The organism is Acidobacteriota bacterium (assembly GCA_040756905.1).
GTDB lineage: Bacteria > Acidobacteriota > Aminicenantia > JBFLYD01 > JBFLYD01 > JBFLYD01.
Genome location: JBFLYD010000019.1, coordinates 1 through 52,359, shown reverse-complemented (window position 1 = coordinate 52,359; position 52,359 = coordinate 1). Strand labels below are relative to the sequence as shown.

The following is a 52,359-nucleotide window of genomic DNA, read 5'->3' as shown; positions in this document are numbered from 1 at the left end:
AGGAAAAGAAAGTCATCCTTGACTCAATCCAGCCACTCTGAGGTATAATGAAAATTCAGCGTCACTTCGCTCCGACAGGTGGCCGGTTTCAATCAGAATCAGTGGCCAGATTCATCGGAATATGCATTTAAAGAGATCATCCTTTTTTTATTCAAAAAAAATACTCGAGAAAGAAGGTTTAGTAAATTGTAAATATCAAAAAGAATATGAAGAAACAAAAATACCTTATGAAGGAATAGAGCTGATTTTCGATGAAGTCAATGGTCATTTTAAACGAAATTATAGGAAAGAAATCCAGACATTTAGACTAGTCATTTCACAAAAATTTACATTTAAAATAAAAATACCTGGAAATAGAGAAGATATCCCTTTTGAAATACCCATAAAAATTATTTATGATAAGAATCTGTCAATCTCACAAAAATTATCATTAATCTGGAATCAATATCTTAAAGTGAAAAATGACCAATTAAATATAAGGGAAATAGCAAATTTATCGGGTATTTCTGAAAAGACAATTTATTCAGTTAAAAGAAAATATCCTGAATTATTTGTTTAGAATAGTTTTTTTATATTGGAAAGATGAGAAGGCGAGTCTGGGTAGACAATTCAGGGGAAACCTTTATTGAAATTTAATAAATATATATTCTTAAAATACTTATGAGAAAACAAGACAGATTAACCCCTTCCCAATGATATATATATACATCATACATAGAGAGAAGTTTTAAATCTTGAAATATAAGAAAACAATACATAAAGAACTTATGAAAGCGTATACAATCTATAGGCACTTAAGGTTAATTTTTCAAAAATACAAGAGGAAGCTTCAAGGTGCACTCTGCCGTTGTGGTGTGAGAGCACTTTTAAAATATTTCAGAGCAATAACAGGCAAAGAGCTTATCCCTGGAATGATTGTAGTTATCAAGACCTTTGGAGAGCGAATAAATTTTTATCCACATCTTCATTTCAACTTTCTTTCTAACTCTTTGAGTTTTTCTTGAGGAGGCTAACCCTTCCATTTTATTACTAAGCCAATTACATGTTTCCTTCGCATCGCCATAGTAGTCCCTGGTTGATAGGTATAATAAATTTGATTTCCATATACAAAGGCATTTCCACTTGAAGGTGTGGTATATGTTCCAGCAAATGTCTCCCTTCTTTCAATAAGAATAATAGCATCCCCACCTATAGATGCGACTTTCTGTTTCATTATGTTTTCAACTCTTCCCCAAGACGCAGCAGGTGCTCCCTCAGCTACTACCTCCCCGATAATTATAAATGGCATTTGTGGCGGAAAATAATAAACATTGACCTCTTCGGGAAGGGTTGGAGTATATTTAAATCCGGGGTAAGTAGCAACCCTTGCTCTTACACAGTTCCCAAAAATTAAAAAAATGAGAATCAAAAAAGCTAACTGAAAGAATTTCACTCTCATCTTGTCCTCATATTTTAGATTTTATAAAACCTATCTTAAATTTTCAAATTAGAATCTATCTCATAAAAATTACAAGCAAATTTTTAATTCTTATAAAAAGATAAACTAAGAATACAAAGATTTTTCCAGAAAAGAGGATAAGTGTTTTATTAGATTTGTCCCAGACTTTTTCCAGTTATAAATTTATCTTCCTCATTTTACTCGCATTTTTTCTTCGCCTTATTCTACCAGCAACATATTGTCTTGTTTTGTAAAATACTTATGAGGGCAGTAAAGGGGATATACCCATTCCTAAACCGCAACCTACCCCCATACTGGTAAGTTTTTTGATGCTATTCTGACCATTTTACTTGACATCAGATAGTAAAGAATATAAATAGGAGATATGATGAAAAAATTTATGATATTTTTAGCCATTTGTTTTTTAATTTTTGTAGTATTTTTCACCCAAGACCTTTATGCTGAAAAGAAATACAATCCATTCACAGGGAAATGGGAAACCACCACAAAGAATGCAATCTTAAGATATAATGCTTTTGAAGGGACATGGAGCTACGAGAAGCCTGATAGTATAACTTCATACAATCCCTTTAAGAATAAATGGGAATGGAAAGAAAAAGACGGAAAGGTTAAATACAATGCTTTTGAAGATAGATGGGAGACTGCTCCTAAAGATTCTATATTAAGATACAATCCATTTGAGGATAAATGGGAATGGGGGGAATTAGAGGAGGAGAACGAAAGTATCATAAGGGAAGCAGAGAAATATTATGAGCGAAGGTTAAAGGAATTGGAGAGCATTTTTTATAATAAATACTTTAAAAATAAAAAGAAAAGATAATCTATATTAATGTTAATGTTTCTCTTTTATATATCTTTTCCCTTTTCCCTTACTTAGGTTAAATTAATTATTGAATTATCAGAAGATTTAATAAAATCAATAGATTTTATATAAAGCATTGTGGATATTTCTTTTATCTTTGAGCTTGAATATTCTATCTAAATTTAAATAATCAAAATTCGCTAAATTTAGCAAAAAGAAAATCAAAATCTATATATTAATCCAGGGAGCTATTGTCCTATTGTTAGGGAGTTAACATATATTATGGGTTCTCTTCCCTATGGTCTCCTGAATCCCTACCCTGGGTATATATTTAGCTTGAATCAGTTAAAACAGACTAAATAAGCCTTCTGATTTGCACCAGGACGAGAGATTTTGAGTCAACCCATATATTCCCTTTACCTGTGAATCAAGCTATTTCTTGATTTCCATTCTTATAGTGTCAGATATTTTTACTTGACATTTATTCTTATATGGAACAATATAAGAATATAAAAAGGTGGATTTAATGAAAAACATAAACAAAGAAATAGAAGAATTCAGGCAATTTCTTGAGGGAAGGGGATTATCAGAACATACAATCAGAGCTTTCACTAATGATTTAAAACAATTCTTTTCTTTCACCAAAAGAATAGAGAGAGAATCAATTGAGAGATGGCTATCTTCAATGAATGGAAAAGGATGGACCAATAGAACCAAGCAGAGGAAACTGACATCTTTTTCAGTATATCTTAAATGGAAAGGAATCCATATTGAATTACCTAAAGTTAAAGCCGAATTGAAACTTCCTCAGGTTCTTTCAGAATCAGAGGCTTCAGCTCTTTTATCTGCCTCTTTAAAGACAAGGAATCCAGAAAGAGACAGACTTTTCATCAAACTTTTATTGACTGCAGGATTAAGGATTTCTGAAGCTTTGAATTTAAAAGTTAAAGATATTGAAGAGGAAGGCTCAGAGTTTTACCTTAGAATCAATCAAGGAAAAGGGAAAAAGGACAGAAGGGTCCCTATAGTGTCAGATGAGCTTCTGGAAAGGTTAGCAGATTATATTAAAGATAAATCCCCAGAAGATAATCTTTTTCCTCTTAGCTCAAGAGAAGCAGGATATATTATTTCCAGGATAGCAAAAAAAGCCAAGATAAACAAAAATGTTTCACCTCATACACTAAGACATACCTCAGCCACTCTATATCTTAAAAAAGGGGTCAATCTTGAAGCCGTAAGGAAGATATTAGGTCATGTCTCTTTATCCACTACTCAAAGGTATTTGCAGTTAACAGATGAGGATGTTGCAAGGGAGCTTAAAAAAGCAATTAATAAAAGATGAAAAACTATAATTTGACTTATTGTTTAATCTAAGTTATGAATTATAGAAAAGGAAGGAGGATATTATGGAGAGAAAAATCAAAGTTTTAATAGGTTCAGAGTGGGTAGAAGGAGAGGAAGTAGAATTCAAAATAAAAGAAGAAAATTGGAATGTTTATGAACTCAAAGATGGCTCAATTCTCAAATTTAAGGCAATAATCACAAAAGTTGTTAGAACCAATAAATATCATCCAAATACAAACGATCCCATTTATTATGTTCATTCAACCAATGCTATAGATGCCATAGTTCCTGAGAATTTAAGAAAGAGAGAATAAAATGAGCAATATACTAAATGCATCTTTTAGTTCAAATTATGCATCGTTTCTCTTGGAAAAGGAAATAATATTTTTTATTAATAAACATTTTGATATATCTCAACTGTCTAATGTTTGGGAAGCGGTGAATGTGAAAAAAGAAGGAGAAGAAGCGATATCTACAACATCTGTGGCGTTTTCTGATAATATTGCAACTTTTATATCTAAAGAACAAATTGAACAAGGAAAAATAATTACTTCGGAAATTATAAAAAACCCTAACTTATTGAAACAAATTAAAAAAAATTGGAATCGTGCAAGGAAAGGTGGGGTAATTGAGTGGGAGAAAATCAGAAAAGAATAAATATAGAATTTTCTTTGAAAATAAACAAGCAAGAAAAAGTTATGAAAAATATACTTCCCGAAGCTCTCCAAAAATCAGAGAGCAAATAAATAAAGAAATCAAAAAAATAGAAGAAAATCCTTACATAGCAGGAGCTCCTCTTAGTGGAGATCTTGGCGGTTTATGGAGTTCTAGAACTGGTGATTTCAGAATAATATATGAAATATTACAAGAAGAAAAACAAGTAAATATAATTAATTTGGGGCCGAGGGGAAACATATATAAGAAAATTAAACTTAAGCTTATATTTTAATTGATAGCGCCACGAACGCTCATATAAATTTTCTCCCGTATTTTGGTCTTTAATTATCTCTATTTGAGATTGAATTTTATATGAGAGTAAATCTACCCAAAATCAGCCTATAATTTTTCCTTTTGATAGAATCTCTTGACGCCGATGTTGGATATTCTTTATAGCGAGTTTAACTTGAATTGATAAGGGTTTAAGCTATTTATAGGGGTTAAAAAAACCTGCCCATGAAAATAATTAAAGGTGATGAAATGTAATGAAGGATTAAGAATGTGAAAAAGCTCATCAATATTGAAAAAACTATATGCCGAGAGGCGGAATCGAACCGCCGACGCAGGGCTTTTCAGGCCCTCGCTCTACCGACTGAGCTATCTCGGCATCTTTTTAATAATAAAAGAATTCTCTAATGAGTGTCAAGGTTGCGTATGACTTACTAATTATTGGTGTGCCTTTTAATCCATCTAACAAGATAGCCTAAAAATTCTTCGCTTAAATTCTTATTTTCCATCAATTGAAAAGCATATTCAGAGACATTCCCGGATTTTGACTTAATGAAAAGGTGGTTTAAACTGGGGAATATCTTCAAAGTTACATTTTTATTGCCTGAGGTTTTTGCGATTTCCTCAAGCTTTTTGGCATGGTAAGAAAGTACCTGAATATCTTTTCCTCCATTTAGAATTAAAATTGGGCATTTTACTTTCTTTATTGTTTTAGAAGGATCATAATTTATAAAAGACTTAATCCATTTCATTCGAGGCTTCATTGGAACTAAATACTCTTCCACTTCTTTCTCATCTATTTCTCCTGAAAGAGCTTTTATAACTTTTTCCTGAATTTCCATCGCTCTATTAATTTCATCTTGTGTTAGTTCCGCTGAATTCAAGAGATGTATTGTTTGTTCGATTAGGACTTGAGAACCCCGGGTTGCAGTCCCTGCCATTAATACAATTCCTGCCAGCCTTTGGTCATTCAAAGCTACACGAGGAGCAATTATCCCGCCTTCGCTATGGCCAACGAGAAATATCTTCTCAGGGTCAACATCATCCCTTGATCTTAAGTATTTAACAGCTGATTCTGCATCAGAAACAAAGTCTTCGTCAGTTGTATCGGCAAAATTTCCTTCACTTTTTCCAACGCCACGATCATCATATCTGAGAACAATTATTCCTTTTTCACTTAAATAATGAGAAATAATCTTGAAAATGCCAAATTTCAACCCTCCTTTTCCTGGGGTATCTTCATTTCTGTCCTGAGGTCCAGAACCTGATACCAAAACTACCGCTGGGAATTTTTTACCCTTATATTTTGGAATTGTTACAGAACCTGCTAATTTTAAATTTCCAGATTGAAATATGACATCTTCGGAAGTGTAATTTATTGCCTTGACTTCTTTTTTTGGGATATCGATAGTCTTTATGTTTTCATAACCTTTTAAAAAAGCTACCTGATATTTAAAAGGAGAAAAGAATTTTATTATTTTACCGTCGTATTTCCATGCATACAATCCCTCAGCTCCAGCTACATCTAAAAAGTATCTCTCCAATGTTATAGTCTTTCCATTTAGCTCTGAATTTTCCTTTTCAACAAATGATATATTTACAGGAATTCTGTACGTTTCCAATATTAAAACATCAGAGGCTGGTCTCACTATTCCGTAGAATTTTTTTTCTCTTAAATTTAACTTTTCCAATTTTTTAAAAAATATCAGATAGTCGTAAAATGATAGGTCATTCAAAAATATTGTTTTTTCATCCTTTATAAAATCTTTATCTTTTAGTGCTGTTGCATCACTCATAAAAGTTTTTATTTTATTCCCCTCTGCATTTCCTTTTATCTCAAAAGGCTTTCCATTCCATTTCCCTTTAATGTTGTACTGAATAGGTTCCAATTTATCATCATATTCTTGATGTGAAACAGCATCCTGGCTGATAGTTCCCAGAGTTATTTTATTTCTTCCAAAAAGGAAATAATTTTTTCCATCGGTTTTTAAAGCAAACTCACTGAATCCTATGTTAGAATTCTGAATGTATATTTCATATCTTCCCCTCTCGATTTCTCTTTTCCCATCCTTTTCCCATACAACTTCTTCCTCTTTCTTTATTTCTTCTCCGAAAATTTCGATTCCTTGGGAAGGAATTGAAAATTTAATCAATTTTCTTTCTTTATCGACCCAGATATCTTCTGCTATAACTCCTGCAAGGGTTGCAGAGAAATGCTCTGTAGAGACTTTTCCTCTCTTCAATTCAATTTCCTGGACTTCTTTTAATTCCATTGAAAAAGTCAATTCCTGTTGAGGCAGAATGAAGGCTGAAAATTCCTGTTTCCCTCTTTTTTCAAAGTCATAACGTTTTAAAGCAATTATATACGTCGAGAAGATTCCATTGGGTAGAATAAGGGTTCCTGGCTTTACTGAGATCTCTAATATTCTGGATTCTTCTTTTATTTTGATTTCATTTATAGCTTTTCCTTCTTTAAATATTGAATTAATCAATTGAGGAATGTTATTTACTGAAGCATCGAGAAAAAATTTAACTGGAAAATAATTTTTATCGTATGTAATTTCCATTCTATTTATTTTTAGGGACATGGGTTTTTTCATTTCGCCAGAACATACTAAATAAAAATCGCTATCTTTTTTTATAAGAGAGTAATCCTCATACCCAACTTCCTCTCCAAGAAAATAAATTTTCAGTTTCCCCTTCTCTATTATTTCCTGCCCTGAGATAAGGCAGGATAAAAAGATAATTAACGCAACAGAAAAAATACTTCTTTTCATTTTACCCCTCCCTTTTTATAATTGTTTATCCAAAAATCATCGTCCAGAGAATTAAATTACTCACCTCTCTTATAAAATATATGAGATGATGCATATTAATTTGAGTCACTTAGAAGCATGAATAGAATCAAAACTAAAAGGATAATTATCCAAATAATGAATTTTTTCATAGTATCTCTTTTTTCTTCAAAATAAAATTCTCTTTATCTCTCTTCTTCTGTAACAACAGCTGTTCCATAAGCTAATAGCTCAGCAGCTCCACCCATAAGATAGGATGTGATAAATCTAAACCCAACTATAGCGTTTGCTCCTAATTCTTCAGCCTTCTCTGTCATTCGATCAATAGACTGCTCTCGAGATTCAGCTAAAAGCTTTGTGTATTCTGTTATTTCGCCTCCTATGATATTTCTAAAAAGAGCCATCATATCCCTTCCAATGTGCCTTGCTCTTACTGTATTGCCTTTTACAAGGCCTAAAACTTTTACGATTCTTTTTCCTGGGATAGCATCAGCTGTAGTAATTATCATCTTTTCACCTCCCTGTATTTATCCCTTTTCCAGACAAAAATTCTCTCCCTTAATGCTGAAACGAAAAGTATAACCGCGCCTGCTAAAAAAGTGATAGCTCCTATTTTAACCAAAAGAGCTATAGTAGGGTCTTTTATGAGATCCTCAATTAATTTAAAAGCTCCGTAAAGAAGGAGTATAATTGAGCCAATGGATAAAAGAATCCAGCCAATTCCTCTCTCTAATCGGTTATAAATTGATGTCCAATACCTTTCCCATACTTCATCTTGAGGTTCCAAATATCTCATACTTTTCATCACCTCCTTTAATTTTTTAAATTCATTTAATTCCTTTTCACATTCCTGACAGTACTTTATATGATTCTGGAAATTTTCTCTTTCTTCTTCAGACAATTCATTATCAAGATACTTCATCAATAAAATTTTATAGTCGTGATGTTCTTCCATTTTAAAAACCTTTCATTTTTTCTTTTAATTTTTTCTTAGCATAATATAATCGAGACATAACTGTTCCTATCGGACACTCAAGAATTTCTGAGATTTCTTCATAAGAAAGCCCTTGAAAATACCTCAGCATTATAATTTCTTTTTCTTCAAAGGGGAGTTCCTCTACCGCTTGGAGTAAAGATTTTTTAATAGAAGAATCTTTTTCTTTTTCATGAGATTGGAGTTTAAATATTTCTGTTAGAGCCTTTTGGCCTCTCCTTTTTTTATTGGAAAAATTAAGACACAAATTTTTTAATATCTTATAAAACCATGGGAAAAAAGGTTTTCTCACATCAAAATTCTTGAGATTCTTAAATGCTTTGACGAAAGCTTCTTGGGAAAGATCCAGAGCTTCATCAGGGTCTTTGACAATTCCCAAAGCTATAAAATAGGCTTTTTTCATATATTTTTTAACCAATAGTCCATATTCTTCTTTGTTTCCTTTTAGGACTTTGCTTATCATATTAGAGTCTTCTTCCATCTCTCCCATATACTACTACAAATGAGATTCAATTTTTATTCAAATTAAATTAAATATAAATGTTTAACATTTGACTTGTCCTGTTTATTTTTGTAGTATAACTCTGTGAAATATAATTGTGATGGAGAATGTTTAAATTTAGATAACAATCCTTCCATAAATAATCTCACCAACAATAATGTCCCCTTTTAAAGGGGACAGCTACAGCTTTTTCTTAATCTTTTCATTTTAAAGAAAAAATCTTATTCCAGGAGGTTTTACAATAATGAAAGAAGAAAAAATTAAAGAAAAGACAGATAAAATATATGAGTTTTTGAGCTCTGAAAAAATAAAAAATGCCGTTAAGGTACAGAGTGAGATCATAAGAAGTGCTGGAGAGTTTTTAAGGAAAGAGGGGTTTATCGAGATTTTTCCAGTTATTATTTCTCCTATAACTGATCCTTTAGCTGATCCAAATGTAAAAATATCTTTTTCTCTTTATGGATATCCATATCAGATCACAAAGAGCATGATATTTCATAAGCAGATTTCCCTTCTCTCATTAGAAAAAATGTTTACATTTTCACCAAACTTGAGAATTGAACCAGAGGAGAAAAAGGACTCAGGTAAACATCTTTTTGAATTTACCCAGCTGGATTTGGAGGTAAGAAATGCAAGAAGAGAAGAAATTCTTTCTCTGGGAGAGAGACTTTTAGTTCATATAATTAAATCTGTGAAAGAATCCTCCAAAAAAGAACTTGATTTTTTTAGAAGAAAATTAAAAATCCCAAAAACTCCTTTTGGAAAAGTAAAATTTAAAGATGTATATCAGAAATACCAAAAGAATTATGAAGATTTATTATCAAGAGAGCTTGGTGAGCCTGTATGGCTTATAGATTTTCCAATCGAGATAAGAGAGTTTTACGATAGAGAAGATAAATCTCAGCCAGGGTATTTAGTCGATATGGATCTAATCTTTCCTGAAGGCTACGGAGAGGCACTCTCAGGGGGAGAAAGGGAATTTGAATATGAAAAAATTTTAAAAAGAATACAAAGAAAAAATATTGATCTATCGTATTTTTCTTTTTACCTGGAGATTGCAAAAAAGGGATTATATCCTTCAGCTGGTTTTGGGATCGGAATAGAAAGGCTTACAAGGTATATCTGTGGAATTGAGAGAATTGAGGAGACAAAATTATTCCCAAAAATCCCTGGAGAATTTTCCCTTTAGCCTTTGATGACTGTTATGGGTCGCATTCTGACTACTTTTTTTGAGATCGAGGCTTTTTCTATTGATTCCACAACCAGGGAAACATCTTTATAAGCTTCTGACATTTCTTCAACAAGCGTTTCTCTGTCAGAAGCTCTGACAAGAATTCCATCCTGTTCTAATTCTTTTGAGATGGATCTTCCCTGAGCTCTCTTCATAGCCTGATGCCTTGAAAGAACTCTTCCTGCGCCATGACATGAGGAACCGAAACTTTCTTCCATAGCCTTTTCTTCGCCAACGAGTAAATAGGAATATCTTCCCATATCTCCTGGAATTATAACCGGCTGGCCAATTTCTCTGTAAATTATTGGAACCTCAGGGTGAAATGGAGGGAAAGCTCTTGTAGCACCTTTGCGATGGACTGCAACTGTCATCTTTTTTCCTTCAACGATGTGCTCTTCTTTTTTTACAATGTTGTGAGCAATATCATAAATTAATTTCATTCCAAGGGATGGCCTTGAAATGTTCAATGCTCTTAGCAACGCTTCCTCAGCCCAGTGCATTATAATCTGCCTGTTTGCCCATGCAAAATTGGCAGCTCCTTTCATGGCCTCAATGTAATTCATTCCTTCTTTAGATTGGATAGGAGCGCAGGCAAGCTGTCTGTCAGGAACATTGATTCCCCATTTTTTTAAAGCTCCTCCGAGTATCGCCAGATAGTCGGTTGCAATTTGATGTCCGAGTCCTCTTGACCCTGTATGAATCATCACTGTGATTAAATCTTTTTCAAGTCCTAAAATTTTAGCTATGTGAGGGTCGTAGATTTCTTCAACATATTGAACCTCCAGGAAATGATTGCCTGAGCCTAAAGTTCCAAGCTGATCCTTTCCTCTATCCAGAGCTTTAGAGCTAACTTTTTCAGGGTCTGCTCCCTCAAGAGTTCCTAAAGATTCAGTAGAATTAAGATCTTCTTTATCTCCGTAACCCCTTTCCACTGCCCATTTTGCACCTTTCTTTAGAACTTCCTTTAATTCATTGAATGAAAGCTTTAAAGCACCCCTAGAACCAACACCAGTAGGAATTTTTTGGTATAGCGTATCTACTATGGCTCTTTCTTTATCTTTTATATCTTTTAAAAAAAAGTTGGTTCTTATCAATCTTACCCCACAGTTTATGTCAAACCCAACTCCGCCAGGGGAGATAACTCCATTTTCCCAGTCAGTGGCCACCACGCCTCCGATCGGAAGCCCATATCCAAAATGAATATCAGGCATTGCAATAGAAGCTTTTACTATGCCAGGAAGGGATGCAGCATTTATTACCTGAACAAGGGATTGATCCTCAAGAGCTTTTTGAACGAGCTCTTCAGAAGCAAATATGACCCCAGGCACTTTCATCAATGGGTTTGTTTCTTTGGGTATAACCCATTTATAGTCATTTATTTTTATAAGATTTTTTTTCATTTTTATCACTTTTTATATGTCAAAAATTATTTCTGTTTTCCAGATATTTTTTTCCTTTATTATTTTTAAATTATGCAAAGTCACAGCCTTAATTTCTCTTAAAATGTCTTCCTTATTCGCTTTATATCCATTAATCTCTGCTTTGATACGGTACGGAAGAATTTCATTAATTTTAAAATTAGTGAATATCACTTTTTTTGAATCATAAAGAAATAGAAGTTCATTCAGCCATTCAGCCAATAAGCTTTCCCATTCATAAGATTTAACATCAATTTTTCTTTTAATACTGTTACTTCTATTCTTTAAATTTTTTCTCATGATAGAAAACATTCCTTCTGCTGCATTTTTAAATAGTTCCTCTATCGATTTTCCCCTGACCTTCAATCCTATATCAGCGGTTGTAAAAAAAATTTCATATTTTTTGTTCATTTAATACAAGATTTAAGAGATATTCTTTTAATTGATTACCGATATCCTCTCTATTTAATGCAATTTCAATCGTAGCCTTTATAAAACCCAATTTATCACCTGCATCATATCTTTTTCCTTCAAAGATATATCCATATACTTTTTCAACTTCCAATAGATTTTTTATTCCGTCAGTCAATTGAATCTCACCTTTCATTCCTGGAGTTGTTTTCCTTAATGCAGGAAATATATTTTTTGTCAATATGTATCTTCCTATAATTGCAAGGTTTGAAGGGGCATTTTTTGGGAGAGGTTTTTCAACTAAATCTTCTATTTCATAAAGGCCATTTCCTATTTCTTTTCCTTTGATGATTCCATAACTCTTTGTTTCTTCAGGTTTAATTCTTTGTAAAGCAACTATTGAGGATTTTTTCTGATTGAACACATCTATTAATTGTCTTATACACGGTATTTTTGACTCTATGATATCATCGCCTAAAATAACTCCAAAAGCGTCATCTTCAACTATTTCTTCAGTGATTAGAACTGCATGACCCAAACCTAAAGGCTCTTTCTGTCTGACATAGAATATATCGATTAATTCTGAAATTCTTTTTACTTCTTCAAGAAGGTCTATTTCTTTTCTTTCTTCTAAGATCATTTCCAGTTCTTTATTTACATCAAAATGATTCTCGATGGCATTTTTTCCCCTTCCTGTTACGATTATTATGTTTCTAATATCTGAATTTAAAGCCTCTTCAATTCCATATTGAATTAATGGTTTATCAACAATGGGAAGCATCTCCTTTGGTTGTGCTTTTGTGGCTGGAAGGAATCTTGTGCCCAATCCAGCTGCTGGAAATACTGCTTTCTTTATCATTCTTTCCTTCTTTATGTATTATTATAAACCATTTTAATATATATTTCTATTTATAAATTGATATATATCTTTTAGTATGGTAAATTTGAGCTTATTTTTCATGCGCAAGATTATTCTAGCATTGTTATTATTCTTTATAAGTATTCTGTTTCTTTTCGGGCAAACTAAAGAGGAATTATTGACCTCCAATAACATAACAGCCTATTTGGGAGCAAGATCAGACAGGTCATCGGCAGGCCATGGAAATAACATCGCTGTATTTGTTGGTGAGCCTTACAGAATTTATTATGTAAATTTTAATCTTGGTGAAATGTTCAGTCCGCTTGAGGGAAAAGTTATAGCCTGGTATCCAGATCATGTGAGGATAAAGCCGATTCAGGATGAACACTATAATCATGATACTGGTATGGTAGAACTGGAACAATACCGTGATGTATTCGTTACAGAAGATGATGTAATAGGAGTGGTTTTCCATTTCAAAAATAGAAGCACGAAATTTATCGAATATCAGCTTAACATCAACGGAAGTTGTAGGGGAGCAATAAATTTTCGTGGTTCTCGACCTGATAAACCCTGTGTTCAGGAATATCTTAAGGATGAAGGGATAATCTCGATCAACAATCCTAATGTTTATCCCACAATTTTCTCTTCTTTCTATCAAATAATTGTAGTCAGAGACGTGAAGCCAGATAAAGTTGATTTTGGTGATGAGGGCTTCTATTCAATGCGTTATAATTTAATTTTGAACCCAGGTGAAGAAAAAACTGTCATCGCTGGAATGTCTGTTGACCCTGACCAATCTAAAGCAATTAAACAAATTAAGAAATTTTTTTCAATTCCTGATCCTTTGAAAGAAAATGAACAAGCATGGAATAAATTTTTTCAAAATGATATTCCTAAATTCAGGTGTCCGGACCATAATTATACTGATCTATGGTACTTTCGATGGTATCTTTTGAAATTCAGTTCAGTCCGAGGAGGCCATGGCTTCTATAAGTATCCAGTTGTCCTTGAGGGAAGAAGTGCTTACCAAATTTATTGTGCTTACAGTGCTCCATTTATAGCAAAAGATTTAATATGGTCGAGAGATCCTTCATGGGCAGAAGGTCCCATTAAAAATATGGTTATCTGCCAGTATGAAGATGGAAGGTTTCCCTGGTACACAACGATGGATACAAATGATGTTCCTCTTCATCATAAATCTGCTTCTGGGAATTCTTTTTTAGTTTCGGAAGCTTTAGATCATTTTAAGGTTCATGGAGATGTATCTTTTCTTGAAGATACATATCCGGCTTTTTCAAAAAACATAAAATGGTGGATTAAAAATCGTGATAGAGATAATGATGGTTTATTTATCATAGAAGATATGCTTGAAACAGGAATGGATGATTCACCGAGAGCTTTTAAAAGTGAATTTTCAGGGTTAATGCCGCTTGAAGCAGTTGACGCCACTTCTTATCTATTTAGAGATTTAACAGCTTTGAGAGAAATATCTAGCTTATTGAAGAAGGATGAAGAAAGTAAATATTGGGAATCTCTGGCAGAACTTACAAGAAAAAATGTCATCGAAAAGATGTGGGATGAGAAGGATAACTTTTTTTATGATGGGGATGAGAAAAATAGTAAAATGGCAAGGGTTAAAACTCCAGTAGGATTTTACCCATTTTTTGCAGGTCTTGCGGATAAACATCATTTCAAAATATTTGATCATTTAATCGATTCAAATAAATTCTGGTTAAGATACCCGGTGCCGAGTGTAAGCCGTGATGAACTCTATTTTGATGCGAATTCTTTCTGGAGAGGACCTTCTTGGCCAGCCACTACCTGCCATGTTTTGGAAGCATTCAGCAAAGCAGTCAAAGTATTCAATCCAGAAATGGGAATTAAAGCTGTGGAATTAATCGATTGCAGCGTTAAAGTCCTTTTTTCTCCTCAGATTGATTTTTATGAACGTTATAATCCTCTGACAGGCAAACCATTGAGTAAATTTAAAGATTACATGCATTCATGGTGGCTGGATATTATAATACAGCAATTATGTGGATTTGTTCCTTTGGTTGATGGTCGGATTGAGTTAAGTCCTCTGCCGATAAAATGGGATTATTTTAGCCTTGAGAATCTCCCCTGGCGCAACAAAAATGTCTCTGTTTACTGGGATAAGCCTGATGGAAAAAAGTATTTTAATAAGATTCCCGAAGGCTATACTATGAAAATAGATAAAAATATAGTTTATAATTCGGAGAGTTTGCCCTATGTAATTTATGACCATTCTTCTGGAAGAGTTGAAAAAGTTGTAAGAAAATGAGCGGATTATCCTAAAAATTTAGTGATCAGTATTGACATGACGCTGTATTAATGATTTATTTTTAAAAATTATGGGTATTATTTATCTTATTGCTTTACTTGTTAAATTTTTAATTTTTTCTCTCGAATTTCAAAAAAGATTTCCATTAGGAGTGCTTTTAGAGGGAATAGCGATAATATTACTGATTATTGTATTTGCTCGATTTTTATTTAAACGAAATCTCTCAATTCTTATATTTATAGTTACTATAAACGTTATTTTATCCATATTAATGATAGCGAATTTGGTTTATTTCCGGGTCTACCATAATCTAATATCTTTCAATGTTTTTAAAATGGCTTTTATGGCTTTTGAAAAAGAGACAATTGGCGGAGCAATCAAATTGCTCGCTAAAAAAGATCTATTTTTTGCGATGGATATTTTCTTTTTTCCGATTATTTATTTATTTTATAAATACTTGCCAGTATTAAAAAAGATTGACTTTGTATTTTTTATAAAAAAATATTCTCTTGTTGCAATTTTGATAATCATTCTGATTTCTTCGGGATTGATATATTTTAACTGGTCTAAAGTTCACACAGGAGGTTTATTGATAATCCTGGATAGAGGAGGAACAACAACTTTACCATCTTTCTATTTCAGTGAAGTGGTTAACCATATCGCTAAATATCTGAAGGAATATAAGATGAGAAAAGAAGCAGAAACAGTTTCTTATCCATCTTGGATTCATGAAAGTTTTAATTCTAATAAAAAGAGATGGAATGATGGCAAAGAATCGTTTAAATTAAAAAAGCCAAATTTTATCGTCGTTCAATTAGAATCGATAGGGAATTTTGTAATCGGAAAAAATTTCAACGGTCGTGAAATTACACCGAACATCAATAAAATCATTTCAGAAGGAATATATTTTCCATATTTTTTTTCTCATACAGGTGCAGGAGGCACCTCAGATGCAGAAATTTCCTCCTTATGTTCTATTTATCCAAAAGATGACATGGCGATAATTTTTGCATACGAAAACAATAATTGGTGCTCGATGCTCCATGAATTGAAAAGATATGGTTATACTTCAGTTGCAATGCATGCTAATAATAAAAGCTTCTGGAACCGGGGGTATGTTTTTCCAAAATTAGGGTTTGATAAATTTTATGGAAAAGAAGATTTCTCTGAAAAAGGATGGGTAGTGGATGATAAAGTTTTACTTAAAAAATCCCTTGAGTTTATTTTTTCTCTCCCCGAACCATATTTAGCCTATATAATAACCATTACTTCCCATTCATCCATGACCGCCGAGATAATATACGATGAGGTTAATGATTGGATTTCAGAGAAGGATGATGATTATTTTCATCAATATCTGAGACTCGTGAGTTTTGTTGACTCTGCTTTAGGAGAATTTATTCGGGAACTTTCAGACAAAAAATTATTTGATAACACAGTTCTTATCGTATACGGAGACCACAACTGGAGATTGCTCCATACAATAAAAGATGAATTTGATAAAAAATCTATAAGATGGGATTTGCCAAGCTCATTCGATGTTATAATAAAAGATAATGTCCCATTGATTATTTATTCTCCCAAGAATTTTTCCCATAGAGTGATAGAAAAGATATGTGGACATATAGATATAGCGCCAACAATAATGGCAATGGTGGATTCCTCTTCTTCTTCTTTAAAATTTTTGGGCAGGAATTTATTTGATTTATCTGATGGAGGATGGTTTATAAATAGAAAAGGTTGGACTTCATATTTACTTTTAGAAAATATAGCTTGTTTCTGGAATGAGAATGGCGGATCTATCCAATGCTTTGATAATAAAACAGGCAAAGCTACTAATGCAGAGATTAATTTAGAAAGATTCAAACAGATAATTCAATTTTCAGATAGTACGCTCATTTTAAATAAAATGAAGTAAGTAAAGTTTTGTAGTTGGAAAAATTGATATAGCTTTTTGATCGTGATAAACTTATAAAAAATACAGATGAAGGGAAAAATTGGTTTTTAAAAATTCAGAGATAAAGAAAAAAAGCATTATAATTTCGATAATTTACATTGCTCTTATAATCATAATAACAATTTTTTTTGGAAACAGAGGTTACTATGATCTGTATCAGGCAAAAAAGGAATATAGGAAATTGGAGGAAGAGATTAAAACTCTTTCTTTAAAAAAAGAAAATCTTGAAAAAGAATTAAAGTTGATTAAAGAATGCCCTGAGTATTATGAAAAAATAGCCCGTGAAAAGCTATGGATGGTAAAACCCGACGAAAAGGTAATTGTTATAAAAAAATGACCAAACATGCCCGCGAAAAAATAAATGAAGAGCCACTTCTTGAGGAATTAAACGAAGAACAATTAGAAGCGGTTACTCACGGAGAAGGGCCTCTTATAATAATTGCAGGAGCAGGAACTGGAAAGACAAAAGTAATAACTCATCGAATTGCTTATCTCATTACATCAAAAAAATGCAGACCCGATGAGATTCTTGCTTTAACTTTTACAGAAAAAGCTGCAAATGAAATGGAAGAGAGAGTGGACATCCTTGTTCCATATAGTTATTCTTATGCTCATATCAGCACATTTAACTCTTTTGGAGAGTCCTTGTTGAAAGAGTATTCTTTAGAGTTAGGATTCCCGGCCAATTTTAAACTTATGGATGAAATTGAGCAGGCAATTTTTTTCAGGGAGAATCTATTTAATCTTCCGATTAAATACTTCTTACCTCTTGGGAATCCAACAAAGCATATCTTTGACATCCTGGAAGTCATAAAGAGGGCAAAACAGGAAGATATTACACCTGAAGAGTATTTAGGGTATGCTCAGAAATTAAGGGCTGAAAGTGGGGAGGAAGATGAGGTTGAAGAGGCAGAGAAACAGTTAGAAGTTGCTAAAATATGGATTGAGTATAAAAAACTTCTCGAGAAAAATGGGAAAATTGATTTTGAAGATCAGATTTATTTATTTGTTAGATTGCTCGAAAAAAGACCTTCGATTTTAGCCGAACTTCAGGAAAGATGGAAATACATCCTGGTGGATGAATTTCAGGACACAAATTATATTCAATTTAAATTCCTCAGGATGATTTCAGAAAAAAATAGAAACCTTACAGTAGTAGGAGATGACGATCAGGCCATCTATCGATTCAGGGGGGCAGCAATAACAAATATTTTGAACTTTCTTTCCTTTTATCCAGATGCAAAAAAAGTCATTCTTACAAGAAATTATCGTTCTACTCAGCCAATTCTGGATACTGCATATAATCTTATAAAGTTTAATAACCCAAACAGATTGGAATATAAATATGAAGTTTTAAAGAGAATAATAGCAAATAAAAAAAATGGAAAAATGGTTAAATTTGTCCAATTTGACAATTTTCATACTGAAGCTGAGAGGGTGGCTGAAATGATAGAAGAGAAAATAAAAGAAGGAGTTGAACTTCATGAGATAGCGATTCTTGTAAGAAAAAATGCAGATGCCGAGCCCTTTCTTAAGGCTTTGGAAAGAAGAGGCATTCCGTTCAGGTTTAGTGGAAGCAGAGGACTTTATTCGAGGGATGAAGTTAAAGTTCTTATAAGTTTTTTAAAATCGATTGCAAATCCTGAAGACAACGTAAGTTTATTCTATCTTGCAAGCTCAGATATATATCAGATGAATTCTGAAGATATAATCAAAACCTCAAATTATGCAAAAAGGAAAAATATTCCATTAAAGCAGGTTTTTCGAAAGATTTTGAATTCTGAAATAAACATTGAAATCTCTGAGGAAGGAATGATTACAATTAAGAAAATGCTCGAAGATTTAGATGAATTTACAAAACTTGCATTCAAAGAAAAAGTTGATTCGATTCTTTTCTCTTTTGTTGAAAAAACTCAATTTTTGAAAAAGATGAGCCTGAATTTTCATGAAAGCCTGATTAAAATAAAAAATATCGGTAAATTTTTTCAGAAAGTGAGGTCTTTCAGGGAAAGTTCAGAGAATCCTTCTCTTTTTTCTTTTACTGATTATCTTGATTTGTTAATTGAAATGGGAGATAACCCCCCTACTGCTGAAGCAGAGCTTGATGAGGATGCAGTCAATGTTCTTACAGTGCATAAAGCTAAAGGGCTTGAATTTAAAGTTGTTTTTCTGGGGGCTCTTGTAATGGACAAATTTCCAGGAAGAGAAATAAAAGAGCCAATTCGAATACCAGATGCATTGATTAAAGAGGAAATCCCCACTCCTGTGGATAAATATGAAGAAGAGAGAAGGCTTTTTTATGTAGGAATGACAAGAGCTAAGGACGAACTCTATCTTACCTGTGCAAGAGATTACGGAGGAAAAAGAGAAAAGAAAGTCTCTTTATTTGTGTTAGAAGCGCTCGATATGCCTAAACTTCCTCCAGAATTGAAAAAATCTACCCCTGAAGAAGAGATATATTACAGTTCACCCGTTTCCAAATCTGTTGTGGGAGAAGAAAAGACCTCTGAAATACTTCCTTTGAGTTTTAACCAGATAGATGATTATTTGACATGTCCTCTTAAGTATAAGTTTATTCATGTTTTGAAGATCCCAATTCCTCCCCATCACACAATTGTTTTTGGGAGAGCGATTCATAATGCAATTCATGATTATTTCCGTTTAAAAATGATTGGAAAAAGAATTTCTCAGGATGAGCTTTTAAATTTCTTTAAAAATTATTGGGTGAATGATGGTTTTATTGATAGAAGACATGAGGAGTTGAGGTATGAAGCAGGCAAAAGCGCCCTCAGGAAATTTTATGAAATTGAAGAAAATTCTCCATACATTCCTGTCTATATTGAGAAAACGTTTTCTCTAAAGATTGATACTGTAAAGTTATCAGGAAGGTATGACAGGGTGGATTTGAGAGAAAATGGAGCGGTTATAATTGACTTTAAATCCTCAGAAGTTAAAGATGAAAAAACTGCTGATAAAAAGGCAAAAGAGAATCTTCAGCTTTCGCTCTATGCATATGCTTTTACAAAAACTTATACTCATCCATTAGATGAGACTCAGCTATTTTTCGTTGAATCGGGAATAATTGGAAGGGCAAAAAAAGATGAGGATGATGTAGAGGAAGCACTCGAGAAGGTAAAAGACGTTGAGGAAGGAATAAGAAACAGAATATATAACCCTAAGCCAGACTGGCTTAACTGTCAGTACTGCCCTTACCAGAGATACTGCCCAGTTTATTAAGCCTTCCAGTTCTCCATCCAGAATCAAAAAAATTTTAGGCGTCTTCTCATAATCAGCAATTTCTCATTTCATAGGGGGATAGTCTATAGAGGTTTTCTTTCTCTTTTCTCATCCTTTCCTTTTTTCCCAAAACTTGACAGTCATTTTTTTACCATGATATAAATTCCCAGGGTCTCAGGAAGTGAAACTCGGACAAAAAATGCAGAGAATCGATGTTATCTGTTATCAAAAAAAGAAATTCCTATCCCACAAATTCCTTCAGGATTAAAAGAAGGATCATAATTAAAGCAATAATTCAGGTTGTGTCCCACTTGTCGTGGAAATTTAAATGGCTATAATTAGAGTGAAAGGAGCATAGTATATGAAATTTGATAAAGGAACGGTTATCTTTGAGGAAGGTCCGCTTACCGAGGCTATTCGTCGGGAAGTACGTATTGTTATTGAGCGGATTGTAAATGAAGAGCTTGAGGTCGCTTTGGGGGTTGGTTTTTATCAGCGTGCCGAAGGCCGTCAGGGGTATCGTCATGGCTATGAATCCCGACAAATTTCTACTTCTTTGGGTAAAACTACTTTATCGCTTCCTCGGGGAAGGCTTTTTGCTGAAGCAGGGTCAACCATTGAGTGGCGTGGCCAAATTCTTCCTCGCTATCAGCGTCGGACCAAGACCGTTGATGATGCAATTTTAGGTCTCTATCTCTGTGGTGCCAATACCCGTCGTATTATGAAGGCGCTGCGACCTCTGTTAAAAGGCACGCCTTTATCAAAAAGCACAATCAGTCGGTTAGTCGGTCGGTTAAAAGAACAATTTGAAGCCTGGCAAAAGCGTCCATTACAGGATGAAATTATTGCCTATTTTTATCTGGATGGTTTTGGCGTGACGATTTGTGCTGGTGGTCGCGTTGTCAGAGTGCCGGTTTTAGCTGCGGTTGGCATAAAGGAAGATGGTGAAAAAGTTTTGTTGGGTTTATGGTTAATGGGTGCAGAATCAACTAACGCCTGGGAGGGTGTATTAGCGGAATTGGATGGTCGTGGGTTAGTTCGTCCTCAGTTAGTTATTATTGATGGGAATCAAGGATTGCGTGCGGCGGTGGAAGCTATTTGGCCAAAGATTGAAGTACAGCGCTGTGTGGTTCATAAACTTCGGAATCTGCTTGCCCATGCTCCAAAGCATACCCAGGAGGCGATTAAGGAAGATTATCACGCAATTATTTATGCGGGTAATCGAGAAGAGGCTTTAGTTGCTTGGAGCCGTTTTGAGAAACGTTGGCAGAAGCAATGTCCGGGCGTGGTCAAAAGTCTCTTAGAGGCGCAGACTGAGTTATTAACTTTCTTTAATTATCCTAAAGAACAATGGAAGAGTTTACGGAGCACGAATATTATTGAGCGGATTTATGGTGAATTCAGACGTCGGGTAAAGACTCAGGCTTTACTTCCCTCTGAAGAGGCGGTGTTAGTACTACTTTATGGTCTTTTTGCCAGCGGTCAGATTGTTATGCGGCGGATTTCGGGCTGGCGTGAGATGTCACCGGTTGTCAAAAAAGTACTTGACAGAGTGGCATAAATGGTTAAATTGATAATGGTTATGTGTCAAATAATAAATTTCTACGAATATGGGGACACAATCATAATTCATCGAGCTTAGGATGAGGTTACTAAAAGAAAAAAATTTGTAGGTTTAAAATGAAAAATATACTCAAGAAAATAGAGATTGTTTTATTTATACTTTTCTTCTCCGCTTTATTAGTAGATCTATATCTTATATGGGAAAAATTTCGAATTACAAGAAAAATTTATATGATTAAAGAACTACTAAAAGGATTATGAATAAAGAAACGATAAAAGTGATTTTTACTTTTTTTCTATTAATATTTCTACTTTTATTTGGTTTTAATCTTTTAAAAGATATAAAAGAAAATTACAAAATATATTATAAGATTCGAAATAAACTTGAATCAAAAGCAGGTCCAACAAAAAAACTAAATGGGGAATCTTTTATTGGAGATACTTTTATAGATTTTACCTTGGAGGATTTACACGGTCAAATTTGGAGATTAAATAATTCTAAAGCTTTATTAAAAGTTATTATTATTTTTAATTTAGATAATTGTCCTTCTTGTCTTCAAGAATACATTTTATGGAAAAAAATTGATAGAATATTTGGAGATAATGAAGTATTTATTTTGGGGATTTCCAATAGTCCAGATATAAGTGGTCTGCTTACTTTTATTAAGAATAGGGGGATTAAGTTTCCTATCTTAATCGACCCTTCTGATTCAATCAGACAAAAAATGGAATTTAAACACTCTCCCTTAAGGATAACTCTCGATAGTAAAAATAAAATAATAGATGTCAGCATCCCTAGTTCAGAATATTCAAAGCAGAAAAATTATAATGAAATATAAAATATTAATATTTTTCCTTATCATGTTGTTTCCCTTAGTCTTATCAAAAAATAAAGAAATTAAAAAAAGAGATTCAGATAAGCTGATTATTTCCAAAGTCGAAGCTTGGAAAGGTAAAAAGTCTGTAGAGTTTAAATTACTACTAAAAATTGGCACAGACGATTTTGATAAAGAAGAATACATTTTTGGAGGAATTACAGATATTGAGGTAGATCAACATGGCAACATTTATGTTCTTGATTTCAAAAATTATAGAATACAGAAATTTGCGCAAGATGGAAAATTTTTACAGTCTTATGGAGGTATTAAAGGGGTTGGCCCAGGAGAATTTTCAGAACCAAGAAGGTTCGCTTTAGATTCACAAAATAATTTATATATTACAGATTTGAGTCCACCGAGAATTATAATATTAGATTCAAAAGGGGTATTTAAAAAATCTATAACCTTACGCTTTTATCCAGGAGATATTATAGTTGGTAAGAGTGGAAAATTATATATAACAGATGTAAGAAGTAAAAGTAAATATTGGGTGCATAGATTTAATGTTTTTAATGGAGAATTAGAAGGTAGCTTTTGCGAAAAAAATAATAAAGATATCTTAATTTATACTAGTTATACGGGAAATCTATGTTCAGATAAAGATGGAAACATTTACTATAGTTTTTTTTACCCTTATGAAATAAGAAAATATTCAGAGAACGGCGAATTGCTATTAAGTTTTTCTCGTAAGGCTCCCTTTTTTAAACCACCTTTCAGAGATGAAATGGGTATCATACGCCCTGAATCAGGAACTTGGGATATAATATCTCTTCCGGATGGAAAAATTATTCATTTAATTAGAGATCTTAATTTTAAAAATAAAGAATTCTATTCATATCTCGATTTTTTTGATGAAAATGGGAGATGGCTTCTTTCTATTCCATCAGCTGAAGTTGATCAAGATTGGAAAGAGTCAGTTATCGCAAATGATTACCAAGGAAATATTTATCTAACTTTTTCAGAGCCTTTTCCTCATATTAGAAAATATTCAATGAAATTTATTGAGAAATAATTTTGGTTGATGATTAAATAAAAAAAGATGATAAAGATTACACACTTTATATGAGAGATTTCAATGAGAGACAGAAGTTCATCAAATATCTCCTTTATTACCAGAGCGTTTTCAACTTTAAAAACCCAGTTGCGACGCGGGTTTTCAAGCTCTAATTTTTGGCTTCACCCCCAATTTCTTCTTCCTCATAGTCAATCTTTTGATAAAATATACTCTATGAAAAAAACAGAAAGGAGGTAAAGCCTTGTTACGTCACTGTTACTTCCCAAATCTTTCGCTCTGGCCGGAGCTTGAAGAAGTTAAATTTCCGAAACCCTATAAAAAACACTCAAAGACCACCTCTCTCTCATCTCTCAGATCAGCAACTCTCCATTTCAGTTTCACCCTGTTAGATATTAGACTTTCATTGCCATATTGAGCTATGTGCTTTAGAATTTAAAGAGGGGAATATAGCCGCACAAAATGCATTAAAAAATGCGAAGACTAAGATGGATTACAGCATTATTCCTTATGCAATATTTACTTCACCACAGATTGCCAGCGTTGGAATTAAGGAAGAAGATTCTATGAGAATATTTGGTACTTGTTTATGCCAGATGGTTAAGATGGATAGAATTCCAAAAGCTAAGATAATAGATGATACAAGAGGTTTAATTTACATGGTTCTTCATCCAGAATCAAAAAAAATTTTAGGCGTCCATATTGTCTCCAGGTTAGCATCTGAGATAATTCATGAGGCAACTTTAGCGATTAAATTAGGGTTAACCATAGAGGATATTATTGATACAGTGCATATCTTTCCTACTTTTAGTGAGGCTATAAAAATAGCAGCTCAATCATTCATCCATGAACCTAACAGGATGAGTTGTTGCATAGAATGAATCTATGTTTTTTCATTTATATATTGAAAAATTATTTTATCCCGATAAAAGAATACATTCTTGCTTTTGTTCCCTTTTCTCTTCTGTAAGAGTAGAATAAATCTTTATTGCATTTAGTGCAAAGGTCTAATTGATATATATTTTCTTCCTTAACACCCATTTCAATCATTTGATTTTTGTTCAATTCTCGAAGATTTAAATAAAATTTGTCGTTTTTAAATTTAACTCCAGATGCATTTTTATTTAAAAATTTTTTTGCCAATTCCTCTCCTATTTCATAGCAGCATTCGCCAATTCCAGGTCCTATCATTGCGATTAAACTCTCAGGTGTTATCCCAAATTCTTTTTCCATCTTAAAGACAGCTTTTTTTGCAATCTGTTTGTAAGTTCCTTTCCATCCTGAGTGAATAGCTCCGAAATATTTCTCATCTTTATCGAGTAGAAAAATCGGAAGACAATCAGCTGTTTTTATTAAAAGAAATATTCCTGATTCATCTGAAATAAGTCCATCTGCATAATAATTATTTAGAGAATTATGAGAAACTCTGAATATCCTGTCCGAATGAATCTGATGGAGAGTAAAATATCTGAAATTTGATTCTTTGATTTTCTTAAAAAATTCCTCAGGTTTTATTCTTTTTGTTGAAAAACCATACTGAATTAAATTTTTATCTATTTCAAAAAAAACCAGGAATTCCTGCCCGTACATTATTTTAAATTTCCAATTCATATGAGGGGTCAGATCTTCATTATTCATTTTTCGCTTAGTATAACATATTTTATGAATAATATAATCGGAAATCAATTAAGAGATTTAAATTTTGAATAAAGAATAATGAAAACCTGACCCTCCCTTTATTAGTTACTAACATAAAGGGGGGGTTGTATTTTTTGAGAATTTAATTTAGAAATATTCAATATGATTTTTGAAAGAACTGAGATAATTTCTGTTGCTTTGCAGATATTATTTTCTACCAATTCATCAATTTTAAGAAAATTGAAAGAAAGAGAAATTACCCCTGAAGAAATATTCAGTATGGACCAAAGAGAATTAAGTGAAATTGGTATGAAGGAATCAAATCAAGAGCTTATTTTAACAGGAAAGATTTTTAAAATTGCTGAAGAAGAGCTTTATAATGCAGAAAAAATAGGTGCAAGAGTTATTTCATATGATGATGAAAATTTCCCTCCTCTTTTAAGGGAAATCCAGGACCCTCCAAGATGTCTATACATTAAAGGCGATTCGGATTTATTAAAGATACCTTCAATAGCCATAGTCGGAACGAGAAATTTTTCTCCATATGGAAAAAACGTTGCAGAAAGGATTTCGTCTGACTTAGCAGAAAGAGGATTGGTTGTGGTAAGTGGGTTGGCGAGAGGAATCGATTCGATTGCTCATAAGGCTGCGATTGGCAAAGGAAAAACAATCGGTGTTTTAGGTTGTGGAATAGATATTGTGTATCCTAAAGAAAATAAATCTCTGATGGTTGAATTGGAGAAGAAGGGGGTAGTTATTTCAGAATTTCCATTGGGAACTCCCCCATTTAGCCAGAATTTTCCTGTGAGAAACAGAACTATAAGCGGAATTTCATATGGAGTTGTAGTGATTGAAGCCTCAATCAGAAGTGGTTCATTGATAACAGCAGGGTATGCTCTCGATCAGGGAAGAGAAGTTATGGCTGTTCCAGGGAATATAACCTCGGAATTAAGCAGAGGAACGAATTTTTTAATTAAAAGTGGAGCGAAATTGGTTGAAACCTGGGAAGATGTTGTAGAAGAGCTTCCCCATCGAATAAGAGAACAATTTTTAATAAAAAAAGAAAAAATTGAAATTGAATTAACTCAGGATGAAAGCAAAATATTTGAGATTCTAAAGTCTGATGAAGCAACTCCAATAGATGAAATTTCTGTTAAAACAGGAATCCCTGTTTTTATACTTCACTCACACCTTCTAAACCTTGAATTAAAAGGAGCCATAATTCAAAATCCTGGGAAAACCTTTCAGAAAAAACTTTTATAAACTTCTGTCAAAAAATTATCTAATGAGTCTCGATAAATCTTTAGGAACCCTATTGCCTCATTAAGAATCTATATGGAAATTGTACGTGTAAAGTTGTATTCGAACCTCCAATTTTGATATATTAATAAATCTAATATAGAAAGAGAATGGAAATGGATAAATCTTTGCCTTCTCTTCAAGAATGGAGAGGCCTTTACTTTGAAGCCATAGAATTCAAAAACATCAAGAGTTGGGAGTGGATGTTTGATTCAGATTTATTCGGGGTTCAGAATCCTGAAAACAGCGAAATAGGTTACTGTTGCGTGCTGGGAAATTCAGGAGAATTTTTTGGCTTGGCTGTTTATTTAGGTACAAAGGGATTGGAGTCATATTTAAAAATTCAATCAGGGCAAGTTCAACCTGGTGATCCAGATTCCTTGTATATTCAAGACTGCTTGATGGCATCATTTGAAGATAGAAAATTTTTACAAAAAGAGGATTTGCAGATAATAAAAGATTTAGGATTGAAATTCAGAGGACCAAATTCCTGGCCAATATTCAGAAACTATAAACCCGGTTATTTCCCATGGTTTTTAAATAAAAATGAGATAATTTATTTAACCCTTGTTTTACAGCAAACAAAAGAGGTGTGTTTACGCTGTAAAGAAAATAAGAAAGTGCTTTATCCTCCTGAAAAAAATTATTATCTTGTGAGAGTTCCTGAGGTTAGAAAAAATACTCTAATCTGGAAAGATGAATACCTGCAACCAACATCTTTGAAGATTGAAAAAATATCAAGTGAAACATGGGACGAAATCCGTATTCAAAGGATAAAGCGGAATATCAGACAAACCAATCTAATCTGGGAAGTAGATTTCTTCCATGCTCCAACCCCGATTAAAAAAGAAGATGAGAGACCTTATTTCCCATATGTATTTTTATTCGTTGACCAGGGTTCAGGTTTCATTTTCCATGCCCATGTAACAAAACTGACAGACTATAGAGAGGAATTCCAGAAAAGTTTCCTGGAATGTATTGAAAAAACAGGGATCATGCCCATCGAAATACAGGTAAAGAAATATGAAGTCTTCGAGCTCCTTGAACCCACTTCTGCAAAATTGAACATTACAATAAGATTGGTAGATAGACTTAAAAGTTTAGAAATGGCACGGAAGGGTATGATAAAATTTTTTAAAAGAGGGTAAGATAAAAATGCTCAAATCAACTCATTTAATTCGGTTGTATTAATAAGGAGAAAAAGGTAAATGGAAAAGATTAGAATAAAAAATGTTACAGAGGAAAACATAGATGATCTTTGTCAGATATGTATTCCCTCTGAAAAGAGAGAGGATCCCGCGTTTATAAAAGGAATGGAGGAGAAGAGAAAATGGGCTATGGAGATGCTTCAAATGTGGAGCTCCTTCGCCAAATTAGCATATAGAGAATCCACTCCAGTAGGACTCATCCAGTATAAACCCGTTCCCCCAGAGAGAATTATCTATATCTATTGCATCTATGTCCCTGAAAAAGAGAACTGGCGAAAAGAAGTTGCAACAAAACTGTTATCCAGTCTGATAGAAGATATGAAAAAGCCCAGAGTTTGGTTTGACAATAAGTTTCCATTAGCCCTTGTAACGCAAACCTTTGCAGGTGAAAAACCCGGTCAGTATTCTGCCCGGCTCTTTTTCACAAAGAAGGGGTTCAAGCAGGTGGGAGATGACCCTGACTTTCTGTATTATCCTCTTAAGAAAGGTTTTATCTATCAACCTGTCAAAGGGAGGCGTGATCCTGTGTATATTACGGAAACTCAAAAAACTGAAGGCTACATCCCTCAAGAAGAGGATAAAGGCAAAGTCTTACTCATCTACGGCCCTTCTTTTTGCCCTTTTTCCTATTCCTTTCTGAAAAAGGCAGAACAAGAAATAAAGGAAGTTGCTCAAGGAATACCGATGCGTTGGATAAGTAAATCCGAAGAGCCTGAAGAGGTCAAAAAAAGGGGCAATGTTGAAGGATGTTTTGTGAATGCAAAGCCTATAAAATCCTTCGTATTTGACAAAGAAAATTTTCAGAAAGAAGTCTCAGAAGCATTGATGTTTCCTTAAGAGTTTCAATAAACCTTTGCTAGTACTTAGTTGCGTAAATTAGTGTCTTATGTTGTCATTCCTGCGAAAGCAGGAATCCAGTAAAATCAATAGATTCCCGCTTAAGACCTGCGGGAATGACGGAGTTAGAACTTATGCAACTAAGCACTAGTGTGCTATCCCTTAACATCTTCATTAACAAACAATTTCTCACACAGCTAATAATATTAAAATTTAATATGTCGTAAAAAAAATGAAATATAAAATTATGATATAATAATAAAGGTTCAGAGTGCGGACATTAACGATAATCTTTACATTGTTTGGAGGATATATCATGCCGCGTGGGGGAGAGATTTGGGTGAGCAGTTTAATAAAGCTCCTTAAACCTTTTAATCTCTCTGAAACTGCTGTTCGCCTTGCTTTATCGAGAATGGCTAAACAAGGACTAATTCAGAGCCGTAAGATAGGACGTCAGAGTTATTATTCCCTCAGCGAAAAAGGAAAAGAGTGGATGCTAAAAGGGAAACATCGAGCCTTAGAACGGGAGCCCAAACCCTGGGATAAAAAATGGAGGCTTCTTGTATATACGATACCTGAGGAGTTGCGCTCCTTGCGAGATACCCTGCGGGATGAGTTGCGGAGATTGGGTTATGGAAGTTTGGGCAGTTCTTTGTGGATCTCGCCATATGATTTCAAAGAAGAACTGGAGAGGATTTTTGACAAGCTTAAGGTAGCGGAGTATGTGGAGACCTTTGAGGCAAAATATACAGGTTTCCGTGAAGAGCAGGAATTAATATCTAAAGTTTGGGATATTCGAGGGTTGGAGAGATGCTACAAGGAATTTTACAACCAATATGCCTCTCTTCTTGCCGCACATAAACGCAAGATAGAAAGAAAGGAAGCAGTAGATCCAGGAGAATGTTTTGTACAAAGGTTCCGATTGACGGTGGAATTTATTGATATTGCAATGGATGATCCTATGTTGCCCCTGGAATTACTCCCTGTTAATTGGGCAGGCTCAAAGGCGAAAAAAATCTACTTGGAGTATCGGGAACTTTTAACTTCAGAAGCAAACAAATTCTTTGATTCGGTCTTTGAGAGCAGCAAAATTTTGAGGAGGTCAGCTAAAAGAAGGAAGACATTAGTCAAATAATGATAAATGAAAAAAGGAGATTAATCGAAGAAGATAGTGACATGGAGGAGTGGTCCGGGATTAGGATTGGGAGCAGATAAGAAAAACAGTGCTTTAGTGCCTAAAGAAACCAATCTAAAAGGAGATGATGGATAACGGAAAGAAAGAATTTAGAGTAAAGGCTAAGGGAGGAAAAGGTTAGATCTTTTTTAAATAAAGGAGGAAATAAAAATGAAGAGATTTAAATCCTTTGTTTTAGTATTAATCAGCATTTTGTTTGCTGCAATGTTTACCCCGTTAGAAAGTGAAGACTTTCTAACGGGGTTTACTGGCTTGAAAAGAGATGCGCAGATCACCTTAGGCTATCTATCCGTTGGAAGAAACAATCACATCCTCGTTGTGGATTTTTCAGCTGATAAAGTCGTTGGGAAAATCTATGGAGGTGAGGCACCAGCATGGATTCGAGCAACATACGATGGTAAACAAATCTGGGTGTTGAACTGGCGAACACTGACCACAACCGTTATCCATACGGAGAAAAATGATGTCAGAATTAGAGGCATCAGCAATCCCATCTTTGCCCATGACAATCGCCGATACTTTGTTGTCTCATCCGATGCCAGCGCTATTTTTGAAGTTGACTATATTGCACGGGAACTTTTGTCACAGACTCCTATTCTGATTAAAGATTACTGGCGAGGAGCCTTAACTCCTGATGACCATTACCTTTACATCACTCAGATGAACATCGCTGGTTTTGTTGACCCTAACGCTCCGAAAGTCACTTATGACTCCATTGCTGTCTATGATACAAAAGAGAAAAAATTGGTGAAGAACGTAAAAGTCGGGCTAAATCCTCATGATGTTCAAATCACACCCAACGGCCGATATGCCATTGTTGCCAATAAGACAACTGATGACATCTCCATCATTGATACAAAATCCATCGAGAATGTTTTGACAGTCAAGGTGGGTAAACTCTGTCGTGCGATTTTGATTCGGCCCGATGGCAAGCAGATTGTCATCACAACCGATGGCAGGGAAGGAATGTATGAAGTAGAAGCAGAAGAAGAAATAAACGGTGAGATTTACAGCTACTGGACAGATTTCGGTGACAAGCCGAAGGTTGAATTCCACAAGATGCTAAAGACAGGAGGCTTTCCAGAATTTGGAGGATTTACTCCGGATGGAAAGAAGTTAATCTTGCTAAAAAGAGGCAAAGCCCCGGAGATTTTGATCCTTGAGCCGAAGACTTTAGCTCTGAAAAATCGCATCCCCACTGCTGCTGGTGCTATCGAGGTGGCCTTTGCCCCTGTCCCTGAAGAAGTTCGTGACAGGATGATAAAAGAAGGCCCTCCCAACCGGAAATTCCTTAGTGAGTTGATAAACAAAGCTAAAGCGCAGGGCGCAGGGTTTCAGGATGTAGTGTTAACGGAGGTAGTCGAAGAATACGATAGTCGAGTAGGAGGCACTTCAGAGAAAAGTGGCGAACCCAAGAGGTTTGAGCAAAAGGTCTATTTCAAATCACCAGCGTTCTGGAAGGTCGAGACGCCCGAGGGGAAAGCATCCATTTGGAAAGATGGCATCCTCATGAGTGAAAAAGAAGCCAGGCGCGGCGTTCCAGAAGTGGATCAGAATCTTCAGTATCTTCCTTTCACTCTTTACAGTTCAACCTTTGAGCAGTTTCTTCATCAACTCACTGGAGACATCGAAGGAAAAGGTCAAGACCACAGACTTTCCGTTGCTGCCGATGTAATGCATACGAAAAAAGTAGATGGAAGAGAGGTTTATGTAATTGGTGCCAGCGAAGGTGGGACAACTTCTACCCAGATCTGGCTAGATAAACAGTCCCTCCTCATCACCTATCTTTTGGAGAGCATACCCTTTGCCCGATTGCAAAGGGAGATAAGGTTCTCCGATTATCGCAAAGTGGATGGAAAGTTTATGATTCCCTTTAAAGCGGAGGTATATGTCAACGGCAAGTTGGAAAGCAGGAGAGAAATCAAAGAGGCAAAGTTTAACATCGGCCTAAAGGATGACTTATTTCACGACAAAGATACGCCTACATTGAGTCTTGACCAGTTTATCACCAATCGAATTCGTCTAACGGAAAACAAGACCATTTTCACTGTTTTCGCTTTCCTCAACGCGGCTGGTTACGACGAGGAAAACAATCCCAACGGCATGCACCCTGTTCGAAAGCGAGTGCGCGAACGCCTCTTTGAGGTGACGCCCGGTCCGTTGAAGGAACGCGTGCAAACGTTTTATCAAAAGCATCGGGCGGAACCATATACCTATACGGTGGTAACCATGGCCACCTCAGGTCCACCCGAGTTTCGCTTTACCGAGCAATGGAGAGAGATCGCCGATCGTCCTCGATTCAGCGCACTGGCGGAACTACCCGCGTTGTTGCGGGATTTCTACGCCGCTGTTCCGATAGAAGCGATCTATGAAGGCGTTCGCGGAGATTACCAAAAGGCTGTCGAAGGCTATCTTTCTGCGATTCAGCGCGAGGTCTCAAAAGTGATGAAGTATTGTCGTGTTCAAAGTCCAGCGGAGTTGGCTGGCCGCGGCGAGGTGGTACAGGCCTTAGTTATTCCAAACTTTCTGCTATCCTATGAATATGCTTTTGCCTTTGTTTGGCAGGATACCCTTTATTCCATTGAAGGGCCGCAGAATGGACCTCCAGACCAATGGGGCTACAATCCGCACGAATTTATCCATTCTATCACTAATCCGGTCAGCTATGATGAGCGCTATCGCCCACAACAGCAGCGGGCACAGCCCCTGTTTGAAGCGGCCATGCAACTCCCGGAATTTCAAGACCAATTCAAGACAAAAACTATTACGCATTTTTTTGATGAGTGTCTGGTGAGAGCCATTGCCCTGAAGTACCTCGACACAAGAGACCCCAAGTGGACGGAACAACTGCGCGCTGACATGATGGACGAATACAGACAAGGTTACATCCTAGAGCGATTCTTTTACGAGCAGTTGGAGGCGTATGAAAAGAGTGAAGCGGCGCTGCGAGATTACTATCCGCTCATGTTGCAACATCTTGATATAGAAAAAGGACTCGCTCGTTGGAAACAGTCGAGAGAAGTGCAATTGAAATACCATGACAGTTTACAAAAGATATTTGAAATACAAAATAAGATCAGAGATATCCACCCTTTCTTAGAAAAAACATTTCCCATTGCTATTGTAGAAGGTAGCTACTTCTTTATCTTTGATGCCGATTCATCTAAAAAGAGGTATATCTTCATTAAAAAGGCACCCACTCCGATGCCCATTGCCAAAGGCGTAAGAGCTGCCTTTCCACTCCAGTCCTATGGAGGTAAGATGGTCTGTGTAATCTCAGGTGAAGTTTTTGAGTCTCTTGAAGGCTACGCTTCAATCTTTCATGAATTCCTCCATTGTTATCAATTTGAGATCTGTGAACAAAAACTCAAAGAAAAGTTAGATATAGCTCAAAAAGCAATGGCCAAAAAAGACTATGCATGGGAGTTAAACCATCCCTTTCCCTATGATAACAACGAATTCACTAAAACCTATTCTCTATTTTTAAAAGCATTGGAAGAAAATAAACCTCATGACATTTCTAAATATCGTAGCGAATTAAAGCGGATTTTGGCCAAAAACGATTTTGAATATATGGTTTGGCAGGAATGGAAAGAAGGGTTAGCGCGTTTTATCGAAAATCAAGTCAGGCTTAGGCTCGATCTTGAAGAAAATCATTACGTAGGAGAGCCTTTTAGTAGAATCTCGTTTTATGAAGGGGGAGCGAGATTTATTGAATTTCTGAGTAAACAAGACCCAAGGTTGTTGGTGGAGATAGAAAGGCTATTTTATAAGATGTTAAATGGGGAACGATAAAAAGAAAAGGAGGTTAACAATGTTTAGGAGTAAAGGTTGGTATCTTAACAACCCTTTATGCAGGAAATTTATTAACATCTGCATTCTGTTTTCCCTGGCATTTGCTTTCACCATCCCAGAAGCAGATGCACAAAATAACCCGCTGAGATTCGTCTGGAAAAAATTAGAGCTCGATGGTCAGGGCCCCTTCGCCGATCGCGAATTTGTTTCACTCATTTATGACAGTAAGAGAAATCGCCTGATTTTATTTGGCGGAGGGCTTCATGGAAGAAATTACAATGATATCTGGGCTGTAGATCTGGATAAGAACACCTGGACGAAGCTCGAGGCTATTGGGGCGAGGGGTGAAATTCCTGAGCCCAGGGCAATGCATTCTGCTGCTTATATTCCAGAAAGCGACCGGATGGTTGTATTTGGCTCAGATGGAACAGGTTTGATGTTCGCAGATTACAACGTATATTCCTTTGATCTCAAAACAAGTAGATGGAGTGTGATAAAAACCAAGGGAGAACACCATCCACGCATGGTGCGAACTGCCATGCTTTATATAGGGGATGAAAAAATACTCCTTTTTGGAGGCTGCCTGACTCCCTTTGGGAATCTTCACGGTGCAGGTTCTATAAACCAAATTACTTTGTTCGATTTGAAAACAGGTCAATGGACGAAAATCGAATCGAAAGGAGATATTCCTCCGCCCCACACTAACCCAGCCGTTGCCTTGGACAGGAGAAATCATCGAGCGATTATGTTCATGGGCTCTACCTTCACTGACCGTGAGAGTTATCTATCAGAGGTTTATGTCTTGGACCTGCGAAACTGGACCTGGACAAAACTTCAGACCAAGAATCCTCCAAGCGCCAGGGGCTATGTAGGGCATGCCCTTCTGGAGGATTTGAACCGATTGATTATCTTTGGAGGTTGGGATGGAAATTGGCAGCGGCAATCGGCCCTGGGTGAAACATACTCGCTAAATCTCGATACCCTTGAGTGGGAGAAATTGGAGTTTACTGGTTCGCTTCCATCACCCAGAGCACCCTTCACGGCTGCGTCCGATGGCAAAAGAATGTTCATCTATGGTGGTTGGGCAGGCGTGCCCAGATGGGGGTCTCTCTACAATGATGTCTGGGAACTGAGTTATGAAAAATAAAATGGACTTGAAACTTCTTTTAAAATATCAGGGGAACTGATAAATTTGCATCTGCGACAAAAATTATTTAATATAAATGATTAAAAAAAATTTGTTTCTGAATTCAGAAAAATGGGAAAACAGCTTGTAATTGTTGAATCACCGGCAAAATCTAAAACTATATACAAATACCTTGGCAGAAATTATTTAGTAAAAGCCTCTATGGGTCATGTGAAAGATCTTCCAAAGAGTAAATTGGCAGTGGACATAGAAAATGACTTCAAACCCCACTATCAGATAATTCCCCAGAGGAAGAAAATAATTGCAGAATTAAAGAAAAGTGCTGATGGAGCTGAAGGTGTATTTATAGCGACAGACCCTGACAGAGAAGGAGAGGCAATTTCATGGCATCTTAAGGAAATTCTTGAGAAGATCAATCCAAGAATATATCGAGTGCTATTCCATGAAATTACAGAGAAAGCAATAAGGGAAGCTTTTAGAAATTATGGAGATATTGATGTGAACAAAGTTATGGCTCAACAGACAAGGAGAGTTCTCGATAGACTCGCAGGATATTTGGTTTCTCCTCTTTTATGGAAAAAGGTTGGGAAAGGCTTATCGGCAGGAAGAGTCCAATCAGTGGCTTTAAGAATGATCTGTGAAAGAGAAAAAGAGATAAAAGCTTTTGTTCCAGAGGAGTACTGGACAATCACTGCAATTCTTTCAGCGGAAAACCCCCCTTCTTTTAAATCAAAGCTTTCAAAGATTGAAGGAGAAAAGGCTGAGATAAAAAATGAACCTCAGGCGAATGAAATTGTTGAAGAACTTAAAAAGCTAAATTTTATTCTCGATAAAATTGAAAAAAAAGAGAAGAAAAAGCATCCACCCCCTCCTTTTATCACAAGTTCTTTACAACAGGAATCATACAGAAGGCTTGGTTTTCCAGTAAAAAAGACAATGAACATTGCTCAGAAACTTTACGAAGGAGTAGAAATCGGAGATGAAGGTCCGGTTGGCCTTATAACTTATATGAGGACTGATTCTTTTAGGATTTCATGGGATTCGATAAATGAAGCAAGAGAATTTATAAAGAGCAATTTTTCTGAAAATTTCTTACCTCAGAAGCCGAACATATGGAGAAACAAGAGAAAAGCCCAGGATGCCCATGAAGCAATAAGGCCGACTTCTGTATTTAGAACACCTGAATCGATTAAATCCTATCTATCTAAAGATGAGTTCAATCTTTACTCATTGGTATGGAAAAGATTCGTAGGCTTCCAGATGGCCTCAGCTTTAATCGAAGAAACCAAGTTCTTTATCAATGCAGGAAAATATCTATTTATTTCAGAGGGAGAAGTGATACTTTTCCCTGGATACCTAATTTTAGCAGGGGTTTCCGAGGATAAAGATGAAAAGATTCAGTTACCTGAGGCAAAAGAAGGTGAGATTCTTAAACTTGAAGAGTTAATTCCGAAGCAGAATTTTACCCAGCCACCACCAAGATATTCTGAGGCTTCCCTGGTTAGGGAGCTTGAAGAAAAAGGAATTGGAAGACCGAGCACTTATGCAACGATTATCTCAACCCTTCAAAATAGAGTTTATGTTTTTAAAGAGGATGGAAAGTTTGTCCCAACAGAACTTGGAATGCATGTGGTTGATCTTTTAATAAAGCATTTTCCTGAATTAATGGATTATGAATTTACAGCAAACATGGAAAAAGAGTTAGACAGAATTTCAGAGGGCGAGGAAGAATGGGTAAATTCTTTGAGAAACTTTTATTCGATTCTCGATGAGAAATTAAAAAATGCTTATAAAATTATGGAAAGCTCAAAGTCAAAAGGAATTCCAACAGAAGAGAAATGCCCAAAATGTGGAAATTTACTTGTAATAAAGAGTGGTAAATATGGAAGTTTTCTTTCCTGTTCTAATTATCCTGATTGCGATTACACGTCTCCTCTCATACCGAAGAAAAAGAAATTTCTCGATGAAAAATGCCCTCAATGCAGTTCCCCTCTTCAATATCGAAAGGGAAAATATGGCCTATTTGTAGCCTGTTCAAATTATCCGAATTGTAATTATATAAAGAAAAATAAAGAAGAGACTGATTTTCTTTGCCCGAATGGGTGTGGTGGAAAATTGATAAAAAGAAGAGGAAAAAGAGGAAGAGAGTATTATACATGTAGCTCTTACCCTGATTGTAAGTATGTATCTGGAGATAAAATAATTGAAAAAGCTTGTCCTGAATGTAACTGGAATTATCTCGTTTTAAAGACTTCGAAAAAAACAGGAGATTTTCTTTATTGCCCTAAAGAAAATTGCAACTACAAGGAGAAATATTTAATATAAACGCATTAAATAAATTGACATGTAGGACATGGCTTTAGCCTTGCATTAAGCAACCCTGAAGGGTTGCCCTACAAATTATTTATTGCGTTTATATTAGAATGAAATTTAAAGGCATTGGTTTCTTTTTTTTGCGTTTTTTTTTGAGCATTTTATTTTTAAATCTTTCTTTTGTTGAAAATCAGGAATTGGATAAGAAAGAAAAGAAACTTGTGGAAGTCTTAATTGAATGGGATAAGGAAAGAATAAATCAAAACGAGAAGCAATTATTAAATAAATTTTTAAATGCCTCAGAGATAATAGATCAGATATTCAAGATTCAGATAGAAAAAAAATTTTATCCTGAGAACATGACAAAGGAGGAGTTTGAAAATTTCGTTAAAGAAAATCCTGAATTGAAGAGTTTATTTGAGAGTCCTTTTACTGTATTAAAAAGAAAAGAGAAGGAACTCGAGGCTATTCCATACAACGTTGAATATAGAGATTATTTAGAAAAGGCTTCAAACGTGCTGAAAGAAGCAGCTCAGATTGCTGAAAATCTAACATTAAAAAAATATTTATCCCAGAGAGCAGAGGACCTTTTAACCGATAATTTTTTTCAGAGTGATTGTGACTGGCTCGATTTAAAAGATAATCAAATAGAAATTGTTATAGGACCTTATGAAAATTATGAAGATAAATTGTTAGGATTAAAGACCTCCTATGAATGTTTTATTTATCTTAATGATTTTGAGGAAAGTAAAAAAATTGAAAATTTCTCTTCATATTTAAGTGAGTTGCAGAAAAACCTTCCAGTGGAAGCCCAGTATAAAGCTGCAAAGCCAGGAATTTTTTCTCCAATAAGAATCGCTGATGAGATTTTTTCCTCTGGAGAGGGCAACTGGGGAATTCATGCTATAGCTTTTGCTCTTCCAAACGATGAAAAAGTAAGGGAGGAAAAGGGAACGAGGAAAGTAATACTGAGAAATATAATGAGAGCAAAGTTTGAGAATACATTGCTTCCAATCGCTAAAGAAATTGTGTCAGAGGAATTGATTTCAGATGTAACTTTTGACGGTTTTTTCTATAATGTATTACTTCATGAGTTGAGCCATCCCCTGGGAATAAATTTTATAAAGAAATCTGATGGATCGATTAGCACTGTGAATAAAGAATTGAAGGAGAATTATGCAGTGATAGAGGAAGCAAAAGCAGATATATTGGGGCTTTTTAATTTTGACTATTTGATAAAGAAAAAGGTAATATTAGAAGAAATGGAAAAGAAAATGTATGCGACTTATTTAGCTTCGATATTTCGTTCGATTCGATTTGGAGCTGAAGAAGCCCATGCAAAAGCTAATCTTTTGCAGTTTAATTATCTTCTTAATGATGGAGCAATTACTTACGATTTAGTTAACAAAAAATACTCAATCAACGAAGAAAGGATAAAAAAGTCAGTAAGTAACCTTGCAAAAGAGCTTCTAACCATTGAAGGAAAAAGAGACTACCCTGCTTCTTCATTGATGATTGAGAGATACTCTAAAATTCCAGATTTTTTGAAAACATCGATTGAAAAATTAAAAGACATTCCGGTGGATGTAAAGCCAGTCTATGATAAAGAATTTTGAATTTATTTTTTTGAATTTTTATCCAAAATATTGGATAATTTATTAAAATGGATTTATAAATATAATGAAATCAATAATTTATATTTGGCACGGATTTTGCTATAAAATTAATTGAATGAAGAAAAAATGATTTTACTTTTACCTACTCATCCAAATAATAACGAAGGAGGTGAGAATAAAAGAAAAATAAAAACTTTTTTGCGTATTGGATTCCCATTAAAAAGTGGGAAAAGGGATTTTTGGTTTATTTAATGAAAAGGAGGATTTAATGATTAAACCAAAAGTATTAATCATTTTAGCTTTTGCTTTTCTTCTTATCTGTGGAACACTTCAGTCCCAAACCCCGACTGTTGCGAGTGGAAAGATCATAGGAAAAATTACTGATGAAACTGGCGCAGCTCTTCCTGGAGTGTCGGTCGTGGCAGAAAGCCCGAAACTCATCGGCAAATCCAGCACGGTTACCGATGTTTACGGTGTTTATCGTCTTTTTGCCCTACCCCCTGGAGATTATACTATCACTTATTCCCTTCAAGGATTCAATACTGTGGTGCGAAAAGATATCATACTCCACATCGATGAAACTCTTACGATTAATATCACCATGACCCTGGGCAAAATAGAAGAACAAATAACTGTCACGGGAACGCCTCCCTTGATTGATGTGAAGAGCACAACCAAGGGAATGACGATCACCAAACAGGTGTTTGATGTGCTTCCCAGGGGAAGGAACTTTGACACCTTGACTACCATTGTGCCCGGGGTCAACTCCGAACCCTGGCTGGGCGGGATTTCCGTGGATGGTGCTTCCGCCGCTGAGAACTTGGTCTACATTGACGGAACTGATACCACAAGAAATGATGTTGGTCTCCCCCGTATGGGCGCTGTTTTCGAATTTATTGATGAAATTCAAATCGTGGCAAGCGGCTACAATGCTGAGTATGGCGGCGCTCTGGGTGGCGTAATCAACGTTGTCACCAGGCAAGGAGGAAATGAATACCACGGCGAAATTATTGGCTATTTAAATAGCTCCTGGCTGACGGGAAATGAAAGAGATAGTCTCCGTCTGAACCCCTTTGATATCACGAAAGCCGAATATGTCAATTACCAGACAGGAAAAGGGTTGCCTAAAGCGTATGGTAAGGATAAGTGGAATCGGTTTGAGGGTGGATTAAGCCTAGGTGGATACATTCTCAAAGACAGGCTGTGGTTCTTCGGCTCAGTTCTTCCTGTCTATCAACCTACCAAAAGGCATGTTGAATTTTTAACCACTCCCCCAGTAATCGGAGATTATACGAGTAAAAGTTACGCCTATAATTTCCAGGGAAAGATAACCGCTCAGCCTTTCCGTTTCATGCGTGTAGGCGCTTCTTTTGTTAACAATTTCACCAAATGGAGGAAAAGTCTTCCTCCTCGAGATGGCACAGGTAGCCCGACAGACCCCCGCTGGGAAAGAGACGGTTATGACTATCCGGGCTGGAATGCCCAGGGCTTTGCCGATTTGACCTTCGGGAATAACCTCATGATCAACATCCGTGGAGGCCGCTTCTTCTATGACACGACCAACCAGCAGTTTGTATCCACCGAGCCCAGGTGGTTTCATTACGGTGATGGGACCGCCAAATATCCTAGTATCCCCTCACAATATCAGAGGCCCAGGGGCTGGCAAAACTACGGAAGGAGTTACGAATTCAAGAAGTATATAAAGTACAAAAACTACTTAAGCGCAGATTTCACATATTATATGAACCTTGGGGGTGAGCATGCCTTCAAATTCGGAGGTTCATGGTTTCGTCAGGGAGAAGACGCTGATAGGACTATCACGAATCCGGAAATCTGGTTATGGTGGGGTCGGCCACGCATCCTCGGTGGAGTAAACTATGGGATAGGAACATACGGCCACTATGAAGTCCGGGGGGATAATAACCCAGACCGCGCCGGTCCTTTTGGCGAGTTTTTTAAAGTCTATAATGACCGTTGGGCGTTCTATCTCCAGGACAGCTGGACGATTGCCGATAAATTAACCCTGAATTTGGGTCTCCGGGCAGAGTCAGAATATGTGCCGCCTTACTCTGCAGATCCTTCCATTCCTAAGGGTTTTAGACCTATTGAATTCGAGTTCGGGGACAAACTCTCTCCCAGACTCGGGTTAATCTATGATGTCTTTGGCGATACAAGCTTGAAGGTCTTTGGAAACTACGGTTTATATTATGATGTTATCAAGACCTATATGCCTGCCCACTCCTATGCCGGGTTCAAATGGAAAAGCGCCTACTATACGCTGGATACATACGAATGGGACAAGATTGGAGTTGGTGGTATCTTTCCAGGAAAGCTTCTGGCGGTTTATGATTGGCGTTACCCCTCTTTTGAGTCCACAGATATTGATCTGAAGCCAGTTAGCCAGCGGGAAATCGCTTTAGGCGTAGAGAAGAAGCTGATGGAAAACCTTTCAGCCACAGTCCGGTTTGTCCAGAAGCACCTTCGTCGTGTCATTGAAGACGTGGGTGTCCTTGTTCCAGGTGTCGGAGAGCAGTATTATGAAACTAACCCTGGTTTTGGCTATTCTCTCTGGACAACCCACGGCGGCAAGATGGATCCCAACTATTGGGAGACTCCCAAGGCTAAACGGGAATACTATGCAATCAATTTCAGCCTCGACAAAAGATTTTCCAATAATTGGCTGGCAGGTTTTTCTTACACCTGGAGTAGATTGGAGGGTAATTTTTCCGGTCTGGGAAGCTCTGACGAATACGGACGCACAAGCCCCTATGTAGAGAGAAGCTTTGACAACTGGGCGATGTCTTACACCAAGAATGGTGAGCTGATCGATGGACCCCTGCCAACTGACAGACCCCACCAATTCAAATTCTGGGGTGCTTACACCTTTCCCTTCCCCCTTACTGTGAGCGCTGTTGTTTTTGCTATGAGCGGTAAACCTTTTACAGAGACCTGGACATATCTTGATGCTTTTCAGTATCCCTTCAATAGATTCTATTACCGGGATGAGAATGGCAAACTCCAGACAAAGAGGACGCCGTTCACGTGGTTTGGTAATGTCTATGCCGAGTACAACCTGAAAGTGGGAAAATATAAAATTAACTTCAACCTCAACGTGGATAACATCTTTGACATCAAAACCGCCCAGCGACTTTATGCCTATAGAACTCTTTATGGTCTAAGTGTCTCAGAAGCCATGATTCTTGCCAAAAACTGGGATCTGACGACTCCAAATATCAATTATGTACCGAATGCACTGTTTATGAAAGAAACAGATTTCTACGGGCCTATCTCAGCCCGATTGGGAGTTAAGTTCATCTTTTAGTATCTTAAGCAGAAGCTGAAGCTCAACCCGCCTCCTCTTCTGGGGGAGGCGGGTTTTTTTCTCTTTATTTGCTTCATGTCATTTTATCTTTTTAATTTTTTTGTAGAAGTGTAAAAAATTAATTTTATGTCCAAAAAGAGAAGAAAAAAGAAAAGAAAGTCTCTTCATGTTCCTCCACCTGTAAAGTCAGTTACTAAAGAAACAAAAATAATAGAAGATAAAAAACCGCTTAAAAAAATATCTCATAAATCTCTGATTTATGTCCTCACAATTTTACTACTTTTAATAGCTTTTGGTTTTTTATTTTATTTTCTCATCCCAAGGAGCTCCGTCAAAAGGGATACCCACTTGAATGTCTTGCTCATCACGCTGGACACAACTCGCGCTGACAGGCTCGGTTGCTATGGCTACGAAAAAGCAAAAACTCCAAACCTCGATTTCTTAGCTTTGAATGGAGTGAAATTTTTAAATGCCTATTGTCAGGTTCCTTTGACCTTTCCTTCCCATTGCTCCATACTTACCGGCATGTATCCCCTCTACCATGGAGTTCGGAACAACGGCTCCTACTATCTCCGGCCTGATATTACGACTTTGGCTGAAATCGTGAAAAGCCAGGGTTTAAAAACCGCTGCTTTCGTCAGTTCTTTCACCGTGGATTCCCGTTTTGGCCTGGACCAGGGTTTCGATTCCTATGACGATAATTTTGCCGCTGAGCAGGCTTTTAAAGCTTTAAATTCTGAGAGAGAGGCGGAGAAGGTTTTTGCCTCCTTCGCTTCCTGGCTGGATAAAAATCATGAGCAACAATTTTTCTTGTGGGTTCACTTTTTTGACCCTCATCTTCCTTACGTTCCTCCGCCGCCTTTCAGAGAGGAATTTCAAGAGAGCCCTTATGATGGGGAAATTGCCTACATGGATTTTTATGTGGGAAAAACAGTGAAGAAATTGAGAGAAAAAAAACTCCTCGATAAAACTTTTATCGTTCTGGCTGGAGACCATGGAGAAGCTTTCGGAGAAAAAGGCGAAGACGGACATGGGGTTTTCCTCTATGAAGGGACGATGAAAGTCCCTCTTATCTTCTATGCTGAGAATCATCTACCTCAAAAAAAGGTAGTCAAGGCAAAGGTCAGGCTTATTGATATCATGCCTTCTATCCTGGACATGCTCCGAATCCCTATGGAAAAAGAAATTCAGGGCGAAAGCCTGTTGCCCTACATCCAGGGAAAGAAAAAAATCAATCTCCCTTCTTACATGGAAACCTATTTTCCGAGAGAAAACTATGGCTGGTCAGAGCTCGTCGGCTTGGTCGATGGAGATTGGAAATACATCCATGCTCCCAGGGAAGAACTCTATAACTTAAAAGTAGACCCTGGGGAAACAAAAAACGTCATTGTGGAAGAAAAAAAAGTTCTCACGGAGAAAAAAGAGAGACTCAAAGCCCTCATCGCGAAAAATACCTCTCCTGTTAAAGCAGAAAAAAGAGAAATGACAGCCGAAGAGAGGGAAAGACTGAGGTCATTGGGTTACGTCGAATTTTCAGGAGAACCTTCAAAAGGTTCTCTGCCCGACCCAAAAGATCGAATTGAAGAGCTGAAGATGATGACCCAGGCAGAAATCTACGAGTTTAAGGAAAATTACCAGGAAGCGGCCAAAATTTATGAAAAAGTTTTATCTTTGAGGCCGGAAGCGCCCACAAGCTATGTCAATTTAGCCCTCATGTATGCCAGAATGGAACGCTTTGATGAGGCCATTTCGGTTTTAGAAGAGGGGAACAAAAAAATTTCCAATTCTTCTGTTCTTCTCTCCAGGCTGGGGCATACCTATATGTTGATGGGCCGGTTGAAGAAGGCTCTGGATGTGTGGCAGGCTCTTTTAAGAATCGACCCCAACTATTTCGACGCTCTTCTTGCCTCAGCATGGATTTTGGATTTCATCGGGAATAAAGAAGAAGCCCGGAGCTCTTTCGAGAAAGCCCTGACCATTGAGCCTGAGAACAAATTCCTCCGCAAGAACTACGCCATGAATTTGGCGACCACGGGCAAAATTCAGGAAGCGATCAAAATTTATGAGCAATTGGCAGAAGATTATCCCGATGATTACGAAATACGCCAAGACCTCGGAATCGCCTATGGCTATTTGGGAGATTTAAGCAAAGCTATCGATACTCTCAAAAAAGCTCTCAGTCTTCGGCCCACTCCTACAGCCTATTACAATTTAGCAGTGGCCATGAAGAAGGTTGGAAATATCAACGAAGCTGTTCATTATCTGAGGCTTTATTTGGAAAACCCGGATGGAGAAAGCGAGCAAAAGATCAAAAACGCCCAGATAGAACTTCAGTCCTTAGAAAAAATGCTAAAGCGATAATTTTATTTCTTGATTTTTTCTAAGTACTCGAGCATGTTCTTGACAGTCGGAGCGAACTCGGAATTTGGCTCAAGTTCCAGGAATTTTTTCAAATTCTCTATGGCTTTCTCATAATCGGCTTTATTCAAGTATACTAAACCCAATTTGTAGTAGGCTGGACCCCAATCGGGCTTGATTTTTGTAGCAAGGGTGAAGTATTGAATCGCCTCATCATGCTTTTGATTGGAAAAAAAGATTTCGCCGACGTTATAAGCTAAAGCCTCATTCTCAGGGTAAGTGTCGATGGATTGCTTGAAAAAGGTCTGGGCGGATGAGAAATCCCCTTTTCTCATGTGGCATTCTCCGATGGCTGCCAGGGCCTTGGCTGTCATCTCCTTTCCCGTGGTCTCATCTTTTTTCGCTTCTTCAATAGCCCAGTTATAGTTTTCTATGGCTTTCTCAAACTCGCCTTTCTCCCGGTAACAATCGCCGATGTTGATATAAGCTTGATAAGCTTTAGGATTCTTCTCCAAGAATTGCTGCATCAGGGAAATAGCCTCATCATATTTCTTTTCTGAAAAGAGTTGGTTCGCTTTTTCGATAAAATTCAAGGACTCCTGGTCTCTGATAAAGGAAGACTGGGATTGCGCCATTTTCTTCAAGGTAAGAGTGATTTTCGGGTTTATTCCGAGCTGACTGACATTGGTAGCAGTAGTCGTGGGTATATATCCCTCGGCTGAAGCCGTTATTTTCCATATCCCCGAACCGAGCCCTAAAAAAGCCCATTGTCCCTTTTTGTCAGTAGAGATCTCTCGCTGGACAGTCTGATCCTGCGAATATTGGATGACGACTTTCGCCCCAAGTACGGGGTTTCCTTGCTCATCGAGAATAACTCCATTAATTCTTCCTTTTCCTCGTCCTGCCTGGCCTGCCACATCCTCAATGCATAAAAGAAAAGACAGAAGAATAAGAATGCTCCAGAAGAAAAACTGATGAAATTTCATTTTTTGCCTTTTAAGGATTCGACAATTTTTTTGATATCTTCCTGCTTGGGGTTAATCTCGAGGGATTTTTCCCAGGCTACGAGAGCTTCTTCTTTTCGGCCCAATTTATAATAACATTCTCCGATGGAATTGAGGATGGGGATGTTCGTCCCAAAGTGGGAAAGATATTCTTTGTAATAGGAGATAGCTTCTTCGAGCTCTCCCAGTGCCTGGCAAGACCGCCCCAGGAGGGAGAGGAATTCATATTTTTCTTGATTTTTCAAGAAGGGAAGGGCTATCTCTTTCACCCGTTGATATTCTTTTGTGGCTAAAAGGAGGCGGCAGTAATCCAGGGCATATTTCACAAAAGTTGGGTCTTTTTGATAGGCCTTCTCCAGATGCCTTCTTGCTCCTTGAAAATCTTTTTTATTGAAAAGCTGATTCCCTAAAATGTTGGAGAACAAGGGGTCATCAGAAGAGGGGAGAGGAAAAGAAAGAACCCACGGCCGCGGCAAATAGCCTACAGGGGTAATAAAAAAATCGCTCTGTTCGAAGAGGACTTCTTTTTTCTCTTTATCTAAAAGACATACTTTCATCTTATAGTTGGCCGGAGAGAGATTGGCCAAGGATATTTCTTCGAAGAAATCAGGAAAGTCAGGATATTCTTTGATGCTTTTGATCGAGGAGAAGACTTTTTCTTCGCCTTTATAGATGGCGTATTCTAGAGAGCTATTTTCTCTCAATTCATCAGTGAGTCCGTAAATCTGGAAAAAGAGGTACAAATTGTCTTTGGGAGCGAAATCGTTGCGAGGCGAAGGCACAAGCTGGATGTCCCTGACAAAAAAGGGCTTGGTTCTTCCCTTATATTTTGATTGCTTATTCACCCTGTTCGCCAAAATCAAAGAACTCATTTGGGGGCCAGAGATTTTGGGGATGATAATATCCGATTCAAAGGAAGTGAATTCCTTGGAAATGGTGTTCTTGAGGAGGAAGTTAAATCGATAACTTCCCTCGACGAGAGGAAACACATCCTGGAAGCTGAAGAGTTTTGATTTGATGTTTTCCATTTGTTCTCCTGTGAACTCGATAGGAATGGATTTATCGTATTGGTAAATGGTTTTCCCCCCGGGATCAGAAATTTTTCCGTTGATTTCTAATTTCGTATAGAATCTCCTTTCGAACTGTTCGATAGAAAGCCTTTTGGGCTCAACGAGATAATTGACAAAGAAAATCCCTGATTTATCTTGAATGACTCGAATATAGGAATCATTGTCCATGTAGTTGGCTGTATATTCGACTTCTACGATATCTTTGTATTTAAGAAGCTTCTCCGCATAAGTATCCTTCACTTTTTCAAGGGGAGCTGAAGGAATCTTGGAGAATAAGAGAACTTCTGAGGCTAAGGAAGGGGATAGAGTTTGAGGCTCACCAGGAATCAAAGAAAGGGAAACTTCGGCGATGGTGGGCTCTATTTGAAAGAGTTCATCATAGGCCAATGAGTAGTTTGTCATGTCTCCTTTGTAGTGGATGAGGAGCTCTTGGGGACCATCTCTTATGGGAGAGTACAATTCATAATCCCCTGCTCCGCTTTTCTTGAAAAAAACTACATAAAAGGCATTGGGAAGGCCATACTCAGCCATGCCTTCGTAAAACCAGATGATAATAGGATAAGTTTCGGTCAGGTTTTCAAACCTGTCAATCGACTTGGGCTCTCCCAAGGTGATATAAATTCTGCCCATGGCCGTTCTCCAGCCTGGTCCAGGTGCACCTCTTCCAAAATTCTGATTGGCATAGGTTATGCGTCGATAATGCTCTTCTTTGAATTCGTTTTCAGGAGTGGAGGGGTTGGGGTCACGCTGTCTCCAGAAGGCTTCTATGAAAATGTCTCTTTCCCGATCAGTCTCGAGCTGGAGAAAGACCTCTTTTTCCTTCGGTGTGATGATATAAACGACTTCCTCCTCTAACCATTTCCGGTAGAGGGGAGGAAGATCTTTTGCTTTTTTCTGGGAAAGAATGAAAAGAGGCACAGAAAGGAAAAAAAGCAGAAAAAAGAAGTACTTTTTTTTCATTTTATTTATCTTTCTCTTATTGTAAACGCAGGCCAAAGCCTGCGGCTACCAATAAGAACAAAACTATTTTACTTCTTATGATAATAAATTTCAACTTGATTCCCACTTCATCATGCTATTGATTGTTTTTAACGGTGTATTTTTGACATTTCTTTTCCAGCCGCTTTCCTCTGAAAGGGTTCAGACTTCGTTGATTTGGTTATTCTTTCGGATGTATTGAAAATTATAAACGCAGGTATTTTTCACTTTATCTTAAAAATCTTCGTCACCTGAGATTCTGTCTGGCTCGTTTTTTCTTTGGCGACGAGATTTAAAGCGTATTCGCCCTGGGGCAATGCGCGAATCTGAATATGGATGAAAAAGATATGTTTATCCTTTTTTTTCGCATCAGAGAGAACAGATACAGTAAGAGGAATTGTTTCGCCGGATGACTTTTCAATCAGGGAAGCGGAAATTTCAACTTCAGGAGCGGAAATATCAAAAATTGAGCAAACAACAACAGCCGGAACTGTTGAATTTCTTTGCAAAGAATCATCTATATATGGTGAGTACTGAGTCGTATCGTAATGGAAATAATCAGTTAAAGAAAGAGAGGCGAATCTTTGTGCTGATTTTTTTGGAGGCAGACCTTTCACATAAATAGCGTTTTTCTCGGGAGAAAGCAAAAGAGGTGGGTAAAGCTCGATCCCTTTTTTCTTTGTTTCGAGAATGGTAGCTGAGGAAGAACCGACAGCTCCCCTTCCTGTCTCCAAATTTCTGATGACTAAGCGACATTTGTATGAGCCAGGCGGCAGGGAAAATAAGGAATAATAATAGGCATTTTCTCCCGGCAATTGGGAAAAATTTGCCTCGCCTCTCCGCAGATCGACGATATTTTCGGCGCTATCGAAGATAAGACTTATGATTTCAACTTTTCCTTCTAAAATCTCCTGTATCTTTTCTAATGGGATTTTTGCGATCAGACAGAGGTTTGCCTCCTTATCAACGGAACAGGACAAGGTAGCCAGGGGAAAACGAAGAGGTGTCAGGAAAAGAGGTTTCTCGCTCAAAGCCAGGTCAACGAGATGAAGCTGCTTCTCAAGCTGGCTATATTCGCTAAAAGGCTTCGAGTTGAAATACCCCTTCTGAGCATGAACCTTGCAACCAGGCCTTTTCACCTCAACTTTTATTTTATGATATGCTCCATCCCATTTCTCATCGATATAATAGCCAAGCACATAGTAAGAGCCTGTCAAATTCTGGATCTTTTCTAAGTGCTTTTCGTATTTGTTAATGTTGCCAAAATATTTTCCTCCTGTTTCGCTCGCCATCTTCTCCAAAGAAAAAGCTCCAGTCATCCTTAAATCTGCCTCAAGAGTTATCCTTGCTTCTTCTGTATCCAGGGCATAGATAGCGCAATTGGAAGCGCTTAATTCTTTAAGCATCTCTTCATATCTTTGCTTTAACAGAGTTTCTCCCCAGCTCTGGATGTTTTCTCCTATTTCATATTTCTCTTGGTATCTGTAGGGCGACTGAATTCCATAAACAAGTGTATAGGGAACACCGGAGGAAAAAAGGATAATATATTTGTGACCGGGAGTATATCTCATGGCTTTAGCTAACTCGATCATTTTTTGTGTAAAATTTAAAATTTGGACCAAACTCTCTTTCCGTTGTCGGGATATAATCCCTGGATCAGGTTTATCAAATACCCATCCAGCCTTGCTGGCATCCTTCGGATTTTCGTCGGCAACCGCCTGCCAGTATTCGGCCTCAAAATTCTCTGCTCTCCCCGTTATCTCTTTGATGCCAGATTTCTCTACAATTTGTCGAATTTTCTGATGATTAGTCGTCAAATATTCATGAAGGGTTAAGCTCTTTAGAGAAGAGAAAGAGAGCACTCCGACCTTATCTGATGGCTGAAGCTGAGTATCAATAAAGTGAAGCGCGGCTTCTCTGGCTTTGATGATACCCTTGGCGTTGTTGTAGGCAAAATCAAAGAAAAGGAAGAACTTGCGGCTCATCAACTCTCGGTCTGGTTGAAGAGGTGTTTCCTTGATTATCTTAAGTTTATCTTCAGCTTCAAGGGAAGGGAAGGAAAGAACATATTTCTCAAACTCTGTTATGTCTTGCTTTTTACCGTTGTCATAGATGACGAAATCATCCTTAGTCAAGTCCAGAATGGGATTTCCTTTTTTATCTGTGACATAAACCTGAACCAACTTTAAAGTCACGACCACTTCATGGCGAAGCTGCGTTTTGTCCGTTTGTGTTTGGACTTTAGCAAATATTTTTTCTGAGATGATTTTGAAAAATGATAAAGACAGAAAAATGATTAGAAACAAGAAAATGCACTTTTTGATTTTCATTTTTACCTATCTTAATTTAATAAATTTATAATCTATTTTACCTGAAAAGGTATATCTTTTTTAATTGAGTTTTTAGAAATTTTATCGAGAATATCAATGGAAAGAGAATAATCGCCTGGTTCTAAATTCTTACCCTCTGAGATTAAGGGAATAGGCTGACTTATTATAGGGATGTCTAAACTCTGGGGAGGAAATCGAGTAATCGTTTCTTCTCCTTTTTTCAGGGAATAATTTATCTCAAGCTCAATCTTACCTGTTTGAGGATTAGTTGCTGACCCAACGACAAAATAGAATATATCAAGATTTTCAGAAGGAGAAAAAACATTCTCTTTTTTTGGTTCGAATTTCAAATTTCCATAAGTGAAACAGTTCTTTTCAAGCTTTAATATTTTCTCTGGAGCAGATAGCTCTTCGATAGATTTAACAAAAAAAATTGTGGTTGTATCCAGCTTTTGCTGGGAAGTATCTGGTAATGAAAATTCAGCAAGAGCTGTCCCAATCCTGTTCAAATCTTCAGAGGAAAAAGCAATCAAAATTACGTAAGCTCCAGGAGCAAGTGTATATCCAAAGGTATAAAAGTTTTTCTCTTCAGGATTGTAGCCCTCTTTTTTTTCTTCTGCTTGATAAGGGATATTAATTTCTTTATAAGTTCCTGCAATGTTTTTATTTTCCATTTTATAGAATCTTGCATAAATATTTAGATTGGCAAATAGCATTTTCTTATCTTTTGATGATTCCACAAAGCCTATATCTGAGTTCTTTGCCTCCATGATGAATACGGGATAGATGTTATTCTCCTGAGCAGGAAGATAAATTATACGAATGATATTGATTGGAATTTCGGTTTTAGTCTCCCTGGTTAAAATTTCTTCATCGAATATTTTTGCTATTTTTGATGGGATTTTTCTTTTTTGCTGGGATTTATTTTTTTTATCTAAAGAATTTAATAGGGAAGGGATAAAAAGTATAAGTAAAAAAAACATAAAGATTAAAGTTTTTTTTCTATGTATCATTTTTTCCTCCAATTATTTATCTATACTAAAACTTATCTCCTTTTTGCTCCTGTTTTTATTTGATTTATTTTCAAGGATCGCAAGCAAGGTATAATCACCTCTTTTTAGTTTTAGCTCTCTTTCAATTGTATATTCAGAGCTTTTTAATTTTTTTATATCTTCTAAATTAAAAGAAATTTCATAATTCCTTTGATCTTGCCAGATTGTTTTTTTCTCAGAATCTTTAATCTCTTCATTTTTTTCCTTCAAAATTATCCCTCATTTATATATTTTTTTCAATTATTCGAAGGCAGGTGGCTTGACATTTATAAACTTTTATATACTTTTATATTATATTTTTAATAAATATTAAGTTTAGGAAAGGAGGAAGAATGAACAAATCTATAGCAAATCTATTTTTTTTATCTAAAAACTATTTTCAAAAACAAAATAAAGATGATTTTGATATTAAGAGAAAATCTTATCTTATGATAAAGTTCACTCCTAATTTTGTCTTAAATGATTTAAATGGAATCAGATATAGTTCTGAGGAAATATTGAGAAATTCGCCTTATACACTTTTAGCCTTTTTCTCTCCTTTAGATTGCAGTCCTTGTTTGGAAGAAACGAATCTGTGGCAAAGAATTTCGGAAGAAGGTAAAGTACAAGTTATAGGAATAGCTAGGCATATTGATGAAAAAGAACTCAAGAATTGAGTAGAAAATTCAGAGATAATTTTTCCAGTTTTATATGATGTGGAATCTAAAGTTACGAAAATGTTCAACATAAATAAAACACCCTTGAAAATATTAATTGACAACAAGGGAAAAATTTTGCTAGCGGATAAAGCAAGAATTAATCCAGACGAACAAATAGAATTTATTAAGAAATTAAATGAGATAATTAAAAAATGAGATGATACAGAGTTTGAAATTTTCTCTCTTGGTTGCTCATTGATGTTGGTAACTATGGTCTGGTGTGTAATTTGCTTTCAGTTGAAGGAGGGAGTAAAATATAATTACAAGAGCGAAAAGAGGAGGTATGATTTTCATGTGTAAAACTGAACTCTTGAGTGGGGTCAAAAGGTATCGGATGAGAAAATGGCTCTTCTCTTTCCTTATTGTTTTTCTTGCGCAAATTATCCTTACGGAGCTCTATTCATATTCAAGTCCAATTCAACAAACAGAGAAAAAGCAGCAAACTATTCAGCATGAGGTTGTAGTAACTCTAAAGCTGGTCCAAGTCTATGTCACCGATAAAAAAGGGAATCCTGTTTTGGATCTGAAGAAAGAAGATTTCATAATTTATGATAGTGGGAAAAAACAACCAATCACAGAGTTTGAAAAACATATCCTTTCTTTGCCTTCTGCTAAAACTGAGATTAAACCTGAAATAATCCAAGAAACTAAAATCCTACCCTCTAGCGTGAGTTTCCTACTTTAGAGCATATTTTTTACCACAAAACCGCATAAATACTAACACTTATGAGTTTCAGGCTTGTATATACTGAATTGAATTATTTCGTATAATCTTTTAATTTCATCA

42 protein-coding genes and 1 tRNA gene are annotated in these 52,359 nt (G+C 36.3%); 28 read left to right on the top strand and 15 right to left on the bottom strand.

Annotated elements, in window-relative coordinates; translation table 11 throughout:
* The first annotated feature begins 121 nt into the window (after positions 1–121).
* Positions 122–559 (top strand): hypothetical protein, encoded by a 438-nt coding sequence (locus AB1410_02650; protein ID MEW6455602.1) that lies wholly within the window; start codon positions 122–124, stop codon positions 557–559.
* A gap of 450 nt (positions 560–1,009) precedes the next feature.
* Here AB1410_02650 and AB1410_02645 read toward each other — a convergent pair whose 3' ends face one another.
* Entirely contained in the window at positions 1,010–1,438 is a 429-nt protein-coding gene (locus tag AB1410_02645) for a hypothetical protein (protein MEW6455601.1), read from the bottom strand.
* A 388-nt stretch (positions 1,439–1,826) separates the two neighbouring features.
* Here AB1410_02645 and AB1410_02640 point away from each other — a divergent pair, with 388 nt between their 5' ends.
* From AB1410_02640 to AB1410_02620, 5 genes are all read left to right on the top strand, one after another.
* Positions 1,827–2,279 carry a hypothetical protein gene (locus tag AB1410_02640; GenBank protein ID MEW6455600.1) on the top strand — a complete coding sequence of 151 codons (453 nt, stop codon included), beginning with the start codon at positions 1,827–1,829 and terminating at the stop codon, positions 2,277–2,279.
* 508 nt (positions 2,280–2,787) lie between these two features.
* Positions 2,788–3,603 (top strand): tyrosine-type recombinase/integrase, encoded by an 816-nt coding sequence (locus AB1410_02635; protein MEW6455599.1) that lies wholly within the window; start codon positions 2,788–2,790, stop codon positions 3,601–3,603.
* A gap of 64 nt (positions 3,604–3,667) precedes the next feature.
* Positions 3,668–3,919 (top strand): hypothetical protein, encoded by a 252-nt coding sequence (locus AB1410_02630; protein ID MEW6455598.1) that lies wholly within the window; start codon positions 3,668–3,670, stop codon positions 3,917–3,919.
* Between the two features lie 52 nt (positions 3,920–3,971).
* The gene (locus AB1410_02625) at positions 3,972–4,262 is read left to right on the top strand and encodes a hypothetical protein (protein MEW6455597.1); all 291 of its coding nucleotides are present in this window, start codon (positions 3,972–3,974) and stop codon (positions 4,260–4,262) included.
* On the top strand, positions 4,234–4,554 hold the full coding sequence (locus tag AB1410_02620) for a type II toxin-antitoxin system RelE/ParE family toxin (GenBank protein MEW6455596.1): 321 nt from the start codon (positions 4,234–4,236) through the stop codon (positions 4,552–4,554). Before AB1410_02625 ends, AB1410_02620 begins: the two co-directional genes overlap by 29 nt.
* Before the next feature lie 302 nt (positions 4,555–4,856).
* Here AB1410_02620 and AB1410_02615 read toward each other — a convergent pair.
* The 5 genes from AB1410_02615 to AB1410_02595 form a co-directional block, all read right to left on the bottom strand.
* Positions 4,857–4,929, bottom strand: a tRNA-Phe gene (locus tag AB1410_02615).
* 55 nt (positions 4,930–4,984) lie between these two features.
* Positions 4,985–7,327, bottom strand: coding sequence for an alpha/beta fold hydrolase (locus AB1410_02610; protein ID MEW6455595.1), 2,343 nt, complete (start codon positions 7,325–7,327; stop codon positions 4,985–4,987).
* A gap of 203 nt (positions 7,328–7,530) precedes the next feature.
* A complete protein-coding gene (locus AB1410_02605; GenBank protein ID MEW6455594.1) occupies positions 7,531–7,854 on the bottom strand; it encodes a YbjQ family protein in 324 nt (107 codons plus the stop codon).
* Positions 7,851–8,300: a zf-HC2 domain-containing protein gene (locus AB1410_02600; GenBank protein MEW6455593.1), complete on the bottom strand. Its 450-nt coding sequence runs from the start codon at positions 8,298–8,300 to the stop codon at positions 7,851–7,853. Before AB1410_02600 ends, AB1410_02605 begins: the two co-directional genes overlap by 4 nt.
* Position 8,301: 1 nt before the next feature.
* A complete protein-coding gene (locus AB1410_02595) occupies positions 8,302–8,820 on the bottom strand; it encodes a sigma-70 family RNA polymerase sigma factor (protein MEW6455592.1) in 519 nt (172 codons plus the stop codon).
* 265 nt (positions 8,821–9,085) lie between these two features.
* Between AB1410_02595 and AB1410_02590 the strand changes: the two genes are divergently transcribed.
* The gene (locus AB1410_02590; GenBank protein MEW6455591.1) at positions 9,086–10,030 is read left to right on the top strand and encodes an asparagine synthetase A; all 945 of its coding nucleotides are present in this window, start codon (positions 9,086–9,088) and stop codon (positions 10,028–10,030) included.
* On the opposite strand, the gene AB1410_02585 is transcribed toward AB1410_02590, so the two are convergent.
* From AB1410_02585 to galU, 3 genes are read right to left on the bottom strand one after another with little or no spacing between them, the layout of a single operon-like run.
* A complete protein-coding gene (locus AB1410_02585; GenBank protein ID MEW6455590.1) occupies positions 10,027–11,472 on the bottom strand; it encodes an RtcB family protein in 1,446 nt (481 codons plus the stop codon). The genes AB1410_02590 and AB1410_02585 overlap by 4 nt on opposite strands.
* A 12-nt stretch (positions 11,473–11,484) precedes the next feature.
* Positions 11,485–11,901 carry an archease gene (locus tag AB1410_02580; protein MEW6455589.1) on the bottom strand — a complete coding sequence of 139 codons (417 nt, stop codon included), beginning with the start codon at positions 11,899–11,901 and terminating at the stop codon, positions 11,485–11,487.
* Positions 11,885–12,760: a UTP--glucose-1-phosphate uridylyltransferase GalU gene (gene galU / locus AB1410_02575; protein MEW6455588.1), complete on the bottom strand. Its 876-nt coding sequence runs from the start codon at positions 12,758–12,760 to the stop codon at positions 11,885–11,887. Before galU ends, AB1410_02580 begins: the two co-directional genes overlap by 17 nt.
* 178 nt (positions 12,761–12,938) lie before the next feature.
* Here galU and AB1410_02570 point away from each other — a divergent pair, with 178 nt between their 5' ends.
* The 9 genes from AB1410_02570 to AB1410_02530 all read left to right on the top strand — a co-directional run bounded on the left by AB1410_02570 (position 12,939) and on the right by AB1410_02530 (position 24,593).
* Positions 12,939–15,065 (top strand): trehalase family glycosidase, encoded by a 2,127-nt coding sequence (locus AB1410_02570; GenBank protein MEW6455587.1) that lies wholly within the window; start codon positions 12,939–12,941, stop codon positions 15,063–15,065.
* A 70-nt stretch (positions 15,066–15,135) separates the two neighbouring features.
* Positions 15,136–16,983 carry an LTA synthase family protein gene (locus AB1410_02565; protein ID MEW6455586.1) on the top strand — a complete coding sequence of 616 codons (1,848 nt, stop codon included), beginning with the start codon at positions 15,136–15,138 and terminating at the stop codon, positions 16,981–16,983.
* A 79-nt stretch (positions 16,984–17,062) separates the two neighbouring features.
* Entirely contained in the window at positions 17,063–17,359 is a 297-nt protein-coding gene (locus tag AB1410_02560; GenBank protein MEW6455585.1) for a septum formation initiator family protein, read from the top strand.
* On the top strand, positions 17,356–20,259 hold the full coding sequence (locus tag AB1410_02555) for an ATP-dependent DNA helicase (GenBank protein ID MEW6455584.1): 2,904 nt from the start codon (positions 17,356–17,358) through the stop codon (positions 20,257–20,259). Before AB1410_02560 ends, AB1410_02555 begins: the two co-directional genes overlap by 4 nt.
* 361 nt (positions 20,260–20,620) lie before the next feature.
* Positions 20,621–21,820, top strand: a complete 1,200-nt coding sequence (locus AB1410_02550; protein ID MEW6455583.1) for an IS256 family transposase — start codon at positions 20,621–20,623, stop codon at positions 21,818–21,820.
* Between the two features lie 119 nt (positions 21,821–21,939).
* A complete protein-coding gene (locus AB1410_02545) occupies positions 21,940–22,083 on the top strand; it encodes a hypothetical protein (protein ID MEW6455582.1) in 144 nt (47 codons plus the stop codon).
* Positions 22,080–22,661 carry a redoxin domain-containing protein gene (locus AB1410_02540; protein MEW6455581.1) on the top strand — a complete coding sequence of 194 codons (582 nt, stop codon included), beginning with the start codon at positions 22,080–22,082 and terminating at the stop codon, positions 22,659–22,661. Before AB1410_02545 ends, AB1410_02540 begins: the two co-directional genes overlap by 4 nt.
* Positions 22,651–23,712 (top strand): NHL repeat-containing protein, encoded by a 1,062-nt coding sequence (locus AB1410_02535; GenBank protein ID MEW6455580.1) that lies wholly within the window; start codon positions 22,651–22,653, stop codon positions 23,710–23,712. The genes AB1410_02540 and AB1410_02535 overlap by 11 nt, the downstream gene beginning before the upstream one ends.
* Before the next feature lie 488 nt (positions 23,713–24,200).
* Positions 24,201–24,593: a hypothetical protein gene (locus tag AB1410_02530; GenBank protein ID MEW6455579.1), complete on the top strand. Its 393-nt coding sequence runs from the start codon at positions 24,201–24,203 to the stop codon at positions 24,591–24,593.
* A 31-nt stretch (positions 24,594–24,624) separates the two neighbouring features.
* On the opposite strand, the gene pgeF is transcribed toward AB1410_02530, so the two are convergent.
* On the bottom strand, positions 24,625–25,323 hold the full coding sequence (gene pgeF / locus AB1410_02525; GenBank protein ID MEW6455578.1) for a peptidoglycan editing factor PgeF: 699 nt from the start codon (positions 25,321–25,323) through the stop codon (positions 24,625–24,627).
* Between the two features lie 189 nt (positions 25,324–25,512).
* Here pgeF and dprA point away from each other — a divergent pair, with 189 nt between their 5' ends.
* From dprA to AB1410_02475, 10 genes are all read left to right on the top strand, one after another.
* The gene (gene dprA / locus AB1410_02520) at positions 25,513–26,613 is read left to right on the top strand and encodes a DNA-processing protein DprA (protein ID MEW6455577.1); all 1,101 of its coding nucleotides are present in this window, start codon (positions 25,513–25,515) and stop codon (positions 26,611–26,613) included.
* Between the two features lie 152 nt (positions 26,614–26,765).
* Complete coding sequence (locus AB1410_02515; GenBank protein ID MEW6455576.1) at positions 26,766–27,797, top strand: hypothetical protein; 1,032 nt, start codon at positions 26,766–26,768, stop codon at positions 27,795–27,797.
* Between the two features lie 60 nt (positions 27,798–27,857).
* A complete protein-coding gene (locus tag AB1410_02510) occupies positions 27,858–28,694 on the top strand; it encodes a GNAT family N-acetyltransferase (GenBank protein MEW6455575.1) in 837 nt (278 codons plus the stop codon).
* Between the two features lie 271 nt (positions 28,695–28,965).
* Positions 28,966–29,829, top strand: coding sequence for a PaaX family transcriptional regulator C-terminal domain-containing protein (locus AB1410_02505; protein MEW6455574.1), 864 nt, complete (start codon positions 28,966–28,968; stop codon positions 29,827–29,829).
* A 210-nt stretch (positions 29,830–30,039) separates the two neighbouring features.
* Positions 30,040–33,684 carry a beta-propeller fold lactonase family protein gene (locus AB1410_02500; protein MEW6455573.1) on the top strand — a complete coding sequence of 1,215 codons (3,645 nt, stop codon included), beginning with the start codon at positions 30,040–30,042 and terminating at the stop codon, positions 33,682–33,684.
* 19 nt (positions 33,685–33,703) lie between these two features.
* Positions 33,704–34,831: a kelch repeat-containing protein gene (locus AB1410_02495; protein MEW6455572.1), complete on the top strand. Its 1,128-nt coding sequence runs from the start codon at positions 33,704–33,706 to the stop codon at positions 34,829–34,831.
* A gap of 111 nt (positions 34,832–34,942) precedes the next feature.
* A complete protein-coding gene (gene topA, locus AB1410_02490) occupies positions 34,943–37,156 on the top strand; it encodes a type I DNA topoisomerase (protein MEW6455571.1) in 2,214 nt (737 codons plus the stop codon).
* A 98-nt stretch (positions 37,157–37,254) separates the two neighbouring features.
* Positions 37,255–38,760 carry a peptidase gene (locus AB1410_02485; protein ID MEW6455570.1) on the top strand — a complete coding sequence of 502 codons (1,506 nt, stop codon included), beginning with the start codon at positions 37,255–37,257 and terminating at the stop codon, positions 38,758–38,760.
* A gap of 268 nt (positions 38,761–39,028) precedes the next feature.
* Complete coding sequence (locus AB1410_02480; protein MEW6455569.1) at positions 39,029–42,082, top strand: TonB-dependent receptor; 3,054 nt, start codon at positions 39,029–39,031, stop codon at positions 42,080–42,082.
* A gap of 126 nt (positions 42,083–42,208) precedes the next feature.
* On the top strand, positions 42,209–44,443 hold the full coding sequence (locus tag AB1410_02475; GenBank protein ID MEW6455568.1) for a sulfatase-like hydrolase/transferase: 2,235 nt from the start codon (positions 42,209–42,211) through the stop codon (positions 44,441–44,443).
* 2 nt (positions 44,444–44,445) lie between these two features.
* Here AB1410_02475 and AB1410_02470 read toward each other — a convergent pair whose 3' ends face one another.
* From AB1410_02470 to AB1410_02450, 5 genes are all read right to left on the bottom strand, one after another.
* Positions 44,446–45,426, bottom strand: coding sequence for a tetratricopeptide repeat protein (locus AB1410_02470; protein ID MEW6455567.1), 981 nt, complete (start codon positions 45,424–45,426; stop codon positions 44,446–44,448).
* Positions 45,423–47,474, bottom strand: coding sequence for a GWxTD domain-containing protein (locus AB1410_02465; GenBank protein ID MEW6455566.1), 2,052 nt, complete (start codon positions 47,472–47,474; stop codon positions 45,423–45,425). Before AB1410_02465 ends, AB1410_02470 begins: the two co-directional genes overlap by 4 nt.
* A 242-nt stretch (positions 47,475–47,716) precedes the next feature.
* Positions 47,717–49,687 carry a VWA domain-containing protein gene (locus AB1410_02460; protein ID MEW6455565.1) on the bottom strand — a complete coding sequence of 657 codons (1,971 nt, stop codon included), beginning with the start codon at positions 49,685–49,687 and terminating at the stop codon, positions 47,717–47,719.
* A gap of 167 nt (positions 49,688–49,854) precedes the next feature.
* On the bottom strand, positions 49,855–50,835 hold the full coding sequence (locus AB1410_02455; protein ID MEW6455564.1) for a hypothetical protein: 981 nt from the start codon (positions 50,833–50,835) through the stop codon (positions 49,855–49,857).
* A gap of 12 nt (positions 50,836–50,847) precedes the next feature.
* On the bottom strand, positions 50,848–51,084 hold the full coding sequence (locus AB1410_02450; protein MEW6455563.1) for a hypothetical protein: 237 nt from the start codon (positions 51,082–51,084) through the stop codon (positions 50,848–50,850).
* Positions 51,085–51,206: 122 nt separating this feature from the next.
* On the opposite strand from AB1410_02450, the gene AB1410_02445 reads away from it, so the two are divergent.
* Together AB1410_02445 and AB1410_02440 are read left to right on the top strand one after the other, a co-directional pair.
* A complete protein-coding gene (locus AB1410_02445) occupies positions 51,207–51,530 on the top strand; it encodes a hypothetical protein (GenBank protein ID MEW6455562.1) in 324 nt (107 codons plus the stop codon).
* A 376-nt stretch (positions 51,531–51,906) separates the two neighbouring features.
* Positions 51,907–52,257, top strand: a complete 351-nt coding sequence (locus AB1410_02440; GenBank protein MEW6455561.1) for a hypothetical protein — start codon at positions 51,907–51,909, stop codon at positions 52,255–52,257.
* The last annotated feature ends 102 nt before the right edge of the window (positions 52,258–52,359 follow it).

Excerpts from the sequence above, each read along its gene's own strand:
- AB1410_02650 (MEW6455602.1), top strand. The coding sequence starts at position 122 with ATGCATTTAAAGAGATCATCCTTTTTTTATTCAAAAAAAATACTCGAG.
- AB1410_02645 (MEW6455601.1), bottom strand. The coding sequence starts at position 1,438 with ATGAGAGTGAAATTCTTTCAGTTAGCTTTTTTGATTCTCATTTTTTTA.
- AB1410_02640 (MEW6455600.1), top strand. The coding sequence starts at position 1,827 with ATGAAAAAATTTATGATATTTTTAGCCATTTGTTTTTTAATTTTTGTA.
- AB1410_02635 (MEW6455599.1), top strand. The coding sequence starts at position 2,788 with ATGAAAAACATAAACAAAGAAATAGAAGAATTCAGGCAATTTCTTGAG.
- AB1410_02630 (MEW6455598.1), top strand. The coding sequence starts at position 3,668 with ATGGAGAGAAAAATCAAAGTTTTAATAGGTTCAGAGTGGGTAGAAGGA.
- AB1410_02610 (MEW6455595.1), bottom strand. The coding sequence starts at position 7,327 with ATGAAAAGAAGTATTTTTTCTGTTGCGTTAATTATCTTTTTATCCTGC.
- AB1410_02605 (MEW6455594.1), bottom strand. The coding sequence starts at position 7,854 with ATGATAATTACTACAGCTGATGCTATCCCAGGAAAAAGAATCGTAAAA.
- AB1410_02600 (MEW6455593.1), bottom strand. The coding sequence starts at position 8,300 with ATGGAAGAACATCACGACTATAAAATTTTATTGATGAAGTATCTTGAT.
- AB1410_02595 (MEW6455592.1), bottom strand. The coding sequence starts at position 8,820 with ATGGAAGAAGACTCTAATATGATAAGCAAAGTCCTAAAAGGAAACAAA.
- AB1410_02590 (MEW6455591.1), top strand. The coding sequence starts at position 9,086 with ATGAAAGAAGAAAAAATTAAAGAAAAGACAGATAAAATATATGAGTTT.
- AB1410_02585 (MEW6455590.1), bottom strand. The coding sequence starts at position 11,472 with ATGAAAAAAAATCTTATAAAAATAAATGACTATAAATGGGTTATACCC.
- AB1410_02580 (MEW6455589.1), bottom strand. The coding sequence starts at position 11,901 with ATGAACAAAAAATATGAAATTTTTTTTACAACCGCTGATATAGGATTG.
- galU (MEW6455588.1), bottom strand. The coding sequence starts at position 12,760 with ATGATAAAGAAAGCAGTATTTCCAGCAGCTGGATTGGGCACAAGATTC.
- AB1410_02565 (MEW6455586.1), top strand. The coding sequence starts at position 15,136 with ATGGGTATTATTTATCTTATTGCTTTACTTGTTAAATTTTTAATTTTT.
- AB1410_02555 (MEW6455584.1), top strand. The coding sequence starts at position 17,356 with ATGACCAAACATGCCCGCGAAAAAATAAATGAAGAGCCACTTCTTGAG.
- AB1410_02550 (MEW6455583.1), top strand. The coding sequence starts at position 20,621 with ATGAAATTTGATAAAGGAACGGTTATCTTTGAGGAAGGTCCGCTTACC.
- AB1410_02545 (MEW6455582.1), top strand. The coding sequence starts at position 21,940 with ATGAAAAATATACTCAAGAAAATAGAGATTGTTTTATTTATACTTTTC.
- AB1410_02540 (MEW6455581.1), top strand. The coding sequence starts at position 22,080 with ATGAATAAAGAAACGATAAAAGTGATTTTTACTTTTTTTCTATTAATA.
- AB1410_02535 (MEW6455580.1), top strand. The coding sequence starts at position 22,651 with ATGAAATATAAAATATTAATATTTTTCCTTATCATGTTGTTTCCCTTA.
- AB1410_02530 (MEW6455579.1), top strand. The coding sequence starts at position 24,201 with ATGGATTACAGCATTATTCCTTATGCAATATTTACTTCACCACAGATT.
- pgeF (MEW6455578.1), bottom strand. The coding sequence starts at position 25,323 with ATGAATTGGAAATTTAAAATAATGTACGGGCAGGAATTCCTGGTTTTT.
- dprA (MEW6455577.1), top strand. The coding sequence starts at position 25,513 with ATGATTTTTGAAAGAACTGAGATAATTTCTGTTGCTTTGCAGATATTA.
- AB1410_02515 (MEW6455576.1), top strand. The coding sequence starts at position 26,766 with ATGGATAAATCTTTGCCTTCTCTTCAAGAATGGAGAGGCCTTTACTTT.
- AB1410_02510 (MEW6455575.1), top strand. The coding sequence starts at position 27,858 with ATGGAAAAGATTAGAATAAAAAATGTTACAGAGGAAAACATAGATGAT.
- AB1410_02500 (MEW6455573.1), top strand. The coding sequence starts at position 30,040 with ATGAAGAGATTTAAATCCTTTGTTTTAGTATTAATCAGCATTTTGTTT.
- AB1410_02495 (MEW6455572.1), top strand. The coding sequence starts at position 33,704 with ATGTTTAGGAGTAAAGGTTGGTATCTTAACAACCCTTTATGCAGGAAA.
- topA (MEW6455571.1), top strand. The coding sequence starts at position 34,943 with ATGGGAAAACAGCTTGTAATTGTTGAATCACCGGCAAAATCTAAAACT.
- AB1410_02485 (MEW6455570.1), top strand. The coding sequence starts at position 37,255 with ATGAAATTTAAAGGCATTGGTTTCTTTTTTTTGCGTTTTTTTTTGAGC.
- AB1410_02480 (MEW6455569.1), top strand. The coding sequence starts at position 39,029 with ATGATTAAACCAAAAGTATTAATCATTTTAGCTTTTGCTTTTCTTCTT.
- AB1410_02475 (MEW6455568.1), top strand. The coding sequence starts at position 42,209 with ATGTCCAAAAAGAGAAGAAAAAAGAAAAGAAAGTCTCTTCATGTTCCT.
- AB1410_02470 (MEW6455567.1), bottom strand. The coding sequence starts at position 45,426 with ATGAAATTTCATCAGTTTTTCTTCTGGAGCATTCTTATTCTTCTGTCT.
- AB1410_02465 (MEW6455566.1), bottom strand. The coding sequence starts at position 47,474 with ATGAAAAAAAAGTACTTCTTTTTTCTGCTTTTTTTCCTTTCTGTGCCT.
- AB1410_02455 (MEW6455564.1), bottom strand. The coding sequence starts at position 50,835 with ATGATACATAGAAAAAAAACTTTAATCTTTATGTTTTTTTTACTTATA.
- AB1410_02445 (MEW6455562.1), top strand. The coding sequence starts at position 51,207 with ATGAACAAATCTATAGCAAATCTATTTTTTTTATCTAAAAACTATTTT.
- AB1410_02440 (MEW6455561.1), top strand. The coding sequence starts at position 51,907 with ATGAGAAAATGGCTCTTCTCTTTCCTTATTGTTTTTCTTGCGCAAATT.